General features: G+C 70.6%; 48 protein-coding genes (1 of these 48 running past the window's edge). 39 read left to right on the top strand and 9 right to left on the bottom strand.

Translation table 11 applies throughout. From position 1 onward, the window contains the following. Nucleotides 1-51 precede the first annotated feature (51 nt). Nucleotides 52-1209, top strand: coding sequence for a hypothetical protein (locus DEJ02_RS12485; RefSeq protein WP_111033305.1), 1158 nt, complete (start codon nucleotides 52-54; stop codon nucleotides 1207-1209). 19 nt (nucleotides 1210-1228) lie between these two features. On the opposite strand, the gene DEJ02_RS12490 is transcribed toward DEJ02_RS12485, so the two are convergent. Beyond that, nucleotides 1229-2725: a trypsin-like peptidase domain-containing protein gene (locus DEJ02_RS12490; protein ID WP_258378728.1), complete on the bottom strand. Its 1497-nt coding sequence runs from the start codon at nucleotides 2723-2725 to the stop codon at nucleotides 1229-1231. 159 nt (nucleotides 2726-2884) lie between these two features. On the opposite strand from DEJ02_RS12490, the gene DEJ02_RS12495 reads away from it, so the two are divergent. The 5 genes from DEJ02_RS12495 (at nucleotide 2885) to DEJ02_RS12515 (ending at nucleotide 7013) form a co-directional block, all read left to right on the top strand. Further along, nucleotides 2885-3919 (top strand): iron ABC transporter permease, encoded by a 1035-nt coding sequence (locus DEJ02_RS12495; RefSeq protein WP_111033306.1) that lies wholly within the window; start codon nucleotides 2885-2887, stop codon nucleotides 3917-3919. Beyond that, a complete protein-coding gene (locus DEJ02_RS12500; protein WP_111033307.1) occupies nucleotides 3916-4926 on the top strand; it encodes an iron chelate uptake ABC transporter family permease subunit in 1011 nt (336 codons plus the stop codon). Before DEJ02_RS12495 ends, DEJ02_RS12500 begins: the two co-directional genes overlap by 4 nt. Before the next feature lie 158 nt (nucleotides 4927-5084). Further along, nucleotides 5085-5564, top strand: a complete 480-nt coding sequence (locus DEJ02_RS12505) for an FHA domain-containing protein (RefSeq protein ID WP_051596676.1) — start codon at nucleotides 5085-5087, stop codon at nucleotides 5562-5564. After that, nucleotides 5564-6268, top strand: a complete 705-nt coding sequence (locus tag DEJ02_RS12510) for a MerR family transcriptional regulator (RefSeq protein ID WP_111033308.1) — start codon at nucleotides 5564-5566, stop codon at nucleotides 6266-6268. The genes DEJ02_RS12505 and DEJ02_RS12510 overlap by 1 nt, the downstream gene beginning before the upstream one ends. A 184-nt stretch (nucleotides 6269-6452) precedes the next feature. After that, nucleotides 6453-7013: a MerR family transcriptional regulator gene (locus DEJ02_RS12515; RefSeq protein ID WP_027465231.1), complete on the top strand. Its 561-nt coding sequence runs from the start codon at nucleotides 6453-6455 to the stop codon at nucleotides 7011-7013. A gap of 363 nt (nucleotides 7014-7376) precedes the next feature. Here DEJ02_RS12515 and DEJ02_RS12520 read toward each other — a convergent pair whose 3' ends face one another. Continuing rightward, complete coding sequence (locus DEJ02_RS12520) at nucleotides 7377-8189, bottom strand: ParA family protein (RefSeq protein ID WP_027465232.1); 813 nt, start codon at nucleotides 8187-8189, stop codon at nucleotides 7377-7379. A 60-nt stretch (nucleotides 8190-8249) separates the two neighbouring features. On the opposite strand from DEJ02_RS12520, the gene DEJ02_RS12525 reads away from it, so the two are divergent. The 3 genes from DEJ02_RS12525 (at nucleotide 8250) to DEJ02_RS18695 (ending at nucleotide 12439) form a co-directional block, all read left to right on the top strand. Further along, nucleotides 8250-11660: a pyruvate carboxylase gene (locus tag DEJ02_RS12525; RefSeq protein WP_111033309.1), complete on the top strand. Its 3411-nt coding sequence runs from the start codon at nucleotides 8250-8252 to the stop codon at nucleotides 11658-11660. A 1-nt stretch (nucleotide 11661) separates the two neighbouring features. Then, nucleotides 11662-12165 (top strand): peptide deformylase, encoded by a 504-nt coding sequence (locus DEJ02_RS12530; RefSeq protein ID WP_071405406.1) that lies wholly within the window; start codon nucleotides 11662-11664, stop codon nucleotides 12163-12165. 142 nt (nucleotides 12166-12307) lie between these two features. Beyond that, nucleotides 12308-12439, top strand: coding sequence for a hypothetical protein (locus tag DEJ02_RS18695; protein ID WP_258320840.1), 132 nt, complete (start codon nucleotides 12308-12310; stop codon nucleotides 12437-12439). A 593-nt stretch (nucleotides 12440-13032) separates the two neighbouring features. Here the strand turns inward: DEJ02_RS18695 and DEJ02_RS12535 are convergent. Continuing rightward, entirely contained in the window at nucleotides 13033-14970 is a 1938-nt protein-coding gene (locus DEJ02_RS12535) for a long-chain fatty acid--CoA ligase (protein ID WP_111033310.1), read from the bottom strand. A gap of 121 nt (nucleotides 14971-15091) precedes the next feature. On the opposite strand from DEJ02_RS12535, the gene DEJ02_RS12540 reads away from it, so the two are divergent. From DEJ02_RS12540 to DEJ02_RS12550, 3 genes are all read left to right on the top strand, one after another. Further along, entirely contained in the window at nucleotides 15092-16045 is a 954-nt protein-coding gene (locus DEJ02_RS12540) for an ROK family glucokinase (protein ID WP_017886608.1), read from the top strand. 101 nt (nucleotides 16046-16146) lie between these two features. Next, nucleotides 16147-16872: a 1-acyl-sn-glycerol-3-phosphate acyltransferase gene (locus DEJ02_RS12545; protein WP_071405408.1), complete on the top strand. Its 726-nt coding sequence runs from the start codon at nucleotides 16147-16149 to the stop codon at nucleotides 16870-16872. A 104-nt stretch (nucleotides 16873-16976) separates the two neighbouring features. Beyond that, on the top strand, nucleotides 16977-18362 hold the full coding sequence (locus DEJ02_RS12550; RefSeq protein WP_110864693.1) for a class II 3-deoxy-7-phosphoheptulonate synthase: 1386 nt from the start codon (nucleotides 16977-16979) through the stop codon (nucleotides 18360-18362). 158 nt (nucleotides 18363-18520) lie between these two features. Here DEJ02_RS12550 and pknB read toward each other — a convergent pair whose 3' ends face one another. Next, on the bottom strand, nucleotides 18521-20596 hold the full coding sequence (gene pknB / locus DEJ02_RS12555) for a Stk1 family PASTA domain-containing Ser/Thr kinase (protein ID WP_111033361.1): 2076 nt from the start codon (nucleotides 20594-20596) through the stop codon (nucleotides 18521-18523). Nucleotides 20597-20678: 82 nt separating this feature from the next. Beyond that, the gene (locus tag DEJ02_RS12560) at nucleotides 20679-21950 is read right to left on the bottom strand and encodes a LysM peptidoglycan-binding domain-containing protein (protein ID WP_258378729.1); all 1272 of its coding nucleotides are present in this window, start codon (nucleotides 21948-21950) and stop codon (nucleotides 20679-20681) included. 172 nt (nucleotides 21951-22122) lie between these two features. Here DEJ02_RS12560 and DEJ02_RS12565 point away from each other — a divergent pair, with 172 nt between their 5' ends. Next, nucleotides 22123-22479 (top strand): Rv2175c family DNA-binding protein, encoded by a 357-nt coding sequence (locus DEJ02_RS12565; protein WP_171907813.1) that lies wholly within the window; start codon nucleotides 22123-22125, stop codon nucleotides 22477-22479. A gap of 70 nt (nucleotides 22480-22549) precedes the next feature. Here DEJ02_RS12565 and DEJ02_RS12570 read toward each other — a convergent pair whose 3' ends face one another. Then, the gene (locus DEJ02_RS12570) at nucleotides 22550-23668 is read right to left on the bottom strand and encodes a polyprenyl synthetase family protein (RefSeq protein WP_071405410.1); all 1119 of its coding nucleotides are present in this window, start codon (nucleotides 23666-23668) and stop codon (nucleotides 22550-22552) included. A gap of 96 nt (nucleotides 23669-23764) precedes the next feature. Between DEJ02_RS12570 and DEJ02_RS12575 the strand changes: the two genes are divergently transcribed. The 23 genes from DEJ02_RS12575 (at nucleotide 23765) to DEJ02_RS12685 (ending at nucleotide 50983) form a co-directional block, all read left to right on the top strand. Beyond that, on the top strand, nucleotides 23765-24160 hold the full coding sequence (locus tag DEJ02_RS12575) for a DUF3040 domain-containing protein (RefSeq protein ID WP_111033311.1): 396 nt from the start codon (nucleotides 23765-23767) through the stop codon (nucleotides 24158-24160). Between the two features lie 581 nt (nucleotides 24161-24741). Next, nucleotides 24742-25173 carry a division/cell wall cluster transcriptional repressor MraZ gene (gene mraZ, locus DEJ02_RS12580; RefSeq protein WP_017886616.1) on the top strand — a complete coding sequence of 144 codons (432 nt, stop codon included), beginning with the start codon at nucleotides 24742-24744 and terminating at the stop codon, nucleotides 25171-25173. A 106-nt stretch (nucleotides 25174-25279) separates the two neighbouring features. Then, nucleotides 25280-26245: a 16S rRNA (cytosine(1402)-N(4))-methyltransferase RsmH gene (rsmH, locus tag DEJ02_RS12585; protein ID WP_111033312.1), complete on the top strand. Its 966-nt coding sequence runs from the start codon at nucleotides 25280-25282 to the stop codon at nucleotides 26243-26245. A 1-nt stretch (nucleotide 26246) separates the two neighbouring features. After that, a complete protein-coding gene (locus DEJ02_RS12590) occupies nucleotides 26247-26960 on the top strand; it encodes a hypothetical protein (protein WP_111033313.1) in 714 nt (237 codons plus the stop codon). Between the two features lie 49 nt (nucleotides 26961-27009). Next, on the top strand, nucleotides 27010-28779 hold the full coding sequence (locus DEJ02_RS12595; protein WP_111023101.1) for a penicillin-binding protein 2: 1770 nt from the start codon (nucleotides 27010-27012) through the stop codon (nucleotides 28777-28779). 14 nt (nucleotides 28780-28793) lie between these two features. Then, nucleotides 28794-30440, top strand: a complete 1647-nt coding sequence (locus tag DEJ02_RS12600; RefSeq protein ID WP_111033314.1) for a Mur ligase family protein — start codon at nucleotides 28794-28796, stop codon at nucleotides 30438-30440. Further along, the gene (gene murF / locus DEJ02_RS12605) at nucleotides 30437-32005 is read left to right on the top strand and encodes a UDP-N-acetylmuramoyl-tripeptide--D-alanyl-D-alanine ligase (RefSeq protein WP_111033315.1); all 1569 of its coding nucleotides are present in this window, start codon (nucleotides 30437-30439) and stop codon (nucleotides 32003-32005) included. Before DEJ02_RS12600 ends, murF begins: the two co-directional genes overlap by 4 nt. Further along, nucleotides 32002-33105, top strand: a complete 1104-nt coding sequence (mraY, locus tag DEJ02_RS12610) for a phospho-N-acetylmuramoyl-pentapeptide-transferase (protein ID WP_071405416.1) — start codon at nucleotides 32002-32004, stop codon at nucleotides 33103-33105. The genes murF and mraY overlap by 4 nt, the downstream gene beginning before the upstream one ends. 4 nt (nucleotides 33106-33109) lie before the next feature. After that, the gene (murD, locus tag DEJ02_RS12615; protein ID WP_111023104.1) at nucleotides 33110-34645 is read left to right on the top strand and encodes a UDP-N-acetylmuramoyl-L-alanine--D-glutamate ligase; all 1536 of its coding nucleotides are present in this window, start codon (nucleotides 33110-33112) and stop codon (nucleotides 34643-34645) included. Further along, nucleotides 34608-35873, top strand: a complete 1266-nt coding sequence (gene ftsW / locus DEJ02_RS12620) for a putative lipid II flippase FtsW (RefSeq protein WP_110864618.1) — start codon at nucleotides 34608-34610, stop codon at nucleotides 35871-35873. The genes murD and ftsW overlap by 38 nt, the downstream gene beginning before the upstream one ends. Continuing rightward, nucleotides 35870-36967, top strand: coding sequence for an undecaprenyldiphospho-muramoylpentapeptide beta-N-acetylglucosaminyltransferase (gene murG, locus DEJ02_RS12625; RefSeq protein ID WP_071405419.1), 1098 nt, complete (start codon nucleotides 35870-35872; stop codon nucleotides 36965-36967). The genes ftsW and murG overlap by 4 nt, the downstream gene beginning before the upstream one ends. Beyond that, nucleotides 36964-38385 (top strand): UDP-N-acetylmuramate--L-alanine ligase, encoded by a 1422-nt coding sequence (murC, locus tag DEJ02_RS12630; protein WP_111033316.1) that lies wholly within the window; start codon nucleotides 36964-36966, stop codon nucleotides 38383-38385. Before murG ends, murC begins: the two co-directional genes overlap by 4 nt. Further along, nucleotides 38382-39668: an FtsQ-type POTRA domain-containing protein gene (locus tag DEJ02_RS12635; RefSeq protein ID WP_111033317.1), complete on the top strand. Its 1287-nt coding sequence runs from the start codon at nucleotides 38382-38384 to the stop codon at nucleotides 39666-39668. Before murC ends, DEJ02_RS12635 begins: the two co-directional genes overlap by 4 nt. 146 nt (nucleotides 39669-39814) lie before the next feature. Beyond that, a complete protein-coding gene (gene ftsZ / locus DEJ02_RS12640; protein ID WP_027465251.1) occupies nucleotides 39815-40975 on the top strand; it encodes a cell division protein FtsZ in 1161 nt (386 codons plus the stop codon). A 7-nt stretch (nucleotides 40976-40982) separates the two neighbouring features. Continuing rightward, a complete protein-coding gene (locus DEJ02_RS12645) occupies nucleotides 40983-41708 on the top strand; it encodes a YggS family pyridoxal phosphate-dependent enzyme (RefSeq protein ID WP_111033318.1) in 726 nt (241 codons plus the stop codon). A gap of 41 nt (nucleotides 41709-41749) precedes the next feature. Then, nucleotides 41750-42334: a cell division protein SepF gene (locus tag DEJ02_RS12650; RefSeq protein ID WP_071405422.1), complete on the top strand. Its 585-nt coding sequence runs from the start codon at nucleotides 41750-41752 to the stop codon at nucleotides 42332-42334. Nucleotides 42335-42402: 68 nt separating this feature from the next. Further along, nucleotides 42403-42699: a YggT family protein gene (locus DEJ02_RS12655; protein ID WP_111033319.1), complete on the top strand. Its 297-nt coding sequence runs from the start codon at nucleotides 42403-42405 to the stop codon at nucleotides 42697-42699. A 185-nt stretch (nucleotides 42700-42884) separates the two neighbouring features. Beyond that, nucleotides 42885-43565, top strand: a complete 681-nt coding sequence (locus tag DEJ02_RS12660) for a DivIVA domain-containing protein (RefSeq protein ID WP_071405424.1) — start codon at nucleotides 42885-42887, stop codon at nucleotides 43563-43565. A 2-nt stretch (nucleotides 43566-43567) separates the two neighbouring features. Then, a complete protein-coding gene (lspA, locus tag DEJ02_RS12665) occupies nucleotides 43568-44272 on the top strand; it encodes a signal peptidase II (RefSeq protein WP_258378730.1) in 705 nt (234 codons plus the stop codon). Beyond that, the gene (locus tag DEJ02_RS12670) at nucleotides 44269-45198 is read left to right on the top strand and encodes an RluA family pseudouridine synthase (protein WP_111033320.1); all 930 of its coding nucleotides are present in this window, start codon (nucleotides 44269-44271) and stop codon (nucleotides 45196-45198) included. Before lspA ends, DEJ02_RS12670 begins: the two co-directional genes overlap by 4 nt. Nucleotides 45199-46341: 1143 nt before the next feature. After that, nucleotides 46342-49821, top strand: coding sequence for a DNA polymerase III subunit alpha (dnaE, locus tag DEJ02_RS12675; protein ID WP_071245757.1), 3480 nt, complete (start codon nucleotides 46342-46344; stop codon nucleotides 49819-49821). Between the two features lie 11 nt (nucleotides 49822-49832). Further along, on the top strand, nucleotides 49833-50183 hold the full coding sequence (locus tag DEJ02_RS12680) for a DUF2200 domain-containing protein (RefSeq protein WP_111033321.1): 351 nt from the start codon (nucleotides 49833-49835) through the stop codon (nucleotides 50181-50183). After that, nucleotides 50180-50983 carry a hypothetical protein gene (locus DEJ02_RS12685; RefSeq protein WP_146249284.1) on the top strand — a complete coding sequence of 268 codons (804 nt, stop codon included), beginning with the start codon at nucleotides 50180-50182 and terminating at the stop codon, nucleotides 50981-50983. The genes DEJ02_RS12680 and DEJ02_RS12685 overlap by 4 nt, the downstream gene beginning before the upstream one ends. A 59-nt stretch (nucleotides 50984-51042) precedes the next feature. On the opposite strand, the gene DEJ02_RS12690 is transcribed toward DEJ02_RS12685, so the two are convergent. Both DEJ02_RS12690 and DEJ02_RS12695 read right to left on the bottom strand, forming a co-directional pair. Beyond that, nucleotides 51043-52497 (bottom strand): glycosyltransferase family 2 protein, encoded by a 1455-nt coding sequence (locus DEJ02_RS12690; protein WP_111023114.1) that lies wholly within the window; start codon nucleotides 52495-52497, stop codon nucleotides 51043-51045. Continuing rightward, nucleotides 52494-53864, bottom strand: a complete 1371-nt coding sequence (locus DEJ02_RS12695; RefSeq protein WP_111033323.1) for a glycosyltransferase family 4 protein — start codon at nucleotides 53862-53864, stop codon at nucleotides 52494-52496. Before DEJ02_RS12695 ends, DEJ02_RS12690 begins: the two co-directional genes overlap by 4 nt. A gap of 168 nt (nucleotides 53865-54032) precedes the next feature. On the opposite strand from DEJ02_RS12695, the gene DEJ02_RS12700 reads away from it, so the two are divergent. From DEJ02_RS12700 to DEJ02_RS12710, 3 genes are read left to right on the top strand one after another with little or no spacing between them, the layout of a single operon-like run. Next, nucleotides 54033-54854, top strand: coding sequence for an ABC transporter permease (locus DEJ02_RS12700; protein WP_111030339.1), 822 nt, complete (start codon nucleotides 54033-54035; stop codon nucleotides 54852-54854). Then, entirely contained in the window at nucleotides 54851-55579 is a 729-nt protein-coding gene (locus DEJ02_RS12705) for an ABC transporter ATP-binding protein (RefSeq protein ID WP_258367169.1), read from the top strand. The genes DEJ02_RS12700 and DEJ02_RS12705 overlap by 4 nt, the downstream gene beginning before the upstream one ends. 32 nt (nucleotides 55580-55611) lie before the next feature. Continuing rightward, the gene (locus DEJ02_RS12710) at nucleotides 55612-56310 is read left to right on the top strand and encodes an acyltransferase (RefSeq protein ID WP_258372791.1); all 699 of its coding nucleotides are present in this window, start codon (nucleotides 55612-55614) and stop codon (nucleotides 56308-56310) included. Here the strand turns inward: DEJ02_RS12710 and DEJ02_RS12715 are convergent. Beyond that, nucleotides 56244-57671, bottom strand: partial view of a CDP-glycerol glycerophosphotransferase family protein gene (locus DEJ02_RS12715; protein ID WP_111033324.1) — the 3' portion only. The gene runs 1302 nt beyond the window's last position; 1428 of the gene's 2730 nt are visible here — the last part of the coding sequence; its start codon lies beyond the right edge, outside the window; its stop codon occupies nucleotides 56244-56246. The genes DEJ02_RS12710 and DEJ02_RS12715 overlap by 67 nt on opposite strands.

The raw sequence follows: 57671 nt of genomic DNA on the forward strand, positions 1-57671 counted from the left end.
CCCCGGCGAGCCGCAGCACCCCGCGCCCCGCTCCCGACATACGCTCATCCCATGGCAGTCCCCGTCCCGCTCGGCACCGAGGACCGCACCGCCCGCCTCACCCTCCGCCGCCCGGACTCCTGGCGCCGCGAGGACTCAGCCCAGGCGGACCTGCGCGTCACCGGCGACGACGTCGTCCTCACCGTCCGATCCCGCCCCAGCGACCGCGCGATCGGCGACGAGAACACCGGGCTGCTCGAACGGCTGCCCGGCTCCGTCGAGGGCCTGCTGCTCGTCGGCTGCGACCCGTGGACCACCGCCGGCGCCCCGGCCCGGCTGGTCGAGTACGTCCGGCCCGACGAGCACGGCGACGTCGCCGGCACCCACCTGCTCTTCGTCACCGGTCGGCACCGCGTCGACCTGACGATCGAACGCCCGCTCGCCCGGCTGCTCGAGACCGACGACCTCGTGCTCGCCGTCCTCGAGAGCGTCCGCGCCACCGAGACGGCCCCGGTCCGCCCCGAGCGTGACCTCGAACCCCTGCCGGCCCCCGCCCCGTCGGCACCGCTCGACGGCCCCCGCCTCAGCACGGACGCGATCGGCACCCTGCAGAGCCTCGCCGGACGCCGGTGGAACCCGACGCTCCTCCGCACCGCGGCGGGCCGCGAACTCATCGAGGCGGGCCTCGTCGGCCGGCTCGGCACCCTGCCGGAGTCGACCCAGACCCTCCTCGAACCCTGGCAGGGCGATGCCCAGCCGGTCACGCTGGAACAGCACCTGCCCGACGGGGGCGAGTCGCGCCTCCAGGCCTGGTCGCAGACCGTCGTCGACGGGACCGACGCGGCGGGCGCCGTGGTCGCGTCCGTCACGCCGGACCGGGCCGTCGCGCTGCTGGCCGGGAGGCTCGGCATCGGTCCGACGTGGACCTTCCCGTTCCGCACGGGGTCGCTCCCAGGGCACCTGCTCGGCCGCAGGCTGGCCGGCGGTCCGGACGCACCGGACCTGCCGGACGCCCTCGTCGAGGCGGACCCCCGCCTCGCGCGGTTCTGGGCGGCGCCGTGGACCGTCTCGTACCTGCGTCGACCCGGCAAGCCGAAGCCGATCACGATCGTGCGGGCCGAGGGGCACGGGTTCGCGCGCGTGGGCGCGACGAAGGCCGGGGAGACCGCCTTCCGGACGGACTCCCCGGCCAACGTCTACCGGTCGGTGGTGCGGGCGCTGCTGGGTTGAGCGCGCCCGGGTGCTCCCGCTACGCGGCGGGGCCGGCGGTCAGGGTGATCGTGACCGTCTTCGCGGCGCCGGTGCTGTCGGTGTAGCGGACGCTCACCTTGTCGCCCACCGAGTGCGACTGGACGACCTTGGTGAGCTGGTCCGAGCTCGTGACCGCGGTGCCGTCGATGCTCGTGATCGTGTCCCCGGCGGTCAGGCCGGCGCTCGCGGCGCCGGAGCCCTCGACCGTGCCGGCGACGGCGACGCCGCCCGTGGTGCCGGTGGTGTTGCTGACCTCGACCCCGAGGAACGCGGGCAGCCCGATGGTGATCGTGCTCGAGGACTCCCCAGCGAGGATCTTCTCGGCGATCGTCTTCGCGGTGGTGATCGGGATGGCGTAGCCGGTGACGTCGGCCGTGCCGGAGGACGCTGCCGTGGCCATGCCGACGACCTCGCCCTCGCTGTCGAGCACCGGTCCGCCGGAGTCGCCGGAGACGATGTCCGCCGAGATCTCGATCAGGCCGGTCAGGGACTCGGTGCCGGTGCCGGACTCGCTCTGCACCTGGATGTCCTGGTCGGTCGCGGTGACGGTGCCCTCGGCGGCGACGAGGTTGCCGGTGCCCTCGGCGTTGCCGACGTCCTTGACGGTGTCACCGGTGCTCGGCTCGCCGTCGTCGTCGAGCGTGACCGTGGACAGTCCGGAGGCGTTCTCGAGCTTCAGGACGGCGACGTCGTTCGTGGCGTCGGCCCCGACCACGTCGGCCTTGTACTCCTTGCCGGTGGTCTCGTCGGTGACGGTGATGCTCGTCGCGCCCTGGATCACGTGGTTGTTCGTCAGGATCGTGCCGTCGGAGGTCAGCACCATGCCCGTGCCGGCTGCCTGTGACGACTCGTCGTAGTTCAGGACGGTGTTGATGGTCACGACGCCCTTCTTGTCGGCGGCCGTCGCCGCGGTGGCGGGGGACTGGGTCGTGCCGGTGCCGGTGCTGCCGTCACCGCTGGTGCCGCTGCCGCTGCCGTCGCCGGGCACCGTGAAGCCGTTCGTGCCGTCGCTGCTGCCGGTGCCGCCGGTGCCGTCGGTGCCGGATCCGGTGCCGGGCAGGGTGGTGGTGCCCTGCGACTGGCTCGACGTCGTGGTCGTCCCCTGCGAGGACAGGCCGAGGGCGGTGCCACCGGCCGCACCGACGATGGCGAGCGCGGCGATGCCGGAGCCGATCATCAGTCCCAGGCGACGCGGGCGCTTCGTCGTACCGGGGTGGTTCGCGGTCGCCGCCGAGTACGCCCACGCGTGGTTCGCGCCGGCGAGGGCGGGGCTGCCGATCAGGTACGGGCCGCGGCCGTCCGGCGTGTAGGCGTAGGGGCCGGAGCCGTCCGGACCGTAGAGGTAGGGACCGGAGCCGTCGAACGCGTACGCCGGGCGCAGGGAGGCCGGGTCGGCGTGCGGCGCCTCCCAGTGCATCCCGGGAGCCTGCTGCTGCGCGGCGGGGGTGCCGTCCTCGTCGTGGTCGGCGGCTGCGGGGTTCGGGGTCTCGTTCATCGGTGCTCTCCGGTCGTCCCTCGACGACCCGGTCGGGCGTCGATGGAGACCAGTACAGAGCGCTTCCCCATGACGAGCCTATGAACGAACCCTGCGCACGCTCCGGGCTTGCTCGGGGGACGCCGAGTGGGGCTCCGGCGTTAGGGTGGCCTTACTTCCATGCCTCCGTCGACGTCCACGCCCCCGGCTCCCAGCTCCGTCCCCCGACTCGTCGGTGCGACCGTGCTGGCGGTCGTCGTCCTCGCCGTGGCGTGCGCGCTGTCGATCGCGTACGGCTCGCGGCCGATCCCGCTCGGCACCGTCCTCGACACGGTGATGCACCCCGGGCGGAGCGACGAGGTCGGGCTCATCGTGCTCGGCAACCGTGTGCCCCGCACCGTCGTCGGACTGCTCGCCGGAACCGCGCTCGGGGTGGCCGGGGCAGTCATGCAGGGCGTGACGCGGAACCCGCTCGCCGACCCGAGCGTCCTCGGCATCAACTCCGGTGCGACACTGGCCGTGGTGGCCGGGATCGCGGTCTTCGGCGTGAGCGGCACGGCTGCCTACCTGCCGTTCGCGTTCATCGGGGCCGCCCTCGCCGCCGTGCTCGTGTACGGGATCGCGACCGTCGCCCGTCGTGGCCTCTCACCTGTCGGACTCGCCCTCGCCGGAGCCGTGGTCGCCGCGGCGCTGTCGTCGGTCACCACCGCGGTGCTCGTGACCGACCAGAGCCTGCTCGACCAGCTGCGGTTCTGGCAGGTCGGCGCCCTCGCAGGCAAGGACCTCGGCACGGCGGGGATCATCACGGCGCCGGTGCTCGTCGGGCTGGCGATCGCGTTCGGCCTCGGTCGGTCGCTGAACACCCTCGCGCTCGGGGACGAACTCGCGGCGTCGCTCGGGCAGCGGGTCGTGCTCGTCCGCGCCGTGGGCGGTCTGGTCGCCGTGCTGCTCGCCGGGTCCGCTGTGGCCGCCGCCGGGCCGATCGCCTTCGTCGGGCTCGCCGTGCCGCACGCCGTCCGCCGTCTGAGTGGCCCCGACCACCGCTGGACCATCCTGCTGTCGGCGATCGTCGCCCCCGCACTGCTGCTCGTCGCCGACGTGATCGGTCGCGTCGTGGCGTACCCCGGGGAGCTGCAGGTCGGCATCGTCACGGCGTTGATCGGGGCGCCGGTGTTCATCGCGCTCGTGCGGTCGAGGGCGGTGCGGGGACTGTGAGGCAGTTGTTCGGTTCCGTGGGGCTGCGCTCGGGGCTTCGTCGTGAGGTCGCGGTGCTCGTCGCCGTGGTGGCGGTCATCGTGGTGCTCGTCCTGGTCGGGCTCGGCGCCGGTTCGATCCCGCTCACTCCGGGCCAGGTGCTCGCGTCCCTGTTCGGCCAGGGGGACCGGATCTCGGACTTCGTCATCGGGCAGCTCCGCGGGCCGCGGGTGCTCGGTGCCGTCCTCGTCGGCGCCAGTCTCGGCGTCGCGGGCGCGATCGTGCAGAGCGTCGTGCGGAACCCGATCGCGAGCCCCGACGTCATCGGGATCACCTCGGGGGCCAGTGCCGCCGGACTCACCGCCATCGTGCTGTTCGGTGCCAGCGGTGGAACGCTCTTCTCGGTCGTGCTCGTCGGCGCCGTGGTGGTCTCGATCGTCATCGCCGGGCTCGCCTGGCGACGGGGGATCACCGGCAACCGGGTGATCCTCGTCGGGATCGGCGTCGCGGCCATCTGCCTGAGCATCACCGGCTGGATGCTCACGAGCGGCACCGTCACCCAGGCCGGCACGGCGCTGCTCTGGCTCTCCGGCAGCCTGAACGCCGTCGACCGCGACCTGGTCGGGGTGCTCGGCGTCGCGTTCGTCGTGCTCGGCGTGCTCGCGCTGCTGCAGTCCGCCCGTCTGCAGGTCCTGAGCCTCGGGGACGAGGTCGCCGCCGCACTCGGACTCCGGCCGGACCGGGCGAAGGTGCTCCTGCTCCTCACCGCCGTGTGCCTGACCGCCGCAGCCGTCGCCACCGCGGGGCCCGTCTCGTTCGTGGCGCTGATGTCTGCGCCGATCGCGCGACGCCTCGTCGGCGGCGGACGGGTGGCACTCGCGCCGGCCGCTGCCGTCGGTGCCGCGATCACGCTCGGCAGCGACCTGCTGGCACAGTTCGCCTTCCCCGGCACCGCGTTGCCGGTGGGTGTGGTGACGGGCGTCGTGGGGGCGCCGTACCTGCTCTGGTTGCTCGCGCGGGGACGGTGACGCCGGGTCGCACGGGTCGCTGACGTCGGGTCCCACGGGTCGCTGACGCGGCTCGTGCGTTCGCGGATCGCGGAAGTCCCTCCACAGTCCCAGATCGGGGCTGCCGCTCGGGGCTTCGTTTCCGATACGCTGGTGGGCCAAGAGGAGGAGGTCCACCGATGCCAGATCCAGTGGTCCCGCAGCCGGGCGGTCAGAAGACCCCGGAGCAGCGGCTGGTCGACACCACGCTGACCTTCAGCATGGACATGGGCGCGGCGCTCACCGCCGAGTCCGGTGTCTCGACCGAAGAACGTGAAGCCGTCAACGCACTGCCCTCCGGGTCAGCGTTGCTCGTGGTCCGTCGCGGCCCCAACGTGGGTGCGCGGTTCCTCCTCGACTCCGACGTCACGACGGCCGGTCGACACCCCGACGCCGACATCTTCCTCGACGACGTCACCGTGTCGCGCAAGCACGCGCAGTTCCTGCGCCACGGCACGAGCTTCAGCGTCAAGGACAACGGCTCGCTGAACGGCACCTACTTCGACGGTGTCCGCATCGACGAAGCGCTGCTCACCGACGGGGCCGAGGTCCAGGTCGGCAAGTTCCGCCTGACGTTCTACGCATCTCGGGTCGACCTGGCACGCCTGGCGAACGCGTAGTGGCCGCACGGTCCGCTGCGGCCCGGGCGGGGTCCGCGGCACCGGACCTGCTCACCATCGGGCAGGTCCTCGCTCGCCTCAAGCCCGAGTTCCCGGACCTGTCGAGCTCCAAGCTGCGGTTCCTCGAAGAGCGCGAGCTCGTCACCCCGATCCGCACGGCCAGCGGGTACCGCAAGTTCTCGGCTGCCGATCTCGAGCGGCTCCGGGTGATCCTCGGACTGCAGCGTGACCACTACCTGCCGCTCAAGGTCATCAAGGAGTACCTCGCCGACCTCGATGCCGGACGCGAACCCGTCCTGCCCGGCGGAGGCGACGCGCCGAAGCCGTCGATCCTCGGTCGCGAACGCCGGTACACCCGCGACGAGACGGTCCGGGCATCCGGCGCCTCCCCGATGCTCCTCGCCGACGCGGTCTCGGCTTCGCTGCTGCCGGCCACGGACACCTACGGCGACGACGGCGTCTCCGTGCTGAAGGCCCTGGTCGAACTCCAGCGGACGGGCATCGAGCCGCGACACCTCCGCACGCTGCGCAGCACCGCCGAGCGCGAGGTCGGTCTCATCGAGTCCGCCCTCATGCCGGTCTCCCGCCGGGGCGACGCGACCTCGCGGGCCAAGGCCACCGAGCTCGCGCGTGAGATCGCCGGGCACCTCGAGATCATCCGGTCGAACCTCATCCGCCAGGCCATCGGTCGTCTCGACGCATGACGCCGTCCGGTGCTCCGACAGGGCTTGTGTGTCAGTGGCCGAGGCGTATCCTCGACACGCCGGACGCGCCGGGTCGGATGTCCCGCGCGGGAGCGGTCGGAGTCGCTACCGTGGACCTCGGAACAACTCTCAACCCGTCGTTGAAGCTTCGGGTGGGAGCTCGATCGTCGTGGAAGGCAAGCTCATGAGTGGGAACGACACCCCTGGCACCGAGTCTGATGTGACCCGGTACGACCTCGGGCTGCTCTTCACCGATGGTCTGCCCGAGCACGACGAGCAGAACGGCTACCGCGGCACCGTCGCCGCACGGGCAGCCGGCATCTCGTACCGCCAGCTCGACTACTGGGCCCGCACCGAACTCGTACAGCCGACGATCCGCGGGGCCGCCGGCTCCGGGTCGCAGCGCCTGTACGGGTTCCGCGACATCCTCGTGCTCAAGCTCGTGAAGCGCCTGCTCGACACGGGCATCTCGCTGCAGCAGATCCGCACCGCGGTCAACCAGCTCCGTGAGTCCGGCGTCTCCGACCTGGCGCAGACCACGCTGATGTCCGACGGCGCCTCGGTGTACCTGTGCACCTCCGACGACGAGGTCATCGACCTCGTGTCCCGCGGCCAGGGTGTCTTCGGCATCGCGGTCGGCAAGGTCCTGCGCGAGGTCGAGAGCTCCCTGGTCGAGCTCGACGCCACCGCCGCGGCCGACCCCTCCGACGAGCTCGCCGCTCGTCGCGCTTCCCGCGCTTCCTGACCGTTCGGGTTCCGGCCGAGTGGTCGCGAACCGTCGTGTGCGCGTCGCCGAGGTGTCACGAACTGTCGCCTGCGACGCTGCCTGCCGACAGTTGGTGACCTTTCGGCGGACGTGAGCGGCATGTTGTTGCCGCTGGGCGAGCCGGGGTCGGGCGTGTCTGCCGGGGCCGGGGTGGGCCTCCCGGCAGTCGGCGCGTGGTCAAGAACCGCCGTGTGTGCGCCGCCGAATGGTCACGAAGTGTCGGCTGCGACGCTGCCGACCGACAGTTGATGACCCCTCGCCGGACGTGAGCGGCATGTCACGCGACCGCGACCGCGACCGCGACCGCGATCACGACCGCGCCGCGACCGCGCGGGCACCGACCTACGCGGCGCCACCCTCGGCGTACGGACCGATCTTGCCGGTGCGCATGATGCGCTCGAGCAGCTGGTCGAAGTTCTTCGCCATCTCCTGCGCGGACTCGCCGGGCCAGACGTGCAGCGGCTTCGCGGCACCCTGCGCCTGCTGCAGCGACGTGCGCTCCGGCAGCTGCGGCGAGAGCACGAGCGGGCCGAACATGTCGCGGAGTTCCTTGATGCGGAACTGGTGCTCGAGCGACTGCACCCGGGCACGGTTCACGATGATGCCGAGGGGCTGCAGGCGCGGGGAGAGCCCGCGGCGGATCTCCTCGATGGCGCGCAGCGCACGGTCGGCGGCGGCGACGGAGAACAGGCCGGGCTCGGTGACGACGGTGACGCGGTCGGACGCGGCCCACGCGGTGCGGGTCAGGGCGTTCAGCGACGGCGCACAGTCGATGAGGACGAGCTCGTAGTCCTGCTCGACGTTGGCCAGGGCCTCTTCGAGCTTCCAGATGTCGCGGATCGACGGGTGCGGACCGTCGAAGTTGATCGCGGAGGGCGACCCGACCATGACGTCGATCTTGCCCTGCGACCCCTTCGTCCAGCCCGAGGGGGCGATCGCCTGACGGACGATCTTCTCCTTCGGGTTCTCGAGGACGTCGGCGACGTTGAGGTGGCCGGCGAGGTTGATGTCGAGGCCCGTCGAGACGTCGGACTGCGGGTCCAGATCCACCACCAGCGTGCGCAGTCCCTTGGCGAACGCGGCCGAGGTCAGGCCGAGCGTCACCGTCGTCTTGCCGACACCACCCTTGAGGGAGCTCACGCTGAGTACATGCACGTTGAGCAACGTTACCGCCACTAGGGTTGTCTCACCTCAACCCGGGCTGAAAGGGACGTCGTGTTCACGAAGATCCTCGTTGCGAACCGTGGCGAGATCGCCATCCGCGCGTTCCGTGCCGCCTACGAGTTGGGGGCCCGTACGGTGGCCGTCTACCCGTACGAAGACCGGAACTCCCTGCACCGGCTCAAGGCCGACGAGGCCTACCTGATCGGGGAGCGGGGCCACCCGGTCCGGGCGTACCTGGACGTCTCCGAGATCATCCGCGTCGCCCGCGAGTCGGGGGCCGACGCGATCTACCCGGGGTACGGGTTCCTGTCCGAGAACCCCGAGCTCGCCGCGGCAGCAGCCGCGAACGGCATCACCTTCATCGGTCCGGGCGAGCACGTGCTCGAGATGGCCGGCAACAAGGTCACCGCGAAGGAGCACGCGATCGCGGCCGGCGTCCCGGTCCTCGCGAGCACCCCGGCGAGCCGCGACATCGACGAACTGATCGCCGGCGCCGACGCGATCGGGTTCCCGGTCTTCGCCAAGGCCGTCGCCGGTGGTGGTGGCCGAGGCATGCGCCGGGTGGAGACGAAGCCCGAGCTGCGCGACGCCCTCGAAGCAGCCATGCGCGAGGCCGACAGTGCGTTCGGCGACCCGACGATGTTCCTCGAGCAGGCCGTCATCCGTCCGCGCCACATCGAGGTGCAGATCCTCGCCGACGCGACCGGCACCGACGCGGGCACGATCCACCTGTTCGAACGGGACTGCTCGGTGCAGCGGCGCAACCAGAAGGTCGTCGAGATCGCGCCGGCGCCGAACCTCGCCCCCGCGATCGCACAGGCACTGCACCGCGACGCCGTGGCCTTCGCCCGGTCGATCGGGTACGTCAACGCCGGCACCGTGGAGTTCCTGCTCGACACCGAGGGCGAGCGCGAGGGGCAGCACGTCTTCATCGAGATGAACCCGCGCATCCAGGTCGAGCACACGGTCACCGAAGAGGTCACCGACGTCGACCTGGTGCAGTCGCAGATGCGCATCGCGGCGGGGGAGACCCTCGCCGACCTCGGACTGTCGCAGGACACCGTCGCCGTGCACGGCGCCGCGCTGCAGACCCGCATCACGACCGAGGACCCGACGCAGGGCTTCCGTCCGGACACCGGCCGGATCAGCACCTACCGCAGCCCCGGCGGCGCGGGCGTCCGGCTCGACGGCGGCACGGTCGCCACCGGCGCGCAGATCAGCCCGCACTTCGACTCGATGCTCGCGAAGATGACGTGCCGCGGTCGGGACTTCCCGGCGGCGGTGTCCCGGGCCAAGCGCGCCCTCGCCGAGTTCCGCATCCGCGGCGTCAGCACGAACATCCCGTTCCTGCAGGCCGTGCTCGAGGACCCGGACTTCGCCCGCGGTGACGTCTCGACGAAGTTCATCGAGGAACGTCCGCAGCTCTTCGGCGGCCACGTCTCGAAGGACCGCGGCACGAAGGTGCTCACCTGGCTCGCCGACGTCACGGTGAACAAGCCGAACGGTGAGCGGTCGCCGCTCGTCACCGACCCGGCCGACAAGCTCCCGGCCACCGACCTGACCGCGCCGGTGCCCGAGGGACAGCGCGACCGCCTGCTGGCCATGGGGCCGGCCGAGTGGTCGAAGGCCCTGCGCGCCCAGACGGCCCTCGCGGTGACCGAGACGACGATGCGCGACGCCCACCAGTCGCTCCTCGCCACACGGGTCCGCACGAAGGACCTCGTCGCCGTCGCCCCGCACGTCGCGCGGCTCACTCCACAGCTGCTCAGCGTCGAGGCCTGGGGAGGTGCCACGTACGACGTGGCACTCCGGTTCCTCGGTGAGGACCCCTGGGAGCGCCTGTCCTCGCTGCGCGAAGCGATGCCGAACATCCCGATCCAGATGCTGCTGCGCGGCCGCAACACGGTCGGCTACACGCCGTACCCGACCGAGGTCACCGACGCCTTCGTCGACGAGGCGGCCCGGTCCGGCGTCGACGTCTTCCGCGTGTTCGACGCGCTGAACGACGTCAGCCAGCTGCGTCCCGCCCTGGAGGCCGTGCTCGCGACCGGCACGGCCGTCGCCGAGGCGGCGCTCTGCTACACCGCCGACCTCCTCGACCCCGCCGAGGACCTCTACACGCTCGACTACTACCTCCGCCTGGCGGAGCAGATGGTCGAGGCCGGCGCGCACGTCATCGGCATCAAGGACATGGCGGGGCTCCTCCGTGCCGGTGCGGCTGAGAAGCTCGTCACCGCGCTGCGCGAGCGCTTCGACCAGCCGGTGCACGTGCACACCCACGACACCGCCGGCGGCCAGCTCGCGACCCTGCTCGCCGCCTCGCGTGCCGGGGCCGACGCCGTCGACGTGGCCGCAGCACCCATGGCCGGCACGACCAGCCAGCCGAGCATGTCCGCCCTGGTCGCCGCCCTGGCCCACACCGAGCGCGATACCGGCCTGTCCCTCGACGCCGTCGGTGACCTCGAGCCGTACTGGGAGTCGGTCCGTCGCGTGTACGCCCCGTTCGAGTCCGGGCTCGCCGGTCCGACCGGGCGTGTCTACAAGCACGAGATCCCCGGCGGTCAGCTGTCGAACCTCCGGCAGCAGGCGATCGCCCTCGGCCTCGGTGACCGGTTCGAGCAGGTCGAGGACTGGTACGCCGAGGCGAACCGGATCCTCGGGCGCCCCACCAAGGTCACGCCGTCGTCGAAGGTCGTCGGTGACCTCGCGCTGCAGCTCGCCGCGGTCGGTGCCGACCCGGTCGACTTCGAGCAGAACCCCGACAAGTACGACATCCCGGACTCCGTGGTCGGGTTCATGGCCGGCGAACTGGGCGACCTGCCCGGCGGCTGGCCCGAGCCGTTCCGCTCCAAGGTCCTGGCCGGGCGCGACGTCCGACTCGAGATCACCCCGGTGCCCGCCGACGAGCGCGCGCACCTCGAGACCCCCGGACCCGAGCGGCAGCAAGCCCTCAACCGCCTGCTCTTCCCGCAGCCCACGCAGCAGTTCCAGCGCGTGCGGGAGCAGTACGGCGACCTGTCCGTCGTCCCGACCGTCGACTACCTGTACGGGTTGCGCCCCGGACAGGAGCACAGCGTCCCGCTCGGCAAGGGCGTCGACCTGTTCGTCGGGCTCGAGGCGATCGGCGAGGTGGACGCCAAGGGCATCCGCACGGTCATGGCGACGATGAACGGGCAGCTCCGCCCGGTCGCCGTCCGCGACCGTTCGGTCGAGGTCGAGACGAAGGCGGCCGAGAAGGCCGACGCGTCCGACCCCAAGCACGTGGCCGCGCCGTTCTCCGGCGTGGTGACGCTCAAGGTCGCCGTCGGTGACGTCGTCGAGGCCGGTACGCCGGTGGCGAGCATCGAGGCGATGAAGATGGAAGCGGCCATCACGGCGCCCGTGTCGGGCACCGTCGGCCGACTCGCGATCCCGGTGACCCAGCAGGTGGACGCCGGCGACCTCCTGGTGGTGCTGCAGTAAATTGACCGTTCGTCCCATCCGCCTGTTCGGCGACCCCGTCCTCCGTTCGCCGGCCGACCCGATCCGCCCCGAACTGCTCGGGAGCGCCGGGGTCCGTGACCTCGTGCAGGACCTCATCGACACCGTCAAGGAACCCGGACGTGCCGGGGTGGCCGCGCCCCAGATCGGCGTCGGACTCCGTGCGTTCTCGTACAACGTGGACGGTGAGGTCGGTTACGTCCTCAACCCGGAGATCGTCGAGGTGTCCGGCGAGCCCGAGCTCATGGAGGAAGGCTGCCTCTCCGTCCCGGGGCTCGGCTACCCGACGCGTCGCTCCCCGTACGCGAAGGTGCGCGGCGTCGACGTCGACGGCGACGAGGTCGTCCTCGAGGGCACCGGCCTGATGGCCGAGGCGCTCCAGCACGAGTGCGACCACCTCGACGGCACCGTCTACGTGATGACGCTCGACCCCGAGGTCCGCCGTCAGGCACTGCGCGACATCCGTGCACAGGACTGGTTCCACTGAGCGCTTGCACAGTCCCGCGTTCGCCGGCTGTGAACTGTGGTGTGACACCCCCACGGGGGATTGTCGCTTTGTCCTGACGAGGGGGTACCGTGCTGCTGTCGGCCTCCCACCGACGACCATCCCATCCCCCCAGGACTCCCGCATGACCAGTCAGAACGACGAGCTCAGCTCGCACCGCACCCGCACCAACCGTCGACCGGCCGAGGCCACTGTCACGACCGGTTCGACCGCCGTCCTCGACGCCCCCGCGACGGAGCAGTCGCAGGAGGCCTGAGCCCCGCAGGCGCCCCCGGCGCCCGCTGAACGGCCTGGAGGCCCGGATCACGTCCCACGGACGCGATCCGGGCCTCCAGGCCGTTGCGTCCACGCCCGCGCGTACCTGGCGGAATCGGGCGTACCTGGTCGGAAGGATCGACCTGGTACGCCCGAATCGACCCGGTACGCCCGGAGCTGGTTGCTCAGCGGGGCGGCCGCGCGCGTACCTGGCGGAATCGGGCGTACCCGATCAGAAGAATCGACCCGGTACGCCCGGAACGACCTGGCACGCCCGAACCGACCGGTACGCCCGAATCGACCCGGTACGCCCGAAGCTGGTCGCTCAGTGGGGCGGCCGCGCGCGTACCTGGCGGAATCGGGCGTACCTGGTCGGAAGAATCGACCCGGTACGCCCGAAACGACCGGGTACGCCCGAAAGCTGCCAGCCCGCACGCGCGGCGACCGCCTGGAGGTCCGGTGCCAGTCCGGCGGACCGGCACCGGGCCTCCTGGCGGTGGCGCCCACACCTGCGCGTACCTACCGGAATCGGGCGTACCTGGTCGGAAGAACCGACCCGTTACGCCCGATTCGACCCGGTACGCCCGGCGGGCGCTACGCGCGGTTGCGGCGCCGACCCTCGATCACCGGGGTCGCCGTCGTCTGCACCTTCGACCCGGAGTAGATGTGGTCGATGTCCGCGGCGAAGTCCTTGAGGATCACCGACCGCTTGATCGTGAGCTTCGGTGTGAGGTGCCCGGAGGCCTCGGTCAGGTCCGTGTCGAGGATCGTGAACGACCGGACCGACTCGGCGCGGGAGACCCGGCCGTTGGCGGCGTCGATGGCCTCCTGGACGGCGGAGAGCACACGCTCGTCGTAGGCGGCCTCGTGCCCGCTCAGCGCCGGGGTGATCCCGCGGGACTCGCACCAGCCGGGGAGCATCTCGCGGTCGAGCGTCACGAGTGCTGCGACGAACGGCTTGCCCTCGCCGACGACCACGACCTGGCCGATGAGCGGGTGCTCGCGGATGCCGTCCTCGAGCGGTGCCGGTGCGACGTTCTTCCCGCTCGCGGTGACGATGAGCTCCTTGGCGCGGCCGGTGACCGTGAGGACCCCGTCGGCGTCGATCCGGCCGAGGTCGCCGGTGCGGAACCAGCCGTCGGCGAAGGCGTGCTCGGTCGCCTCGTCGTTCCGCCAGTAGCGGTCGAAGACGTCGACGCCGCGGATCAGGATCTCGCCGTCGTCGGCGATCCGCACCTCGATGCCGGGCAGCGCCCGACCGACCGTTCCGATGCGGAGTTCCCGGGCACGGTTGACGGTGGCGGGGGCGGTGGTCTCGGTCAGGCCGTAGCCCTCGAGGATGAGCACCCCGATCGAGCGGAAGAAGTGCGACAACCGCGGGGACAGGGGCGCCGAGCCGCTGACGGCGTACTCGACCCGGCCGCCGAGGGCGTCGCGGAGCTTGGCGTACACGAGCCGGTCGAACAGCTTGAACTTCAGCCCGAGCAGGAACGGCACCCTGCCGGCTGCGAGGGCCTCGGAGTGGGCGACCGCGGTGTCGGCCGCCGCGCGGAAGATCCTGCCCTTGCCGCCGAGGTCGGCCTTCTGCTCGGCTGAGTTGTAGATCTTCTCGAACACCCGGGGGACCGCGAGCAGGAACGTCGGCTTGAAGGTCGACACCGCCCGCATCAGGTCCTTGGTGTCCGGCTCGTGGCCGACGAGGACGCCGGCGGACACCGACATCGCGGCGATGAACCGGGCGAAGACGTGGGCGAGCGGGATGAACAGGAGCGTCGAGGCGCCGTCGGCGACGACCTCGGGCATGGCTTCGCTCGCGCCCTCCACCGTGGCGGTGAAGTTGTCGTGCCGCAGGACGCAGCCCTTCGGTCGACCGGTGCTGCCCGAGGTGTAGATGATCGTGGCGTCGTCGTGGCCGTGCACGTTCGCGGTCCGGGCGTCGAGTTCGTCGTCGGCGACGTCCTCGCCGAGCCGGGTCAGGTCGTCGAGGCCGCCGCCGTCGATCGTCCAGTGCTGGCCCAGGGACGGCAGGTCGGGTGCGATGGAGGCGACGCGGCGCGCGTGCTCCTCCTGCTCGACGACGATCGCGACCGACTCGGAGTCGGACAGGATCCAGCGCACCTGGTCGGGGGAGCTCGTCTCGTACACGGGCACGGACACCAGGCCGGCTGTCCACACGGCGAAGTCGACCAGGGTCCACTCCAGACGGGTGCGGGACAGGATCGCGACGTGCGCGCCCGGTTCGAGCCCGGCGGCGACGAAGCCCTTCGCGATGCCGCGCACCCGGGCGAGCGTCTCCGCCGCGGTGAAGGTGGTCCAGGTGTCACCGTGGCGCTGGGCGAGGATCGGACGGTCGGGCGTCAGGCGGACGCGGTCGCCGAGGAGCCGCGCTGCCGAGCCGTGGTCCGGGGCGACGGGACCTGCGCTGGGCGGTGTGACGTGCCTCCCGGCCGACGGCGTTGTCCCGGTGGCGGCGCTGCCAGCGGTGGACGTGTCGGTGGAGGCGCTGCTGCGTGCAGGACGCTGATCGTTCACGGTGACTCCCTTGTCTGCCGGTTCGACTCGAGTGCGCCTCAACACCGAGGCGACACCGCCAGCATAGGACGCGTCACCGGGCGTTCCGTGACTTCGCGGCGAACCGGTAGGCTCGTTGCTCGTGCACGCCATCGGAATCGACATCGGGGGCACCAAGATCGCGGGTGCGGTCGTGACGGAACTGGGCGAGATCGTCGCCGAGGACCGCGTGGCCACCAACGCTGCGGACCCGAACGCCATGCTCGACGACGTCGTCTCGATGGTCGAGCGACTCAGCTCGCTCCACCAGGTCGGCGCCGTGGGGGTCGCTGCCCCCGGGTTCATCGACGCCTCGCAGTCGATCGTCTACTACACGCCGAACATCCGGTGGCGGAACGAACCGCTCCGGCAGAAGCTGCAGCAGCGTCTCGGCGACCTGCACATCACGGTGGACAACGACGCGAACGCCGCCGGCTGGGCCGAGTTCCGGTTCGGCGCCGGTCGGCTCGTGTCCGACATGACCATGCTGACCATCGGCACGGGCGTCGGCGGCGCCATCGTGACCGAGGACCGCCTGTTCCGCGGGGGCTTCGGCACCGGCGGCGAGATCGGCCACCTGCGCATCGTCCCGAACGGGCTGCCCTGCGGCTGCGGTGCCCGCGGCTGCATCGAGCAGTACGGCTCGGGCCGCGCCCTGCAGCGCATGGCGAACGACGTCGCCGACGCCGGTGGCATCGGTTCGGCCCTGGCCGACGCCCGCGCCGACAACGGCGGCCAGCTCGACGGCAAGATCGTCGGCGACCTGATCCTGGCCGACGACCCGGGTGCCCTCGCGGCCCTCCGTCGGCTCGGTCGGCACCTCGGCGAGGCGTGCGCGTCGCTGTCCGCGGTGCTCGACCCGCAGCTCTTCGTGTTCGGCGGCGGCGTCGCCAGCGCGGGGGACCGGCTGCTCGACCCGATCAAGCAGGCGTACCTCAACAACCTGCCGGCCCGCGGGTACCACCCCGAGCCGGACTTCGTGATCGCCGAACTCGTCAACGACGCCGGCGTCGTCGGTGCCGCCGACCTCGCCCGCATCCACGCCCGCACGGCGTAGGGTCGGCGCGCACACACGCACACACGCACACACGCACACACGAACGACCGCCCACCCCGGGCCGTGCACCACCCGGACCTTCTCACCACCTGGAGTCGTCGATGACCTACTGGCTGCTGAAGAACTTCGTGCTCGGCCCGCTCATCCTCACCCTGTTCCGGCCGTGGGTCGTCGGGCGTGAGCACGTCCCGACCTCGGGCCCGGTCATCTTCGCGTCGAACCACATCTCGTTCATCGACTCGGTGATCCTGCCGGCGGTGCTCGACCGTCGACTCTCGTTCCTGGCGAAGAGCGACTACTTCACCGGCCGCGGGTTGAAGGGCTGGGCGACGAAGACGTTCTTCAACGCCATCGGCCAGCTGCCGATCGACCGCTCCGGCGGCAAGGCGTCCGAGGCATCGCTCCGCACCGGCCTGCAGGTCCTGGCGCGCGGTGAGCAGCTCGGCATCTACCCCGAGGGAACCCGCAGCCCCGACGGCAAGCTCTACCGCGGCCGCACCGGCATCGCCCGGATGATCCTCGAGGGGCGCGTGCTCGTCGTCCCCGTGGCCATGGTCGGCACGCGCGAGGTGCAGCAGATCGGGCAGCGCTTCCCGAAGATCAAGCGCGTCGGGGTCGTGTTCGGCAAGCCGCTCGACTTCTCGCGGTTCCAGGGGTTCGAGACCGACCGCTTCATCCTGCGCAGCGTCACGGACGAGGTCATGCACGAGCTCGCCGGCCTGAGCCGTCAGGAGTACGTGGACGTCTACGCGACCAGCGTGAAGGAGCGGGCGAGCTCCGCGCGCGAGGCCGTCATGCGGGAACGCAAGTCGACGCCTGCACGTTAGGCTCTGATGGTCCCGGCACCCCGCCAGGACGCCCATCGACGACGCGCGGCCCGGTGCCGGTCAGCGTCGTCGGGCCGCCCGCACAGAACACCGAGGTAACGCCCTTGCCCGAGTCGACCGACTTCGTCGCCCTGCAGGATCCGGACGTCATCGAGGGGCTCGACTATTGGCGGACGCTCCCGATCAAGCAGCAGCCGACCTGGCCGGACGCCGCCGCGGCCGAGGCCGCCTCGGCCGAGATCGCCACGCTCCCGCCGCTCGTGTTCGCTGGCGAGGTCGACAAGCTGCGTGAGCGGCTCGCTGCCGCCGCCCAGGGCAAGGCCTTCCTGTTGCAGGGCGGTGACTGTGCCGAGACCTTCGCCGGTGCCACCGCCGACTCCATCCGCGACCGGGTCAAGACGATCCTGCAGATGGCCGTCGTGCTGACCTACGGCGCCTCGATGCCCGTCATCAAGATGGGGCGCATGGCCGGGCAGTTCGCCAAGCCCCGCTCGAGCGACTTCGAGACCCGTGGCGACGTCACGCTGCCCGCGTACCGCGGCGACATCGTGAACGGCTACGACTTCACGCCGGAGAGCCGGACGGCCGACCCGCGCCGCCTGGTGCAGGGGTACCACACCGCCGCTTCGACGCTGAACCTCGTCCGGGCCTTCACGCAGGGGGGCTTCGCCGACCTGCGCCAGGTGCACTCGTGGAACAAGGGCTTCGCCTCGAACCCCGCGAACGCCCGCTACGAGCACCTCGCCAAGGAGATCGACCGCGCGATCCGCTTCATGGACGCCTGCGGTGCCGACTTCGAGGCGCTCAAGCACGTCGAGTTCTACGCCTCGCACGAGGGGCTGCTGATGGACTACGAGCGCCCGATGACCCGCATCGACTCGCGCTCCGGCCTGGCGTACGACACGTCCGGTCACTTCATCTGGATCGGTGAGCGCACGCGCGACATCGACGGTGCCCACGTGGACTTCCTGTCGCGGGTGCGCAACCCGATCGGTGTGAAGCTCGGCCCGACGACGAGCGTCGACGACATGAAGGCGCTCGTCGACAAGCTCGACCCGAACCGCGAGCCGGGTCGCCTGACCTTCATCACGCGGATGGGTGCGGGCAAGATCCGCGACGAGCTGCCCAAGCTGCTCGAGGCGATCAAGGGCATGGACGCCAATCCGCTGTGGGTCACCGACCCGATGCACGGCAACGGCCTGACCACGCCGACGGGCTACAAGACCCGCCGGTTCGACGACGTCGTGGACGAGGTCCTCGGCTTCTTCGAGGCGCACCGCCAGGTCGGGACGTATCCGGGTGGCATGCACGTCGAGCTCACCGGTGACGACGTCACCGAGTGCCTCGGCGGCTCGGAGCACATCGACGAGGCCACCCTCGCCACGCGCTACGAGTCGCTGTGCGACCCGCGCCTCAACCACATGCAGTCCCTCGAGCTCGCCTTCCTGGTGGCCGAGGAACTCGGCGCGCACCAGCCCGACCGCTCGTAACGCAGGAACCGTTTCGCCGAAGCGACAGAACCCCGCGGCATGTCCGCGGGGTTCTGTCGCTTTCGCGTGTCGGACGGGAGGCCCGTGACGCCGCCGCCACGGGCCTCCCGTCCGTCCTGGGGTCGCGTCCAGGGCCGCTTCCGCGACGGTGTCCGCACCTACTGGTCGTATGACAGGGTGATCGTGTCGCCGCGGTAGACGGTGGCGCCGGCGCCCGGGTCGGTGCCGGTGACGGGCAGCTTCGACTTCCAGTCGTAGAAGCCGCAGAGGATGTTCGTGCAGTCGGGCACGGACACCTTGAGGCCGAGGTCCTCGAGGGTCTTCGTCGCCTCGTTGATCGTGGGCCGCTCCGCTCCGAGGTCGGGCACGGTGATCGGCGTCGGGCCCTTCGACACGACGACGTCCACCGCCGACCCGCGCACGGCGGGGGAGTCCTGCACGGCGGCCGAGACGATCTGGCCCGAGGGCACGGTGTCGCTGTACTCCTCGGTGCGGGCGCCGAGGATCAGTCCGACGTCGTCGAGTGCGGCGGAGGCCTCGTCGACCGTCTTGCCGACCACGTCGGGAACCGGCCCGAGCGAGACGGTCAGGGTGACCGGCCCGGTCTCGCCGTAGGCCTTCACGGTCGTGAGGTCGAGGGCCTTGCCGCCGGACGCCCGGCCGGTCGCCGCGACCACGGTGTCCTTCGGGGCGTCGGCGGAGAACTCGTACCGGTCGTCCTGCAGCTCGAAGTCGTCGTCGAGCGCGGCCGTCACGGTGGAGAGCGGCTGGCCGACGATCGCCGGCAGCGGGATCATCCGGGGGCCGTTCGACACGACGATCTGCACCGCCGTGCCCTTCTGCACCTCGCGCTCCGCGGCCGGCTTCGTCGTGGAGACCTGCCCCTTCGCGACGACGGCGTCGAACCGTGTCCCGGTCTTCGACGCCGCCTGCAGGCCCTGTGCTTCGAGCAGCTGCCGGGCCTGCGAGACCGACTTGCCCGTGACTTCCGGGATCCGCACGTTGCCACCCGGCCCCGGGCCGAAGTACCAGCCGAAGCCGGCTCCGATCAGCGCGAGCACGACGACCACGGACAGCAGGATCCAGCCGCGCTTCCGACGCTTCGCCGACTGGTCGGCGAGCCGCTGTCCGGCGGGGGAGAGCACGCCCGGCTGTGCCCCGGTGCGACGGGGGCCGGGGGCGTTGCCACGCGCACGGGCGGGCGCTCGACCGCGGTCGCCGGTGTCCCGGTCGCCGGACCGGTCGATGATGGCGGTCTCGTCCGCTCCTGCGGCTCCTGCAGCCCCCACCGAGGCGGCGGCCGCTGCGGCACCGAGCGTGCCGGCGCCACCGGAGGGCAGGATCGCGGTGCCGTTCTCGGGGCGCAGCACGGCCGTGCGGTACTGCCCGGTCGCGCGCTGCTGGTTGCCCGACATGTGGTCGAGCATCTCGCGGGCGTCGCGGGGGCGGTCCTCGGGGTCACGTGCGGTCGACCAGGCGACCAGCTCGTCGAGCTCCGGCGGCACCCCGGACACGGCGGCATTCGGTGCCGGCACGGAGTCGTTGGCGTGCTGGTAGGCGATCTGCATCGGCTGCTCGCCCTTGTAGGGCTGCTCGCCGGTGAGCATCTCGTAGAGCATGATGCCGAGCGCGTAGATGTCGCTGCGCGAGTCGGCGGCGCCGCGGGTCACGAGCTCGGGGGACAGGTAGGCGATGGTGCCGAGCAGTGCCGCGCCGGTCGCCGTGTTCGCGGTCGTGGCGCGGGCCAGGCCGAAGTCGCCGAGCTTGATGCGGCCGTCGTCGGCGAGCAGGACGTTCTCGGGCTTCAGGTCGCGGTGCACGATCCCGGCGCGGTGGGCCGAGGCGAGGCCGGCCAGCACGGCGCGCAGGATGTCCGTCGCCTGCTCGGGCGTCAGGGCGTGGTGCTCCTGCAGCAGGTCCCGCAGCGTGATGCCGGGGATGTACTCCATGACGATGTAGGCGATCTCGCCCTCGGCGCCCTGGTCGTAGACGCCCACCAGGTTCGGGTGCGACAGCCGTGCGGCCGAACGGGCCTCCTGGATGAAGCGCTCACGGAACGCCTGGTCGTCGGCCAGGTGCCCGTGCATGATCTTGATCGCGACGCGTCGCTCGAGGCGCACGTCGGTCGCGAGGTAGACGGTCGCCATGCCCCCGCGCGCGATGCGGGAGCGGACGCGGTACCGCTGATCGATCATGCGACCGATCATCGGGTCCGTGGCGGCGTTGGTGGTCATCGGCGGCATTCTACGAATCGAGACCGCACTCGGACGCACCGGCGCACCGGCCGTGACCCAATCTCGATCTTCCGGATGAGGCTCAGAGGGTCGCCAGCCAGCCCTCGGCGGCGCTCGCCCAGGTGGCGTAGGCCTTCGGGTAGGCGGAGAGCTGCACGGCCTGGGCCGCGTCGGTGATGCTCATCGAGGACCAGCCGGGCACGTCGAGCAGCCCGCGGGTCTTGCCGGCGTTCGGGTTGTTCCGCCCGCCGAAGAACAGCGCGGTGGCGTGCGCCGGGTCCTGCAGCTTCGCCGCGCTGCCCCAGCCCTGGCTCGGACGCTGCTGGAACAGACCGACCGAGTCGCGGTCGCCGTGCGGCAGGTTCCGGAGGCTCGACTCCTGCATCGCGGCGGCGAGGGCCACGACGATGCCGCGGTCCGGGACGCCGAGCGATCGACCGACGGAGACGATGGTCGCGGCGTTCTGGCGCTGCTCGGCGCTCAGGCCGACGGCACCGCTGACCGCGGCACTCGCGGCGACCGCGGGCGCGGCGGTGGCGTTCGACGACGGGATGACGAGCGTCTTGCCGGCGTAGATCGTGCTCGTGTACGACAGGCCGTTCGCCGACAGGAGCGACTTGACCGAGACGTGGTGCGCGGCGGCGATCGAGGCCACGGTGTCGCCGGCGCTGATCTGCACGCTCGACTTGGTCGACGGGGCCGAGGCCGTCGACACCGACGGTGTCGACGACGAACCGTGCGGCACCCGCAGCGTTTGCCCGGGGTAGATGACGCTGCGCTGCGACAGCTGGTTCGCGCTGAGGAGCGCCGTGGTCGACACGCCGACGCGGGACGCGATGGCGGAGACAGTGTCGCCCTGCTTCACGTGGTAGCTCGAGGTGTCCGAGCCGGAGCCGCCGGTCGACCCGGAGGTCCGCACCGCCGCGGTGGTGACGGCGGGGGTCGATGCCAGGTGGAGGGTCTGCCCGGGGTGGATGATCGTGTTCCAGCCGAGGCCGTTGCGCACGAGGATCTCCTGCGCCGACAGGCCGAAGCGGGCGGCGATGCCCGAGACCGTGTCGCCGTGGTGGACGGTGTATGTGGTGGGGGCCTTCGTGGTCGCGGCGACGGTCCGCACGACGGTCTGCGACGGCCGGGCGACGGCGGTGCCGAACACCGGGCGGTCGGTCACGGCGCGGTCCTGGTCGACGTGGCGCTTGTGGTTCGCGTCGGCGTCGTCGTGCCGCGGCTCGGCGTGCGCGACCGGGCCGGTGAGGCCTGCGGTCACGGCGATGGTGCCCGCGAGGACGATGGGCATGGTGGCGAACCGGGCGGATCGTGCGCGCCGGGCGACTTCGTCTGCAGCGTGGTCCACGGGTTTCTCCTGATCTCGACTGAGCCGTGCGCACGCATGCGCGCACTCACAGGTGCCACAACGCTGGCATGGCCTGATTCCCAAGTCAACCAGAGAGTCAGATGGGGTGGATGTGACGAATGTGACGAACGAGGCGCATTCACTCCGGCGGTCACTCTGGCACCATGGGCGTGTGAGTGCCGCACCCGTCGACGACCTGTCCCTCTCCGAACGCTGGCTGACCGTCCCCGAGCTGGTGGATATGTTCAGCACCAGCCCCGGACGGATCCACCGACTCTTCGAGCAGAAGACCCTGCTCGCAGCCCGCGTCGGTGGTGTGCTGCGCGTGCCCGTCGAGTTCCTGGAGGACGGCGAGCCCATGCCCGAACTCCGCGGCACGCTGATCGTGCTCGGCGACAACGGCTTCACCGACGACGAGGCGGTGCGCTGGATGCTCACCGTCGACGACGCGATGGGCACCACGCCGATCGCGGCGCTGCGCGCCGGTCGCAAGGCCGAGGTGCGTCGCATCGCCCAGTCGCTGCTCTAGACGCGTTCCGGACAGACGGGAGGCCCGGTGCCAGCTGGCACCGGGCCTCCCGTCTGTACTGGGGTCGCGTCTAGGACGACCGGCGGCTGACCGTGTCGGCCAGCGACGCGAGCTGCTCGCGTGCCGACGGTGTCAGCGGCGAGGCGTCCAGCGCCGCCTTGGCGCGCTGGACGTGCCGCTCGATCGACCGCTCCACGGCGGCGACGGCACCGGACTCGGTGAGGGTGGCGCGGAGCATCTGCACCTGCTCCTCGTCGAGGTCGGGGTCGCCGAGGAGCTCGTCCAGGAGCTGCCGCGGGCCGCTCGCCAGCGTCTTGCGCGCCGAGGCGATGAGGACGGTGCGCTTGCCCTCGCGCAGGTCGTCGCCGGCCGGCTTGCCGGTGACCTCGGGATCACCGAAGACGCCGAGCATGTCGTCACGGAGCTGGTACGCCACGCCGAGGGGGAGTCCGAAGGCGCGGAGGCCCTCGAGCTGGGAGTCGCTCGCGCCGGCGACCAGGGCGCCGATGACCAGCGGGGCCTCGATCGAGTACTTCGCCGACTTGAAGACGATGACGCGCTGGGCGCGCAGCAGGTGCTCGGACTCGTCGATGACGGGCCAGGCGGTCTCCTCGTGCACGTCGAGGTACTGCCCCGCCGTGACGTCGAGGCGCATGGCGTGGAACTCCTGGCGGACGATGCGGGCCCGCACCGGGTCGAGGAGCGCGAGACCCTCGTCGAACACCGAGTCGCTCAGCGAGAGCAGCAGGTCGCCGAGGAGCAGCGCGGAGTTCGTGCCGTACTGCCCGCGGTCGCCGACGAAGCCGGACTCCTCGTGCAGGGACTCGAAGCGGCGGTGCGCGGCCGGACGCCCACGACGGGTGTCCGAGCGGTCCATGATGTCGTCGTGCACCAGAGCTGCGGCGTGGAAGACCTCGAGCGCTGCGGCGACCGTGACGACGGCCTCGGCGGTGGTCTGCCGGGACCCTTCGGCCAGCGGGTCGAACGAGCCCGAACGGCCCGCCACCGACTGCCATCCCCAGTAGCAGAACAGCGCCCGGAAGCGCTTGCCGCCGGACAACAGGTCTCGTGCGTACCGGTCGAACGGCGCGAGGTCGGGGCTGATCGCGAGGAGCCGTTCACGCTGCTCGTCGAGTGCCCGGTCGATACGCGCCGATACGAGGTCCACTAATCGCGTACTCTCAGCCACGATCCCTACCCTAGTGGAGTGGTCGAGGCATAGAATCGGTCCACTCAACCCGCGTTTTTCAACCCCGCGTCGATCCCAGGAACAGAGGGAACCAAGATGCCGCTCTCGGAACAGGAGCAGCGCCTTCTCGAAGAGATGGAGCGCAGCCTCTACCAGAACGATTCCGATTTCGTGGCTCGTGTCACACGTCGACAGGGTCGTCCGACGTACACAGCCATCACGATCGGTGTCCTCGGCGCACTCGCCGGGGTCGCCATCGTCATCGTCGGCCTCGTGATCAAGGCGCCGCTGCTCGGCATCCTCGGCTTCGTCGTGATGCTCGCCGGTGTCCTGTTCGCACTGCGCCCGGGCATGCGTGCCCCGAAGGCGAAGCCCGCTCGGCCGGGCAAGCCCGCGTCCGGTGGGTCGGCGCGTCCGTCCGCCGGCGGTGGCGGGTCCTTCATGGACCGGATGAACGAGCGCTGGGACAAGCGCAACGACCAGAGTCAGTAGCTGACGGGGGTCAGCAGGACTCCCTCCACACTCCTCCACGGGGTCGGCCTTCGGGTCGGCCCCGTTTCGTGTTCCCGGGGGCTGTGGGTCGGGCCGGGGTCGTGCCGGGGTCGTGCCGGCGCGAGTGGTCACGACATGCCGCGCGGTGGATGCCGAGGGTGCACGAACTGTCGGCTGGGGCCGGCGCGAGCGACAGTTCGTGACCACTCGGCGTCGCGGCGGCGGTACGTCGTGACCACGCGCTGACCGGCGGCCGGGCGTGGTGGAGCCGACCGTGCGACCGCGTGAGCTCCGCGGCCGAGGTGGGGCAGGTCGTGCCCGCTCGGCGTCGTGCGCCCGCGGCGCGCCCCGAGGCGCTCCACCGGCTGCGAAAGTCCTCCACTTTCCTCCACGCCTGCTCTGGCGCTCGTGAAGCCCATGAATCCGGGCATCCGCGGTCATCCCGGCTGGGTGCATTCCGGCTCCGATGCCCCCAGTAGGGGTGTCGCGGGCGGAAAAGGGAGCGGATTCCTGGTTGAGGGGAGGGGAGTGGAGTAAAGTGGGGCTCGCAACGGTCCGGTGGAGCGGAGGGGAGGCCCGACGTGCTGCTCGGTACTCATGCCCCGAAGCTCGACGAGAAGGGTCGCGTGATCCTCCCCGCCAAGTTCCGGGACGAACTGTCCGGCGGGCTCGTGATGACCCGCGGCCAGGAACGCTGCGTCGTGGTCTTCAGCGCCCGGACGTTCGAGGAACTCCACGAGCGCATCCGGACCGCCCCGATGACGTCGAAGCGCACCAGGGACTACATGCGTCTGTTCCTCTCGGGGGCCAGCGCCGAACAGCCCGACAAGCAGAACCGCGTGACGATCCCGCAGAACCTCCGCGAGTACGCGGGGCTCGAGCGGGACCTCACGGTCATCGGCAGCGGTGACCGTGCCGAGATCTGGTCCACCCCCGCGTGGGAGGCCTACTACGCCGAAGCCGAAGAGGCATTCGCCGACAACGACGAGGAGGTGATCCCGGGGATCTTCTGATCCGCGGATCGGGACTCCCAGCCGTGAAGCCCTGACGCCACTTCCCCGGTGTCAGGTCGCATGGATGGGGATCCGGACCCACGGCCCAGGAGACGAGGGGCTGCACATGGCCGACAACGACAACGAGACGCCACGCTTCCCGCACACGCCGGTGATGCTCCAGCGCATCGTCGACCTCTTCACGCCGACGCTCGAGGGCCCGGGCAAGGTCGTCGTCGACGCCACGCTCGGCATGGGCGGCCACTCCGAGGGCCTGCTCGAGCGGTTCCCGGAGCTCACGCTCATCGGACTCGACCGCGACACCGACGCACTCGGCATCGCGGGGGAGCGCCTGGCCCGCTTCGGCGACCGCGTCCGCCTCGTGCACACCGTGTACGACGGCATCGTCGACGCGATCGAGGGCGAGGGCTTCACGAAGGTCGACGGCGTGCTGTTCGACCTCGGCGTGAGCTCGCTGCAGCTCGACCGGGCCGAGCGCGGGTTCGCGTACAGCCAGGACGCCCCGCTCGACATGCGCATGGACCGGACCGAGGGGCAGACCGCCGCCGACGTCCTGGCCACCTACGACGAGGGCGAACTCCGCCGCATCTTCCAGCGCTACGGCGAGGAGAAGCTCGCCGGCCGGTACGCCCGAGCGATCGTCGAGCGGCGGGCGACGAAGCCGTTCGAGATGTCCGGCGACCTGGTCCAGGTGCTGCACGACGCGACCCCGGTCGCCATCCAGCGCCAGGGGCACCCGGCCAAGCGCGTCTTCCAGGCGCTCCGCATCGAGGTCAACGCCGAACTGAGCGTGCTCGAGCGGGCGGTCCCGGCGGCGCTCGACGCCATCGCGGTCGGCGGCCGGATCGTCGTCGAGTCGTACCAGTCCCTCGAGGACCGCATCGTCAAGCGGGCCCTGGTGGAGCGCACGAAGTCGAGCGCCCCCGCCGGCCTGCCGGTGGAGCTGCCCGAGCACGCCCCGACCTTCTCCCTGATCGTCAAGGGCGCCGAGCTGGCCGACGAGGCCGAACGCGCCGCCAACCCCCGAGCAACCCCCGTGCGCCTGCGCGCGGCCGAGCGGATCCGGAACTGACATGAGCACGAACCTCGCACTCGTCGACCCTGCGGTCGTCCCGTCGCGGGCCCCGCGCCCCGACCGTCAGCACCGCCCCGAGCTGGTCGAGGTCACCCCGACCGCGGCCCAGCGCCGGGCTCGCCCCCGCATCGGGTACGCCGTGGTGGCCGTCGCCGCGCTCGGCATCCTGCTGCTGGCCCAGCTCGGCATCAGCATGGTGCTCAGCCAGGGCGCCTACACGCTCAACTCGCTGTCGGCCGAGCAGACGAACCTGGCCCGCACGCAGCAGTCGCTGTCCGAGCAGCTCCGGGTCCTCGACTCGCCGCAGAACCTGGCCCGCAACGCGCAGTCGCTCGGCATGATCGCCAACTCGACGCCCGTGTACCTCGACCCGAAGACCGGTCGGGTGTACGGCACGCCGACGCCGGCGAAGCCCGACGAGGCCACGGCGTCCACCGAGAACCAGGTGCCGAACTCGCTGCTGAACGACGTCCCGCTGGCCACGAAGCCGGGGGACACCTCCACCAGCAAGGAGACGGGCACGACGGGCACGACGGGCACGACGGACACGTCGAGCACGTCGAGCACGAAGGACTCGTCGGGCGCCACGGGAACCACCGACAGCACCGCCACGTCTGAGAAGACGAGCGGCGCCAGCGCGTCGGACCAGGGGACGGCGAAGTCGTCCGTAGAGTCCGACGCGAACCCGCTCCAGGCGCCCTCCACCCGGTGACCGGCGGGTCCGCCGCAGCCTCAGCACCGCCCGGGAAGGACCGCACCGCGTGACGAAGACGATCCGCAACCGACGCCTGCGCTACAGCATCGTGATGCTCGCCGTGATCGCCCTCGTCGGGGTGTTCGTGGTGCGGCTCGTCGACATCCAGGTCGTCCAAGCGTCCGAGCTGAACAAGGCGTCGGCGCAGAAGCGCAGCATCCCCGTGACGATCTACGGCACCCGCGGGTCGATCGTGGACCGCAACGGCACCGAACTCGCCGACAGCGTGACCCGGTACAACATCACGACCTCGCCGCGCCTGGTCAAGCAGTTCAAGGGCAAGCTCGGCGGCACACGCATCAAGGACGTCAGCGTCGGCACCGCCCTCAGCGCATTGGCGAAGGCCTCCGGGGGCGACGTCGCGACCATGCGGAAGAACATCGCCGCGAACCCGAAGTCCGACTTCGCGTACCTGGTCAAGGGCCTCGACGTGCAGCACTACGAGGCCGTGCGGGCACTCGGCATCCCCTGGCTGTACCCGGAGCCACAGGCGGCGCGGGTGTACCCGACGGGCGCGACCACGGGCAACCTCACCGGCTTCATGGGCACCGACGGTGCCCAGGCCGGCCTGGAGTACTCCTACAACCAGTGCCTGGCGGGCACGAACGGGTCCGAGACCTACGAGCGCGGCGAGGACGGTGTGCAGCTCCCGGGCAGCACCGTGACCACGAAGAAGGCCAAGGACGGCGGCACGCTCGAGACCACGATCGACAGCGACCTGCAGTACATGGCACAGCAGACCATCGCGTCCGCCGCCAAGACCCTGCAGGCGGAGTCTGCGACGGCGACGGTCACGAGCGTCAAGACGGGTGAGCTGCTCGCGGTCGCCGACTACCCGACGGTGGACCCGAACGACGTCGACGCCACGACCGACAAGGGCGCCTTCGGTTCCCGTGCCCTGACGGCGTCGTACGAGCCGGGCTCCACGATCAAGGCCGCCATCGCCGCCGCGCTGCTCGACCAGGGCAAGTCGAACCCCACCGACCAGGCGGTCGTGCCGTACTCGCGCACGTTCCCCTGGGGCGGCACGATCCACGACTCGGAGTTCCACCCCACCGAGAACCTCACGCTGACCGGCATCCTGCAGAACTCGTCGAACGTCGGCATCACCGAGCTCGGTGCACGGCTGACCGCACAGCAGCGCTTCGACTACATGAAGAAGTTCGGGCTGTTCGAGCCGGAGACGGCCATCGACTACCCGGGCCAGCCTTCGATGGACTACGGCACGAGCCCGAACTGGGACCAGCAGACGAACATCAACTCGATGTTCGGTCAGGGCATCTCGACGACTGCCGTGCAGGTCGCGAGCGTGTTCCAGACGATCGCGAACGACGGTGTCCGGATCCCGCTGCACTTCGTCAAGGGCTGCACCACGGCCGACGGCAAGACGATCGACGCGCCCGACGTGCAGAAGCAGCGGGTCGTCTCCGCAGCCGCCGCCACGCAGGTCACCGGCATGCTGCAGAGCGTCGTCACGGGCGGCACGCTGGTGGGCATGAAGCCGATCTCCGGCTACAACATCGCCGCGAAGACGGGGACCGCCGAGGTGGCCGAGGGGTCGCAGGGTTACGGCGGTCAGCGCATCACGTCGGTGGCCGGAATGGCACCCGCCGAAGACCCCCAGTATGTTGTCACGGTGACGTTCACGAAGCCGCAGACCAACAAGTGGTCCAGCGGAGCGGCTCCGGCGTTCCGCACACTCATGTCCCAGGTGCTCGAGAAGTACCGAGTAGCCCCCTCCGCGTCCGAGGCGAAGCTCTACCCGTCCACGTGGTGAGGAAGAAGGAACACTTGTCCGCACGGATCCCCCCGGTCCTCCGACCCGAACACCCGACCCCGAGGGCCGTCTCCGAACTCGCCAACGCGTTCGGTCTGCGAGTCGTCGGCTCGGTCGACAGCATCGAGACCACCGGTGTCACCCTGAGCGCCACCGAGGTGCAGCCGGGTGACCTGTTCGTCGGCGTGCACGGTGCGAACCGGCACGGCGCACAGTTCGCGACGGAGGCCGCCGAGCGCGGCGCCGTCGCCGTCCTGACCGACCAGGACGGCGTCGCACTGGTCGAGCCGTCCGGGCTGCCGGTGCTCGTCGTCGACGACCCCCGCGCCGCCCTCGGCGACGTCGCGGCGTGGGTCTACCGCACGCACCCCGACGAGGCCACCGACCTGCCGCAGCTGTTCGCCGTCACCGGCACGAACGGCAAGACGAGCACGTCCTACATCCTCGAGGGCATCCTCAAGCAGCTCGGCCTGGTCACCGGCCTGAGCTCGACCGCCGAGCGCCACATCGGTTCGCTCAGCGTGACGAGCCGCCTGACCACGCCCGAGGCCAGCGAGATGCACGCGCTCCTCGCCCGCATGCGCGAGAGCGAGGTCCGCGCGGTCGCCGTCGAGGTCAGCGCCCAGGCCCTCAGCCGGCACCGCGTCGACGGCATCGTCTTCGACGTCGCGGCATTCACGAACCTGTCGCACGACCACCTCGACGACTACGCCGACATGGAGGAGTACTACCAGGCGAAGCTCCCGCTGTTCCAGCCCGAGCACGCCCGTCGCGGCGTCGTCTCGCTGGACACCGACTGGGGCCACCGCGTGGTGCAGGACTCCCGCATCCCGGTCACCACGATCACCGTGCACCCCGACGTCGAGGCCGAGTGGCACGTCGACATCGTCGAGGCCCACGCCGCCTACACCGAGTTCCGTCTGACCGGCCCCGAGGGCCGCGAACTGACCACCCGTGTGCCGCTGATCGGCTGGCACATGGCGGCGAACGCGGCACTCGCGATCGTCATGCTCGTCGAGGGCGGGTTCGAGCTCGGTGCCATCGCACACGCGCTGGAGAGCAACCACCGCCGCTACCCCGACGAGGACGCCGCGAGCGAGCGTGACGGCGAGACCCACCGCGTCTCCGCCATCGAGTGCTACCTGCCCGGCCGCACCGAGCGCGTCTCCGGTGAGCACGGCCCGAGCGTCTACGTCGACTTCGGCCACAGCGCCGACGCGTTCGAGAACACCCTCGCCGCGGTCCGGCAGTTCACCTCCGGCAAGGTCCTCATGCTGTTCGGTGCGGACGGCGACCGCGACACCACGAAGCGCGGCGACATGGCCCGCGTGGCCGCGGCCGGCAGCGACATCCTCGTCGTCACCGACCACCACCCCCGCTTCGAGGACGCCGCGTCGATCCGGAAGACCCTGGTCGACGCCGCACGTGCGGCGTACCCCGACCACGAGATCCACGAGGTCAGCCCGCCCGAGGCCGCCATCCGCACGGCCGTGAGCCTGGTCGGCGAGGGGGACTCGATCCTCTGGGCCGGCCCGGGCCACCAGGACTACCGCGACATCCAGGGCGTCCGCACGCCGTACTCCGCCCGCGACGAGGCCCGTGTGGCCCTGCGCGAGGCCGGCTGGGAGCCGAACTCCGGTCCGGCGGAGGACGTCCGATGATCGCCATGACCCTCGCCGAGATCGCCACCGCGGTCGGCGGCGAGCTGATCGGCGGCGCGCAGGCGACCGACGTCGCCGAGCCCGGCGACCTGGTCGTCGAGGGCTCGGTCGAGACCGACTCCCGCCTGGTCCGACCCGGCAGCGTCTTCTTCGCCCTGCCCGGTGAGGTCACCGACGGTCGACGCTTCGTGCCCGCAGCGGTCGACGCCGGTGCCGCCCTGGTGATCACGCCCGAGCGTGTGGACACCACCGCGCCGCAGATCGTCGTCACCGACGGGTACGAGGCCCTCGCCGCGCTCGCACACGAGGTCGTCACGCGCGTCCGGATGAGCACCGCGGACCGCGTCGACGCCGACGGTCGCCCGGCGCCCCTGCGGGTCGTCGGCATCACCGGCTCGAACGGCAAGACGAGCACGAAGAACATGCTCCGCACGATCCTCGAGCAGCACGGCGCGACCGTCGCGCCCGAGGGCTCGTTCAACAACCACGTCGGCGCACCGATCTCGATGCTCCGCGTCACCTACGACACCCGGTACCTGGTGGTCGAGATGGGCGCGAGCGGCGTCGGCCACATCGCCAAGCTCGTCTCGATCGCCGAGCCCGACCTCGGTGTCGTCCTCAAGGTGGGCCTCGCGCACGCCGGCGAGTTCGGCGGCATCGAGGCGACACAGCGCGCGAAGTCCGAGATGGTCACCGACCTGCCCGAGACCGCGACGGCCCTGCTCAACGTCGACGACGACCGCGTCGCGTCGATGCGCGACCTGACGGCCGCGCGGGTGGTGGGCTTCGGCACGTCGGCCGAGGCCGACTACCGCATCACCGGCATCGAGACGGACCGCAGCGGCACCCGCTTCACCCTCACCGCGCCTCTCCCCACCGGCACGGCCGACCTGCCGCTGGCGCGTCAGTCCGGAACCGGCGGCGTGGGCCCAGTCCGCCACGAAGGCGACCGTCCGACGGACGCGACCCCGTCTGGAGGCCCGGATCACGTCGACGTGCGCCTCGCGATCCTGGGTGAGCACCACGCCATGAACGCGTCCGCCGCGCTCACCGTGGCCCACCTGTGGGGCGTCCTGCTCGCCGACGGCGCCGCGGCGCTCGCGTCGATGACGCGCGCCGAGCGCTGGCGCATGGAGCTGCTCCAGGGCGGCCCCGAGGGCGTCACCGTGATCAACGACGCGTACAACGCGTCGCCCGACTCCACCGCGGCGGCGCTGCGGACCCTGGCGCAGATCGTGCGCCCGGGGGAGCGGACCGTCGCCGTGCTCGGTGAGATGGCCGAGCTCGGTGAGTACTCCGTCGAGGAGCACGACCGCATCGGTCGGCTCGTCGTCCGCCTCGGCATCGGACAGCTCGTGGTCGTCGGCCGCGGCGCGATGCCCATCCACCAGGCCGCCACCCTCGAGGGATCGTGGGACGGCGAGTCCGTGTACATCGAGGACGTCGACGACGCCGTCCGTGCCATGCAGGAGATGCTCCGCCCCGGCGACGTCGTCCTCGTCAAGTCCTCGAAGTCTGCCGAACTGCGATTCCTCGGCGACCGCCTCGGAGGTGTCACCGAATGATCGCGCTCCTCATCGCCGGCGCCACGTCGCTGGTGTTCACGTTGCTGCTCACCCCGTCCTTCATCAAGCTCTTCCACCGTCTCGGGTGGGGGCAGTTCATCCGTGACGACGGTCCGCAGTCCCACCACACCAAGCGCGGGACCGCCACCATGGGCGGCATCGTCCTGATCATCGGTGCGGTGATCGGGTACTTCGTCGGGCACCTGATCGGAGGCGACTCGATCACGCTGTCCGGCCTGCTCGTGCTGTTCCTGATGGTCGGGCTCGGGTTCGTCGGCTTCATCGACGACTTCCTCAAGGTGCGCCGTCAGCGGAGCCTCGGGCTCGGCGGCTGGGCCAAGATCCTCGGCCAGGTCATCGTCGGCGTCATCTTCGCCACGATCGCCCTGGTCGTGCCGACGTCGAACGGCAAGCCGCCGGCGTCCACGATGATCTCGGCGATCCGCGACGTGCCGTGGCTCGACTTCATGGCGCTCGGCACCGTCATCGGCACCGTGCTGTTCCTGGCCTGGATCGTCCTGCTGACGGTGTCCACGTCGAACGGCGTGAACGTGGCCGACGGGCTCGACGGGCTGGCCACCGGGTCGAGCATCCTGGCGATCGGCTCGTACGTCATCATCGGCTTCTGGCAGTCGAACCAGATCTGCGGCGGGGCACGCCTCGACTCGAACACCGCCCACGCCTGCTACACCGTCTCGAACCCGCTCGACCTCGCCGTGGTCGCGGCCGCGGTCTGCGGCGGGCTCATCGGGTTCCTCTGGTACAACACCTCGCCGGCGCAGATCTTCCTCGGTGACACCGGGTCGCTCGGCCTCGGCGGTGCCCTGGCCGGCCTCGCGATCCTCAGCCGTACCGAGCTGCTGCTCATCCTCATCGGTGGCCTGTTCTTCATCGTCACCGGCTCCGTCATCCTGCAGCGGGCCTACTTCAAGATCACCCACGGCAAGCGCATCTTCCTGATGAGTCCGCTGCACCACCACTTCGAACTGAAGGGGTGGGCCGAGGTGACCGTCGTCGTCCGCTTCTGGATCATCGCCGGGCTCTTCGTCGCGGCGGGGGTCGGACTCTTCTACCTCGAATGGATCGCACGCGTTGGTTGACCCGGTGTCCTCGCCGTCCCGCCTCCAGTCCCTCGACAGCTGGTACTCCGAGGGGTGGAAGGGGCTGAACGTCGCCGTCCTCGGCCTCGGTGCCACCGGGTTCTCGGTCGCCGACACGCTCGTGGAACTCGGCAGCGAGGTGACGGTCTACTCGTCCGACGCCCCCGCCGACAGCGTCGAGCTGCTCGACGTGATCGGTGCCCGGTTCCTGCAGACCCCGCTCGACACCGTGCCGGACGCCCTCGTGCAGCAGGCGCCCGACGTCGTCATCGTGTCGCCGGGGCTGCCCCCGCACAACGCCACCGTGCAGTGGTCGGTGACGAACAGCACCGTCTGGGGCGACATCGAGCTCGCCTGGCGCGTGCGCGACAAGGTCGTCCGCGGCCCGGTCGCGGCCCCCTGGATCACGATCACGGGCACGAACGGCAAGACCACGACGACACAGCTCACGACCGCGATGTACGAGGCCGGCGGCCTGCGTGCCGTCGCGTGCGGGAACATCGGCGTGCCGGTGCTCGACGTCGTCCGCGACCCGGTCGGCTACGACGTGCTCGTCGTCGAGCTCTCGAGCCACCAGCTGCACTACGCGGCGACGTCCGGTGACGGCGCCGTGGTGCCGCTCGCGAGCGCCTGCCTGAACATCGCCGACGACCACCTGGAGTGGCACGGCTCCGCCGAGGCGTACCGCGCGGCGAAGGCCAAGGTCTACGAGCGCACCGTGATGGCGTGCGTCTACAACACCTCGGACGAAGCCACCCGGCAGATGGTGCAGGAGGCCGACGTGGTGGAGGGCTGCCGTGCGGTCGGCTTCACCCCCGGTGTCCCCGCTCCCGGTGACGTCGGCATCGTCGAGGACGTCCTGTGCGACCGGGCCTTCAACGAGGACCGCCGCAACAGCGCGCTCGAGCTGTCGACCATCGCCGACCTCGAGGCAGCCGGGCTCGCAAGCCCGCACATGACCATGAACGTCCTGGCCGCCGCCGCCCTGGCCCGTGCGGGCACCGTCCAGCCGAGCGCCATCCAGTCGGCCGTCCGGGCGTTCCGCGCCGACCACCACCGCACCGAGCTCGTCGCCCAGGCGGACGGCATCACCTGGGTCGACGACTCCAAGGCCACGAACCCGCACGCCGCCACCGCGTCGCTCGCGTCGTTCGACACCGTCGTGTGGATCGTCGGCGGTCTGTTCAAGGGCGTCGACGTCGACGGGCTGGTCGAGCGCTTCGGCCCCGGCGTCCGCGCCGTCGTGGTGATCGGCACCGACCGGACCCCGGTCCTCGAGGCATTCGCGCGACACGCGTCCACGGTCCCGGTGCTCCAGGTGGAGACGACGGACACTGATCAGGTCATGCGCGAGGCGGTCCGGCATGCCGCATCGGTCGCGAGGCCGGGCGACACCGTCCTCCTCGCCCCGGCGGCGGCGTCGTTCGACCAGTTCGGCTCCTACGCCGACCGGGGGCAGCGTTTCGCGGCCGCGGTCAACGAGCACCTGGGAGGAGAAGTCGATGGCGACGACACCGACGGATCTTCCGAACAGCCGTAACGGCCGGACCGCGACGACCCCACGACGGACGAACGGCGCGATCGTCGCCGTCAAGAACGTCTTCGTCGCGGAGTCCAGCACCTTCTACACGATCCTCGGCGTCACGCTGTTCCTCGTCGTCTTCGGCGTCGTGATGGTGCTGTCCTCGTCGAGCGTCGAGGAGTACGCGGCGACCCACGACTTCTTCGGGGCGGCGTCCCGCCAGGGCCTGTACGCCGTGCTCGGCGTGCCGCTCATGCTCATCGCCAGCCGGGTCCCGACCCGGATCTGGCGGAAGTGGGCGATGCGGCTGCTCGGTGCGGCGCTCGTCCTGCAGCTGCTCGTGTTCACCCCGCTCGGCATCGACATCCAGGGCAACCGGAACTGGATCGAGCTCGGGTCGTTCACCGCGCAGCCGTCCGAGGTCGTGAAGCTCGGGCTGGTGCTCGGCATCGGCGCCATCATCTACGTCAAGCGGGACAAGCTCGACGACTGGAAAGAGGTGTTCATCCCGATCGGGATCGCCTCGATGCTCTCGCTCGGGCTCGTCGTCCTCGGTGGTGACCAGGGCACCGCGATGGTCATGCTCATCCTGGTGTTCGGCGCGCTGTACATCGGCGGTGTCCGCGCCCGGCACCTGCTCGTCGGCCTCGGCGCGTTCGCCGTGATGCTGCCCTTCGTGACGATGGCCTCGGCCTCGCGTTCCACCCGCATCAGCGCCTGGCTGTCCGGGTGCACCGACACCAGCCAGTACCAGGACATCTGCTGGCAGCCCGTGCACGGCATGTGGGCGCTCGCGTCCGGCGGCGTGTTCGGCGTCGGCCTCGGCAACTCGAAGGCGAAGTGGTCGTGGCTGCCCGAGGCGGACAACGACTACATCTTCGCGATCATCGGCGAGGAGCTCGGCCTGATCGGCGCCGTCGTGGTGCTCAGCCTGTTCGTGGTGCTCGCCGTCGGCATGATCAAGATCATCCGGCAGTCCCGCGACCCCTTCGTGAAGACGGTCACCGGTGGCATCCTCGCGTGGATCATCGGCCAGGCGCTCATCAACATCGCCGTCGTGCTCGGCCTGCTGCCCGTCCTGGGTGTGCCCCTGCCACTCATCTCAGCCGGTGGATCGGCCCTCATCATGACCCTGGTCGCGATCGGCGTCGTGCTCTCCTTCGCCCGTGACCTGCCCGGCAAGAACGACCCCGGCCTGACGAACGCCCCACTCGGCCGGACCTCCACGAACGGATCACTGCGGTGAGCAAGTACCTCTTCGCCGGCGGCGGCACCGCCGGCCACGTCAACCCCCTGCTCGCGGTCGCCGACCGGCTGACCGAGCGGGAGCCCGGCGCCGAGGTGCTCGTGCTGGGCACCGCCGAGGGCCTGGAGTCCCGTCTCGTGCCGATGCGCGGCTACGAGCTGCTGACGATCCCGCGCCTACCGTTCCCGCGGAAGCTGAACGGTGCCGCCCTGCGCTTCCCGCAGCGCTTCGCGGCGGCGGTCAAGCGGACCGAGCAGATCATCCGCGACCACGAGATCGAGGTGGTCCTCGGGGTCGGTGGCTACGCGGCCGCTCCGGCGTACATCGCCGCCCGCCGCACCGGCACCCCGATCGTCGTGCACGAGCAGAACGCCAAGCCCGGGCTGGCGAACCGCCTCGCCGCCTTCCTCACCGAGCATGTCGGCCTCACCTTCTCGAACACCCGCCTGCGTCACGGCCGCGTCGTCGGCATGCCGCTCCGTCGCGAGATCGAGTCGCTCGACCGCCGTGCCGTCCGGGCCGAGGGGCTCGCCGAGTTCGGGCTCGACCCGGACCGGCCCGTGCTGCTCGTGACCGGTGGCTCCTCGGGTGCGCGGAGCATCAACCGGACGATCAACAAGTCCGCCGCCGCGATCGTCGGAGCCGGCTGGCAGGTCCTGCACGTCGTGGGCGCCGCGTCGGACATCGGCCCGAGCGACCTCGACGGCTACCACGTGCTGCCCTACTGCGACCGGATGGACCTGGCGTACGCGGCGAGCGACTTCGTCGTGTCGCGCTCCGGTGCCGGCATGGTGTGCGAGCTGACCGCCGTCGGGCTGCCGAGCGTGCTCGTGCCGTACCCGGTGGGCAACGGTGAGCAGCGCCACAACGCGAAGGACGTCGTCGACGCCGGGGGAGCCGTCCTGGTGGCCGACGGGGAATTCGACCAGGACTGGGTGACGTTCCAGCTGCTGAGCATCCTGCAGGACCGCTCCCGCATCGCGGACATGACCGTCCGGGCGGGCAGCGTCGGCCACCGCGACGGCGCCGACCGGATGACCGACCTGGTCCTCGACGCCGCGAAGCAGGCCCCCAGCACCACGGAGGAACGATGACCATCAAGCCGGACCTGACCCAGCCGATCCCGGACGACCTGGGCACGGTGCACTTCGTCGGCATCGGCGGAGCGGGCATGAGCGGGATAGCCCGGATGTTCCTCGCCGCCGGGCACCGCGTGACGGGCAGCGACTCCCGCGAGACGGAGACGACCGGCACGATGCGCGACCTCGGCGCGACCGTGCACATCGGTCACGACGCGGCGAACGTCGGCGAGGCCGACACCATCGTCGTCACGAGCGCCCTCTGGCCCGACAACCCGGAGCTCCTCGAGGCGCAGCGCCGCGGTCTGCCGGTGCTGCACCGCTCGCAGGCCCTCGCCGCCCTGATCGCCGAGCACCGCCTGGTCGCGGTCGCCGGTGCGCACGGCAAGACCACCTCGACCGGCATGATCGTCACCGCGATGGTCGAGCTCGGCCTCGACCCGAGCTTCGTCAACGGCGGCGTCATCCAGTCCCTCGGCACCAGCTCGGGCCCGGGGTCCAGCGACCTGTTCGTGGTCGAGGCCGACGAGTCCGACGGCTCGTTCCTGCTCTACGACGTCGCCGTGGCCCTGATCACCAACGTCGACGCCGACCACCTGGACCACTACGGCAGCGAGGAGGCCTTCACCGAGGCCTTCGTCGAGTTCGCCGCGAAGGCGAGCGAGCGCGTCGTCATCTCAAGCGACGACGTCGGTGCGAAGACGGTCACCGCCGGCATCCGCCAGCGCCCGGACGCCCCGGAGATCGTCACCTTCGGCGAGGCCGTCGACGCGGACGTCCGCATCGAGGGCATCACCGAGTCGGCTGGTGTCGAGGTCGACTTCCGCGCCGGTGGCGAGGCGTACCACCTGACCCTCCGCGTGCCCGGCCGCCACAACGCGATCAACGCCGTCGGCGCCTTCGCGGTCCTGACCGGCCTCGGCGTCGCCCCGGCCGACGCGGTCCGCGGGCTCGAGGCGTTCGGTGGCACCCAGCGCCGCTTCGAGCTGCACGGTGTCGAGCGCGGCGTCTCGGTCTACGACGACTACGCGCACCACCCGACCGAGGTCGCCGCGGCGCTCAAGGCCGCCCGCAACGTCGTCGGCGACGGTCGCATCATCGCGATCCACCAGCCGCACCTGTACTCGCGCACCCGCCTGATGGCCGGCGACTTCGCCAAGGTGTACGAGGAGCTCGCCGACCACACGGTCGTGCTCGACGTCTACGGCGCCCGCGAGGACCCGGAGCCCGGCGTGACCGGTGCCCTGGTGCAGGAGCGCTTCGCCGACCAGTCGCGCGTCGAGTTCCTGCCCGACTGGGACGAAGCGGCGGCCCGCGCGGCCGCGGTCGCCCGAGACGGCGACATCATCATGACGCTCAGCTGCGGCGACGTGTACCGGATCATCCCGCAGGTGCTCGGCGCCCTGGGCACCGACGGAGCGTCGTCCCGGTGAAGCGCCCCGAGGGGTTCGACGAGGGGGACGCCCGCAGGGACGCCCCGGCCGAGGCCGCGGAAGCGCCCCGGCAGCGTCGTGGTCCCTCGAAGCCGCGGCTGCCGTTCCGCGGACGCGTCGCCGACGACCGGGAGGCCCGTCCCACGTCCGCCCCGGACGCCCCGGTCGACGAGACGGTAGACGACACCGCCGAGCCCACCCCCGCGGACCGGCCCGCCGCCGACACGTCGGGTCCGCACCGCGACCGCGTCGGCGCGTTCGCCGGTGCGGCCGGACGCCGGTTCGGCGCCGGGCTCTCCACCGTCGCCGACCGCCTGCGCGAGTACACCCCGAACGAGGACCACCGGGACGAGGAGGCCGACCGCCGCGACGCGGAACGCCGAGCGGCCTCGAGCGGTGGAGCCGACCACGACGCGACCGTGACCGACGTGCTCGACGCGACCGGTGCCTCCCGGACCGACCAGCACACCGAGGCGCCCATCGGGGCGCGGGTGCGCGCTGCCGAGACCGCCCGCGAGGCGCGCATCGCGAAGCGGCGCCGCCGCCTGCTCGAGCGTGCCGAGGTCCGCCGGTTCACCCGGCGCAGCCGGCACCGCCGCGCCGCGTGGATCACGGCGGCGAGCGTCGTCCTGGTGCTCGGGGTCTCGATCCTCGTCGCGGTGTTCTCCCCGCTGATGGCGCTCCGCACCATCGAGGTCAAGGGCACCAACCGCGTCGACGAGTCCGCGCTGCGCCAGGCGCTGTCCGACCAGATCGGCACGCCACTGGCCCGGCTCGACTTCGACGCGATCAAGCGGGACGTCGCCGGGTTCCCGCTCATCGAGAGCTACGTGACCGAAGAGGCCCCGCCGCACACGCTCGTCGTCACGGTGACCGAGCGCACGCCGGTGGTCGCGGTGCGCTCCGGCAGCACCTTCGACCTCGTCGACCCCGCGGGCATCGTCGTGCAGTCGTCGCCGAAGCGCCCGGCGACCATGCCGCTCGCCGACATCGCCCGTGCGCGCCTGGGGTCCTCGAGCTTCCGCACCATGACCGAGGTCGTGCTGGCGCTGCCCTCGACGGTCCGGTCCCAGGTGACACGCGTCGCCGGGTCGACGGCCGACGACGTCACCCTGACGCTCAAGGACGGCTCGACCGTCGTGTGGGGGAGCCCGGACGACTCGGACGCGAAGGCCGAACTGCTCGCCGCGCTGGTCAAGGACCACGCGGCACGGAACCCAGGCGTCGTCGTCGAGTACGACGTCTCGGCACCGGACAACGGCGTGATCCGCGCCAAGGACTGAATTGCCGGACCTGATCGGCGACACGCGGCGTGGCGGGGCGACACTGCGCCGAACGCACCCGTAGCGTCGGAGCCAGCACCACATCTACCAGCATTGCCCCTGAACTTCAAGTAGAGGTTGAGGGTTCTACCGGAGGCCTGACTGACGTGACCACGAACCACAACTACCTCGCCGTCATCAAGGTCGTCGGTGTCGGCGGCGGCGGCGTCAACGCCGTCAACCGCATGATCGAGCTCGGTCTCCGTGGGGTCGAGTTCATCGCGATCAACACCGACGCCCAGGCACTGCTGCTCAGCGACGCCGACGTCAAGCTCGACGTCGGCCGCGAGATCACCCGCGGCCTCGGTGCCGGCGCGGACCCCGAGGTCGGCCGTCGTGCCGCCGAGGACCACGCCGAGGAGATCGAAGAGGCCCTGGCCGGCGCCGACATGGTGTTCGTCACCGCGGGCGAGGGCGGCGGCACCGGCACCGGTGGTGCACCGGTCGTCGCGCGCATCGCGAAGTCCATCGGCGCACTGACCATCGGTGTCGTCACGAAGCCCTTCAGCTTCGAGGGCAAGCGCCGCCAGTCGCAGGCCGAGAACGGCGTCGCGGGCCTCAAGGACGAGGTGGACACGCTCATCGTCGTCCCGAACGACCGCCTGCTCGAGATCAGCGACCGCGGCATCTCCATGGTCGAGGCCTTCGCCACGGCCGACCAGGTGCTCCTGGCCGGTGTGCAGGGCATCACCGACCTCATCACGACCCCGGGCCTGATCAACCTCGACTTCGCCGACGTCAAGAGCGTCATGCAGGGTGCGGGTTCCGCGCTCATGGGCATCGGCTCGTCGCGCGGTGCCGACCGTGCGATCAAGGCGGCCGAGCTCGCCGTCGCGTCGCCGCTGCTCGAGGCCTCCATCGACGGTGCGCACGGCGTGCTGCTGTCGATCCAGGGTGGCTCGAACCTCGGCATCTTCGAGATCAACGACGCCGCGCGTCTGGTGCAGGAAGCCGTGCACCCCGAGGCGAACATCATCTTCGGTGCGGTCATCGACGACACCCTGGGCGACGAGGTCCGCGTGACCGTCATCGCCGCGGGCTTCGACGGCGGCGAGCCGGCGCAGCAGCAGAAGGAACGTCGCTCGAGCTACGTCGACCCGGAGTCGAGCGCAGCGGCGCCCGTCGCCGCCTCGACCGGCGCGATCGAGGACTCCACCACGTCCAGCCCCTCCTGGGCCTCGCAGGAACACCAGCCGCCGGTGCAGCGCGCCGCCGACCCGGCGTTCGACGACGACGACGAGCTCGACGTCCCCGACTTCCTGAAGTAACCCACCCTTGGTAGCCGACACGCGCCTCTCGTCCGCCTCGTCACCCGACGACGGACCGGAGGCGCGTCTCGCGTCCGTCCGGAGCGGCATCGCCGACGCGGCGCGAGCCGCAGGGCGCTCGCCCGACGAACTCACGCTCGTCGTCGTCACGAAGTACCACCCGGCGTCACTCGTGCGCGAGCTCGCCGCACTCGGCGTGACCGACGTGGGGGAGAACCGCCACCAGGAGGCGCAGGCGAAGGCCGCCGAACTGGCGGACCTCGGCCTGACCTGGCACTTCGTCGGGCAGCTGCAGTCGAAGAAGGCCCGGCAGGCCCGGCGGTACGCCCACGTCGTGCAGTCGCTCGACCGCGGCTCCGTCGTCGACGCGTTCGCCCCGACCGAGGCCGAGCCGGAGCCGCCGGTCATCGACGGCTTCGTGCAGGTCAACCTCACCGACGACCCCGGCCGTGGCGGGGTGCAGCCGGACGACGTTGAGGCGATGGTGGCGCGTGTGCTGGCCACCGGGACCATCCGGCTGCGGGGTGTGATGGCCGTCGCGCCCCTCGACGAGGAGCCCCGAGCCGCCTTCGCCCGACTCCGCTCGATCTCCGAACGGGTGGTGTCGCTCGAGCCCGGCGCGACCGACATCTCGGCCGGCATGAGCGGGGACTACGCCGAGGCGATCCTCGAGGGCGCGACACACCTGCGGATCGGCACCGCAATCACGGGAAACCGGCCGCCCGCACCCTAGCCTCGTTGCAGGGCACCACGAGCACGAACCCCGGAGGAACCATGGCCAACCCGCTGAAGAAGACGATGGTCTACCTCGGCCTCGCCGATGAGGAACTCGACTACGAGGACGAGCAGCAGGCCGAGCCCGCGCGCCAGCAGGCAGCCCCTGCTCGCCAGGCCGCAGCGGCTGCTCCGGCGCCCGCCGAACCGCAGGAAGCCCCCGCCGCGGCAGCAGCCCCGGCGGCAGCTCCCGCAGCGGCGCCGGCTCCCACCAAGACGCACACCCACCAGCGCGGCGCCCAGGTCACTCCGCTCCGCCGCTCGCACACGACCGCACAGAAGGCGACCCCGGTCCAGGAAATGAACGAGATCCTCACCGTCCACCCGCGCGAGTACAAGGACGCCCAGTCCATCGCCGAGAGCTTCCGCGACGGCATCCCCGTCATCATCAACCTCTCGCAGATGACCGAGGGTGACGCCCGACGCATGATCGACTTCGCCTCGGGACTGTCGCTCGGCCTGTTCGGCAAGATCGAGCGCGTCACGAACAAGGTCTTCCTCCTGTCGCCGGCCCACGTCGCAGTGAGCGGTGAGCCCGCTGAGGTAGAGTCCGACATCGAGGCGAACTTCTTCGCCCAGTCCTGAGCCGTACCCGGCACACCCGCCCCTGAGCGTCGTCTGACGACGCTCGCCCGAGACGAGCGAGCCCCATCGTGTCCGTGATCCTAGGGATCATCTCCCTCGCGTTGCTCCTGTACTTCTTCGTGATGTGGGGGCGCTTCGCCCTCGACCTCGTGCAGAGCTTCAACCGTTCCTGGCGGCCGCGCGGGGGCATGCTCGTGGTGTCCGAGTTCGTCTACACGGTCACGGATCCGCCCATCCGAGCGGTGCGACGGGTCCTCCCGCCGCTCCGCCTCGGGCCGGTGGCGCTCGACTTCGGCTGGACGATCGTGATGCTCGTCGTCATCATCGCCCGGTTCGTGGTCGCCGCTCTGGCACGCAGTATCTGAGCGGACTCCCGTCCGCGACACGCGCCACGCCCGGCGCAGGTCACGGTTCCGCCCCATCGTCGGTGTACGGTGGTCGGGATCGATGCCCGCTCCGGTGGTGCATCCGCACCGCACGGTACGACTGGTAGATTCGGTCGCACCGCACGCGGTTCCACACGTTCAGCAGTTCTATTGAGGTGACGGCAATGGCTTTGACGCCGGAAGACGTAGTCAACAAGCGGTTCCAGCCGACGAAGTTCCGCGAGGGCTACGACCAGGACGAGGTCGACGACTTCCTCGACGAGGTCGTGGTCGAGCTCCGTCGCCTGACCGCGGAGAACGACGAGCTCCGCCAGCGCCTGCAGGCGGCCGAGTCGGCCCCGCAGCCGGCGCAGGCCGAGCAGCCCGCTCCCGCAGCCGAGCCGGAGCCCACCCCGGCCCCGGTCGAGGCAGCACCGGAGCCCGCTCCGGTCGCCGCGGCGGCTCCGGCAACGACGGTGCCCGCCGACGAGGACACCGAGGGCACCACGAACCTCCTGACCCTGGCGCGTCGTCTCCACGAGGAGCACGTCCGCGAGGGCATCGAGAAGCGCGACGCGCTCATCGCCGAGGGCACGGCCCAGGCGGCTCGCCTGGTCTCCGAGGCCGAGGCGAAGCAGCGCCAGATCATCGCCGACACCGAGAACACGAACCGTCAGCGTGTCGCGGTGCTCGAGCAGGAGCAGCGCCAGCTCGAGGGCAAGATCGACGAGCTCCGGACCTTCGAGCGCGACTACCGTGCGCAGCTCAAGAGCTACATCCAGGGTCAGCTCTCCGAGCTCGACACCTCGGGCGAGCAGTCCGGTCTCACCCCGGCGCCGGCTTCGGCGCAGGGCTTCGGCAACTGACGTTGTCGCGACCAGCATCACGAGCGAAGGTCAGTGTCCGCGCGATCGCGGCACTGGCCTTCGCCGCTGTCGTGGTGGTGGCGTTCGACCAGGTCGCCAAGACGCTGGTCGTCGCGAACCTGCCGTACGGCACCCCCGTCCCGGTCCTCGGCGGGGCGTTGCAGTTCCTGTACGTCCGGAACCCGGGGGCCGCGTTCTCGTTCGCGGTGAACATGACCTGGGTGTTCTCGGTCATCTCGGCCGCGGTCGTCGTCGCGATCATCGTGTACTCGCGTCGCATCCGGTCGATGTGGTGGGCCATCGTGCTCGGCATGCTGCTCGGCGGTGCGCTGGGCAACCTGCTCGACCGGCTCTTCCGTGAGCCCGGCTTCGGTCGTGGCCACGTCGTCGACTTCATCTCGACGCCGTGGATGATGCCGGCGATCTACAACGTCGCCGACTCCTTCATCTGCATCAGCATGGTGGTCTTCGTGCTGCTGGTGATCCTCGGGGTGAACCTCGACGGCACCCGCACGCTCTCGGCCAAGCGCCAGGCGCAGCTCGACGCGGCGCAGCCGGTCGACGCGGCGCAGCCGGTCGACGCGGCGGAGCCGCTCGACGGTGGGGCCGCGTTCTCGTCGGCCGATGCCGCTCTCGACGAGCCGACCCGCGCCTCCAGGCCGGAGGACCGCGACCGTCGCGACACGCTGGGCCACGACGCCACGTGAGCGAATCGCGTTCTCTTCCCGTGCCCGACGGGCTCGCCGGTGAGCGCGTCGACGCCGCCATCGCGAAGCTCCTCGGCTTCAGCCGGTCGTTCGCGGCCGACGTCGTCGCGGCCGGTGGCGTCCGCGTCGACGGTGTCACCGTCGACAAGTCGGACCGGCTGCACGCCGACTCCTGGCTCGAGGTCGAGTGGACCCCGAAGGAGCCGCCGCGCATCGTCCCGGCGGCCGTTCCGGGCATGACGATCGTGCACGACGACGAGGACATCGTCGTCGTGGACAAGCCCGTCGGTGTCGCCGCGCACCCCTCGCCGGGGTGGGACGGTCCGACCGTGCCCGGGGGCCTCGCCGCCGCCGGCTTCACGATCGCGACGTCGGGCGCCGCCGAACGCGCCGGGATCGTGCACCGCCTCGACGTCGGGACCTCGGGCCTGATGGTCGTCGCGAAGACCGAGCTGGCGTACACGCACCTGAAGCGGGCATTCAAGGAGCGCACGGTCGAGAAGGTCTACCACGCACTCGCGCAGGGCCACCCCGACCCGACCTCGGGCACGATCGACGCCCCGATCGGCCGGCACCCGTCGAGCGACTGGAAGTTCGCGGTCACGTCGGAGGGCAAGCCGAGCGTCACCCACTACGAGACGCTCGAGGCCTTCCGTGCCGCCACCCTGCTCGAGGTGCACCTGGAGACCGGGCGCACCCACCAGATCCGGGTGCACATGGCTGCCACACGCCACCCGCTCGTCGGGGACACGATGTACGGCGCCGACCCGGTGCTCGCGGCCGAGGTCGGGCTGACGCGCCAGTGGCTCGACGCCGTCCGGCTGGGCTTCGACCATCCCCGCACGGGCGAGTGGGTGTCGTTCGAGGCGCAGTACCCGGATGACCTGCAGGCAGCGCTGGAGCAGATCCGGAGCGCGTCGCTCTGACGCGCCCGGGCGCTTGTGCCGAGGGGTCGCGAACTGTCGGCTGGGGCGCCGCCAGGCGACGCTTTCTGTGCCCGCGGCGGTCGGCGTGCGGCGTGTCCTGCCGTCTCGGCGGGGCGGCCCGCGGGTCCAGACCGCCGCGCCCGGGCGATTGTGCCGACGGGTCACGAACTGTCGACTGGGGCACCATCAGGCGACGCTTTCTGCGCCCGTGGCGGCATGTGCACGGCGTGTCCTGCTCCCTCGGCGGGGTGCCCCGCACGTGTCGCGACCCGGTGCCGGTCTGGAGGCGCGCTGCGGCCCCGCCCCGCGCCTCCTGTCCGGCACGCCCGGGCGCTTGCGCCGAGGGGTCACGAACTGTCGACTGCGGCGCCGCCAAGCGACGCTTTCTGTGCCCGCGGTCGTCGGCGTGCGGCGTGTCCTGCTCTCTCGGCGGGGCGCCCCGCGCGCGTCGTGACGCGGTGCCGGTCTGGAGGCGCGGTGCGGGCCCGCCCCGCGCCTCCCGTCCGCCGTGCCCGGGCGCTTGCGCCGAAGGGTCACGAACTGTCGGCTGCGGCGCCGCCAAGCGACGCTTTCTGCGCCCGCGGCGGAGCGCGCGCGGGGTGTCCTGCCCCCTCGCCCGGGCGCCCCGCGTGTCCAGTCCGCGGTGCCCGGGCGCTTGCGCCGAGGGGTCACGAACTGTCGGCTGCGGCACCATCAGGCGACGCTTTCTGCGCCCGCGGCGGCCTACCTGCGGCGCGTCCTGCCCTCTCGGCGGGGCGCCCCGCGCGTGTCGTGACGCGGTGCCGGCCTGGAGGCGCGCTGCGGCCCCGCCCCGGGCCTCCCGTCCGGCACGCCCGGGCGCTTGCGCCGAGGAGGCGCGAACTGTCGGCTGGGGCGCCGCCAGGCGACGCTTTCTGCACCCGCGGCGGCCTGCGTGCGGCGTGTCCTGTTCCCTCGGCGTGGCGCCCCGCGCGCGTCGCGACCCGATGCCGGTCTGGAGGCGCGGTGCGGCCCCGCCCCGTGCCTCCTGTCCGCTCCGACGCGCGCGGGAATGTGGGCGGCTGCGGTTAGGCTGTTCCCACCCCGCAGCACACCGTACGAACCGGAGGTTCCGTGTCGGATTCCGACTCCTTCGTCCACCTGCACGTGCACAGCGAGTACTCGATGCTCGACGGTGCCGCCAGGCTCTCCGACCTCGTGGCGGAGACCGCCGCGCAGGGGATGCCCGCCGTGGCGGTGACCGACCACGGCAACATGTTCGGCGCCTTCGAGTTCTGGAAGGCCGCCAAGGCCGGTGGCGTCAAACCGATCATCGGGACCGAGGCGTACATCACGCCCCGCACGCACCGCTCGGACAAGACCCGTGTGCGCTGGGGTGACGGTGGCGGCGACGACGTGTCCGGCGCCGGCTCGTACACGCACATGACGATGTTCGCCGAGAACACGACGGGCATGCACAACCTGTTCCGGCTGTCGTCCAAGGCGTCGCTCGAGGGCTACTACTTCAAGCCCCGCATGGACATCGAGCTCCTGCAGGAGTACCACGAGGGCATCATCGCCACGACGGGCTGCCCCTCGGGGGAGATCCAGACGCGTCTGCGTCTCGGCCAGTACGACGAAGCGGTGCAGGCCGCCGCCGACTACCGCGACATCTTCGGCAAGGAGAACTACTTCGCCGAGGTCATGGACCACGGCCTCGAGATCGAACGCCGGATCATGAGCGACCTGATCCGCCTGGCGAAGGACCTCGACATCCCGCTGGTCGGCACGAACGACCTGCACTACACGCACGCCCACGACGCCAAGTCGCACGCGGCACTGCTCTGCGTGCAGTCCGGGTCGACCCTGAACGACCCGAACCGCTTCAAGTTCGACGCGGACGAGTTCTACCTGAAGACCCCGGCGCAGATGCGGCACGTCTTCCGCGACAACCTCGAGGCCTGCGACAACACGCTGCTCATCGCGGAACGCTGCAACGTCGAGTTCGACACCTCGGCCAACTACATGCCGAAGTTCCCGGTGCCCGAGGGCGAGACCGAGCACTCCTGGTTCGAGAAAGAGGTCGCGAAGGGGCTGGACTACCGGTACCCGGACGGCATCTCGAAAGAGGTGCAGGACCGAGCCGACTACGAGGTCGGCATCATCAACCAGATGGGGTTCCCGGGCTACTTCCTGGTGGTCGCGGACTTCATCAACTGGTCCAAGAACAACGGCATCCGCGTCGGTCCGGGTCGTGGCTCCGGCGCCGGCTCGATGGTTGCGTACGCGATGCGCATCACCGACCTCGACCCGATCCGGCACGGCCTGATCTTCGAGCGGTTCCTCAACCCGGACCGCGTCTCGATGCCCGACTTCGACGTCGACTTCGACGACCGGCGCCGCGGTGAGGCGATCAAGTACGTCACCGAGAAGTACGGGTCGGAGCGCGTCGCGCAGATCGTCACGTACGGCACGATCAAGGCGAAGCAGGCGCTCAAGGACTCCTCGCGCGTCCTCGGGTTCCCGTTCGGCATGGGCGAGAAGCTCACGAAGGCCATGCCGCCGCCCGTGATGGGCAAGGACATCCCGCTCACCGGGATCTTCGACAAGGACCACCCGCGCTACAAGGAAGCCGTCGACGTCCGCACCGTGGTCGAGACCGACCCCGAGGCGAAGACGGTCTTCGACACCGCGCTCGGCCTCGAGGGGCTGAAGCGCCAGTGGGGCGTGCACGCTGCCGGCGTCATCATGTCGAGCGACCCGCTCATCGACATCATCCCGATCATGAAGCGGGAGCAGGACGGCCAGATCGTCACGCAGTTCGACTACCCGGCAGCGGAGTCGCTCGGCCTGATCAAGATGGACTTCCTGGGGCTCCGCAACCTCACGATCATCAGTGACGCCCTCGACAACATCAAGACGAACCGTGGGACCGAGCTCGACCTCGAGAACATGGGGCTCGAGGACCCCGAGGCGTACGCGCTCCTGCAGCGCGGCGACACCCTCGGTGTGTTCCAGCTCGACGGTGGGCCGATGCGTGGCCTGCTGCGGCTGATGAAGCCCGACAACTTCGAGGACATCTCCGCGCTCATCGCCCTGTACCGCCCGGGGCCCATGGGTGCGAACTCGCACACGAACTACGCGCTCCGCAAGAACGGCGAACAGCCGATCACGCCGATCCACCCGGAGCTCGAGGAGCCCCTCAAGGACATCATCGGCACGACCTACGGCCTGATCATCTACCAGGAGCAGGTCATGGCCATCGCGCAGAAGGTCGCCGGGTTCTCCCTCGGCCAGGCGGACATCCTCCGCCGCGCGATGGGCAAGAAGAAGAAGTCCGAGCTCGACAAGCAGTACGCGGGCTTCCAGCAGGGCATGAAGGACAACGGGTACTCCGACGCGGCGATCAAGACGCTGTGGGACATCCTGCTGCCCTTCTCCGACTACGCGTTCAACAAGGCGCACTCGGCGGCCTACGGTGTGGTGTCCTTCTGGACCGCGTACCTCAAGGCGCACTACCCGGCCGAGTACATGGCCGCCCTGCTGACGAGCGTCGGCGACGCCCGCGACAAGCTCGCCCTCTACCTGAACGAGTGCCGCCGCATGGGCATCAAGGTGATGCCGCCGGACGTCAACGAGTCGATCGGCTTCTTCGCCGCAGTCGGCGACGACATCCGCTTCGGCATGGGTGCCATCCGCAACGTCGGGTTCAACGTCGTCGACGACATCGTCAAGGCGCGGACCGAGAAGGGCGCCTTCGAGTCGTTCCACGACTTCCTGCGCAAGATCCCGATCTCGTCGGCGAACAAGCGCACGGTCGAGTCGCTCATCAAGGCCGGTGCCTTCGACGAGTTCGGCGACACCCGCCGAGCCCTGGTGGAGATCCACGAGGGCGCGGTCGAGGGCGCGGTGAAGGTCAAGCGCGACGAGGCCCACGGCAACGTCGGGTTCGACTTCGACTCGCTCTTCGCCGAGGCAGCCGAGGACGCCCCGAGCGCCGCGGTGTCGCAGGTTCCGGACCGTCCGGAGTGGTCCAAGCGCGACAAGCTGGCGTTCGAGCGGGACATGCTCGGGCTCTACGTGTCCGACCACCCGCTCGCCGGGCTCGAGATCGAGCTCGCGAAGCACCAGTCGATCACCATCGCCGACCTGCTCACCGCCGACGACTCGATCGAGGGTGAGACGGTCACCGTCGCCGGCCTGCTGACGAGCGTGCAGCACCGGGTGGCGAAGACGAGCGGCAACCCGTACGGCATCGTCGACATCGAGGACTTCGGCGGCCAGATCGGCGTGATGTTCCTGGGCAAGACGTACCAGGAGTTCGGCCCGTCCCTCGTGCCCGACTCGATCGTCGTCCTGCGCGGCCGCGTCAACGTCCGCGACGACGGCAAGGCCCTGCACGCGGTGAGCATGTTCCAGCCGAACGTCGGCGATGCGATGGGCTCCGGGCCACTCACGCTGTCGTTGCCCGAACGGCAGGCCACGACGACCACGGTGACGGAACTCGCCGCCGTGCTCGGCCGCCACCAGGGGGACACCGAGGTGCGGTTGAAGCTGCTCAAGGACGACGTCGCGCGCACCTTCGAGCTGCCGTTCCCGGTGAACCTGACCCCGGACCTGTTCGGCGAGCTGAAGAGCCTGCTCGGACCGCGCTGCCTGGTGTAGGTGCGTCGACCATGGCCGGTCACCGGATCTTCGGGACGCCCGTCGCGGACGTCTACGGGCACTACCTGGCGAAGGTGGAGCGGAAGGGCCACACGAAGGCGGAGCTCGACACCGTCATCGAGTGGTTGACCGGCTTTGACGACCGGGCGCTCGCGCAGCACCTGGCCGACCGGACCACGTTCGAGGACTTCTTCGCTGGCGCACACCTGAACCCGAACGCCCCGCTCATCACCGGGGTGATCTGCGGGGTGCGGATCGAGGAGCTCGACGACCCGCTCATGCGGCAGATCCGGTACCTCGACAAGCTCGTCGACGAGGTCGCCAAGGGCCGGCCGATGGTGAAGATCCTGCGGACCGCGTGACCGACACGCGGCCGGCGCCCCCGGACCCCGGAGTGCTCGCCGCGTTCGGTGCGGGAGCAGCCGCACCGGTGCCCCTCGTGGGCGGCCGCGGCCGCTCCTGGCGGGCGGGCGGCATCGTCCTCCGGCCCCACGACGGTGCGCTCGTGACCGACTGGCGCGCTGCGCTGCTGGCGGACCTGGGCCACACGTCGGCGTTCCGGACTCCGAGACCGGTGCCCACTCGCGCCGGTGCCTGGCGGTGCGGGGAGTGGGAGGCGTGGGAGTTCGTCGCCGGGGCAGCTGACGAGACCCGTGTCGACGACGTCATCCGAGCGGGTCGGGCCTTCCACCGCGCAGTCGCCGGCGTCGGGTGCCCCGCGTTCCTCCGGACGGCCGACCCCGAGACCGACGACCCGTGGCGTCGCGCCGACCGCATGGCCTGGGGCGAGGCACCACTGCCGACCGACCCGACCCTCGATCGCCTCGCCGCGGCGTTCCGTCCCGTCCACGCGCCGGCGCAGTTGGTCCACGGGGACCTGCTCGGCAACGTCCTGTTCGCGGAGGGACTCGCGCCCGGGATCATCGACTGGCCACCCTACTGGCGTCCGGCCGGCACGGGAGCCGCGATCGCCGCGGTCGACGCGGTCTGCTGGCACGGCGTGTCCGTCGACCGTCTCGACGATCTCGGCGAGGGTGAACACGAGTGGCGGCAGTTGCTCCTGCGGGCCCTCGTGTTCCGGGTCGCCACGCTGCACCTGCTCGGTGCGTTCGACGTGGCCAGCATCGCGCGACACCGTGCGGTCGTCGACGCACTCGCGTGACGGACGGGAGGCCCGTGGCGGCGCCGCCACGGGCCTCCCGTCCGCTCGTCGGTCGTCGCTCAGGCGCCGCGGCCGGCGATCGCGCGGAGGCGGGCGACGATGCGCGGGTTGCGCGCACCGAACGTGAGCGCGGCGAGGCGTCGGACCGACACCGTCGCGCGGTGCACCAGGAGGCCGGTCGCTTCGGCGATGTCCGAAACCGCGTGCCAGCGAGCACGCAGGGACGCGGGGTCGATCTCGTTCGCGGCGGCTGTGCGGACGAGCCGGACGAGGTCGTCCCCGTCACGCCAGCTCGTGCTCTGGTTCTCGAAGCGGCGCAGGATGCGGTCGATCGCCGACGCACGGTGGTTCGCGACCGCGTGTGACCACCGGACGTCCTGCGACACGGGGTCGACGAGGATCCAGCGGGGAGCGTTGGCGTTGAGCGCGGAGAGCTGCGCGAACGTGGTCAGGGCACCGAGCGCGACCGCGACGTCGAAGATCTGCCGTGGCCGACCCCCGACTGCGATCGCAGCGCCCGGGAACGCCTCACGGGCGTCCCGGATCTGCGACTTCGCGACGATGATCGTGACGACGACGTCATCCGGCGCTGCAGCGAGGGTGCTGCGGGTCCGGGCGATGACCTCGTCCGTCAGGTCGGCCGGGAGGTGCAGCGCCACGCGGACGACGTCGTCGTCGGGCAGGAACGCATCGGCGAACACGTCGACGGCGTCACGGTACCGGGCGAGGAAGAGCGCGATCGCGCCGCCGTAGAACGGGTAGCGCTCGAGCAGGATCCGCTCGTGCTCGAGTCGGAGCGAGGGACCGCGATCCCCGCTGAAGCTCGTCGAGCCCGTGTGCAGGACCAACGCGCGGTTCGCCAACACCGAGGTGAAGCCGTGCTCGTTGATCCGCAGGCAGAAGTCGTTCTCCTCGCCGTAGCCGGGGGAGAAGACGTCGTCGAACAACCCGAAGCGGTCGACCATCTCGCGCCGGATGAGGAAGCAGAAGCCCATCGCCACGGGGGAGACCGTGTGCCGCGGGAGCAGGTACTTCGTCCGGCCGTGCAGCTCGCGGGTGCGGCGCGGTGCGAGGCTCGCCCGCGGGTTCCGCCGCGCGTAGGGGAAGGACGCGATCGTGGCGTTGTCGCTCCTCGCGCACACGACGCCGATCGAGTCGTCCGAGGCCAGGACCGCGGTCATCTCGTCCAGGAACCCCGGCATCGGGACGGTGTCGCTGTTGAGGAGCAGGACGTCGTTGCCCGTGCGGTCGAGGTCGAGGACCGCCCGGTTGCAGTTGCCGACGAAGCCGAGGTTGCGGCTGTTGCGGGTGTACTCGAACCCCTCGTGGTCACCGACGAGCTCGAGCACACGGGCCTCGATCGCGTCGACGCGGGGGCCCACGTCGTTCGCCAGGAGCACGCGGTCGACGGAGAAGTCCACCGTCTCGAGCAGTGCCTCGATGCAGCGCTCGAGACCGGGGAGGTCGTCGTAGATCGGGACGACGATCGTGACCGGACGACGGTCGCGCGTCATCGCCGAGCCAGCTTCCGGACGACGACGCCGGGCTGGGCGAGGAGTCGGCCGACCGCCCCCGAGCGGGATCGCACGCGGCTCGCGAGGAGTCCGACGGCGGCTCTGGCGCTCGTCGCACCGAGCGAGGCGTACGCGCCGGGCAGCTCGAACCAGTAGCGCGCCGCCTGGGGGAGCCGGTAGCCCTCGGTGCCGACCAGCGCGACCAACCGTGCGATGGCCGCCGCGTTGTCGTGGCCCGCACCCGTGACGGTGGCGAGGCGTTCCGGTGCAGCCGCACCGTGCCTCCTGGCCGTGTCCGGGTCGGCCGCGTACGCAGCGAGGGCGTCAGCGAGGGTGTTCGTGTCGTCGGCATCGACCAACGCGCCGGTCACACCGGGCTCCACGAGTTCCGCGCTGCCGCCCTGGCGCGTGGCGACGACGGCCCTGCCGAGCGCCATGTACTCGGCGGTGGTGCGACCGAAGGCCTCGATGGTGGACGGTGTGACGCAGACGTCGGCCGCGTGGATGAAGGGCGCGGGCGTGTGCTGCTCGCCAGCGAAGACGACGTGCTCGGCGACACCGAGCGCGCGGGCGCGGTCGGTGAGCCGCTGGTCCTCACCCGGGTGCTTCCAGCTCCCGACGAAACAGACGCTCGCGGTCACGCCTCGTCGGCGCAGCGCGCCGAGCGCGTCGACGACGCGGTGTTGCCCCTTGGACTCCTCGACGCGGCCGAGGACGGTGATCCGCAGGCCGGGTTCTGCTTGCGGGAAGGGGGCGACGGCAGGCGTGTCGTCCTTCGTCGCCAGGAGTCGGCTCGTGTCGACCGTCGGGTAGGCGACGGAGAGCTTGTCGGCGGGGATGTACTGGGCGAGGTGGTCGCGCATCGCCTCGGAGTTGGTGACGACGGCCCCGGACAGCAGGCCGATGTCGCCGAGGACGCCCGCACGGCCCGTCTGGAACTGCAGACCGTGGTCGAGGTCGCCGTACTCACGGACGAACCACGCCTGCGGGATCCCGAGGACCGCGGCGGCGAACGACGCCCACGGAGCGACGAGTGTGTTGGTGACGACGAGGTCCGGGCGCTCGCGCTCGTACTTCCGGATGATCGCGTTCACGGCGGCGTAGTCGACGGTCGCGAAGGCGGCGCGTTCGGCAGCCGGTGCGGGCTGTGGACTCGGCAGGGCCCAGCCGCGGAACCGCAGCGCGTCGTACGACCAGCCACGCTCGTCGAGGGCATCGATGAACTTGCCGCGCGGGGCCTTGGTGATGAAGGTCGGCGTCATGGCCGGGTCCTGCGCCTGCCAGTCCTCCACGAAGCGGATGAGTGACCGTTCCGCCCCGCCGAGGTTCACCGGCGCGGTGGAGTGGTTGGCGAAGCTGACGATCACCCACCAACCCTACTCAGGTTTCACCAGGTGTTCGTCTCCGCGGCACCCGCAGCGGACATGCATCACCGAGTCGAACGTGGCAAGTGCAACCTTTGTGCGAGAATGTCTCGTCCCCGAATCCCTGTGAGGAGCGCTGCGTTGCGCCCCGGAGGAGCCTGCACCCGAAGCATGACGTACCTGAACGAGCTCATGTCGTCGCGGGAACTCCTGGCGAACCTCACCGCCCGCGAGGTCAAGGGCAAGTACCGCCGCACGGTCTTCGGGCAACTGTGGTCCCTGATCAACCCGCTCGCGACGATGCTGATCTACACGATCGTGTACTCGTTCATCTTCCGGGCACGACTCGAGGTCGGTGACCCCAGCGGGCTGAACATCTACCCGCTCTGGCTCATGTGCGGGCTGCTGCCCTGGATCTTCGCGCGCAACGTCATCAACTCCGGCATGACGTCGATCGTGGCCAACGGCTCACTGATCAAGAAGGTGTACTTCCCGCGGATGACCCTGCCGCTCGCGGCCGTCGGGTCCTTCGGGTTCACGTGGCTGGTGGAGATGGGGGTGCTGCTCATCGCGCTCGCGATCGCCGGGTCGAACTTCTGGCTCTACCTGCCGCTGATCGCCCTGACGATGGTGTTCCTCGCCATGTTCTCCGCCGGCCTCGGGCTGATCCTGTCGATCATCAACGTGCACTTCCGCGACATGCAGCACCTGGTCGGCATCGCACTGCAGATGTGGATGTACCTGTCGCCGATCATCTACCCGCTCTCGCTCGTCGAGGACGCCGCCAACAAGGCCGGACACCCGTGGATCATCCACGTCTACAAGCTCAACCCGATCGAGCGGTTCTCCGAGGTCTTCCGGAACCTCATGTACGACAACCGCCTCCCGAACTGGACCGACCTGGTCGCGTGTGCCATCGCCGGGTGCGCCTCGCTCGCGATCGGCTACGTCGTGTTCTCCCGCAACGAGAAGAAGCTGGCTGAACTCCTGTGAACGACTCCGCCGTCTCCGTCGAACACGTCTCCAAGCGCTTCCGCATGTACCACGAGCGCAACGACTCGCTGAAGAGCATGGTCATGCGCGGGAAGAAGTCCGTGCACGAGGACTTCTGGGCGCTGAAGGACGTGTCGTTCGAGGTCCCGCATGGATCGACCTTCGGCCTCATCGGCAAGAACGGGTCCGGCAAGTCGACGCTGTTGAAGTGCCTCGCCAAGATCCTCTGGCCGGAAGAGGGCTCGATCACCGCGCGTGGCAAGCAGGCGTCGCTGCTCGAGGTCGGCTCTGGGTTCCACCCGGAGCTCTCCGGTCGCGAGAACGTGTTCCTGAACGGCTCGATCCTCGGGATGAGCCGCAAGGAAGTGGCGCGGAAGTTCGACGACATCGTGTCGTTCTCCGGTGTGGGCAACTTCATCGATCAGCCGGTGAAGAACTACTCGTCCGGCATGTACGTGCGACTCGGGTTCTCCGTCGCCGTTGCGGTCACGCCGGACATCCTGGTCGTGGACGAAGTGCTGGCCGTCGGCGACGCGACGTTCCGCAAGCGCTGCCAGACGAAGTTCAAGGAGATGAAGGACGAGGGCCGCACGGTCATCCTCGTCTCGCACTCCATGGGGACCGTCAAGGACATGTGCGACCAGGTCGCCTGGCTCAACGAGGGCGAGCTGAAGATGATCGGCCCGACCAAGAAGGTCGTGTCGGCGTACGAGGCGACCGTCTGAGCGTGCTCCTGCGCTGCGCCTAGGCTGGAACCGTGCAAACGGATGTTGAGGAGCTGTCGGCCTACTCGGACGACCGCGGGAACCGTATCGAGTACGTCGGCCCGAAACGGGGGAACGTCAAGATCACGTTCCGCGGGTCGAACAACGTCGTGCGGGTCCACCAACGTGCGCGTCTCGGGCGGATCGTGGTGAGCATGGACTGCGACAACGGTCTGCTCGACATCGCGGAGAACCACGGTGCGCCGGCGTTCGTCGCGAACATCAGGATCGGGCAGGACTCGTCCGTGCTCGTCGGCGCCAACGCATCCACCACCGCCAACTGCGTGATCTCGGCGACGGAGGGGACGACCGTGCGGATCGGCGACGACGTCATGATCGCTTCGCACGTCCAGATCCGGGCGGACGACGCGCACCCGATCTTCGACGTCCGCACCGGAGCGCGGGTCAACGTGTCGAGGTCGATCGACATCGGTGACCACGTCTGGCTCGCACTCGGCGTCACGGTCCTCGGCGGTACCACCGTCGGGCGCGGCTCCGTGATCGGGACCGGGTCGATCGTGACGGGCCGGGTCCCCAACAACTGCATCGCCGTCGGGACGCCGGCACGGGTCGTGCGGCGCGACGTCGCCTGGGAGCGGCCGCACCTCTCACTGAAGGAGCCCTTCTACAAGCCGGACGCGTCGACGGTCGAGCGTTCGCCGTTCTGGGAGCTCACCGAAGCCGACGACTGATCCTCGGCGGGCAGCGCGGCCTCGGGCTCGGCTGGTCGTGGCCCGCCCGTCAACCACTCCATCATCTGGATGACGCGTTCCGAATTGCGCCCGTCCCGCGTGACGAAGGTCCGTCGCGCCCGTTCCCGGAACGTGTCCGACGGGCGGAACCCGGCCTCCGCGATCCGTTCGACAGCGCCTTCCACTTCCCGGACGGATCCGGTGACCTCGCCGAACCCGGCTTCGTCGTAGTCGAAGTACCCGCGACGACCACTGTGCGAGCCGCCGAAGAACTCGCGGAGGTCGAAGTGGAAGTACACCACCGGGACGTCGATGAAGGCGGCGTCGAAGGCCAGCGACGAGAAGTCGGTCACGAACGCGGCACTCCGCGCGAGGACGTCCTGCACGCCGTCGACGGCGAAGTCGAGGATCTCCACGTCGTCGGGCAGGTGGAAGTCGGTCAGGTACGGACGGAGGAGCGGGTGCGGCATGAGCGCGAGGCGCTTCCCGGTCCGCTTCGCGAGTGCGCGGAGCTCCGGCGACGACATGAGCGCCGTGTACTCCTTGGCGAAACGGCTCTCCATGAACCGGTCGTCACGCTCCCACGCTCCGGATCCTGCGACCTGCGCCCCGACGAGGTAGTGACGCCAGGTGGGCATGACGAGGATGAGGTCGCGCTCGGTTTCCTGCTTCGCCCGGCTCTTCTCGAGGAGCGCGTCGAAGCGGGGCAGCCCGGTCAGGACGACCTCGTGCTGGGAGAAGATCCACTGTCCGTGGCCCGCGATCGCGTCCCGCTCCTGCGGGGTCGAGACCACGAACAGGTCGGGTCGCTTCGAGTTGAGCCACCGCGACAGGTCGTAGTTGATCACGCCGTGCTGCAGGAAGGTGAAGTGGAACCGCGGCTGCCCGAACTTCGACGCGGGCAGGGGCTTGGTGACGAAGTCCGCGATGTGCGACGACGCGACGTGCTCGGCGTGGAGCATCAGTTGCACCCACTCGAGCGACCGGAACGCGATCATCCGGAACCCCTCGCGCTGCAGGCGGTCCCAGTCCTTGGAATCGCGGTTGAGCACGAAGTAGGCGTTGATGTCCGGACGGTGCCGTCGAACGTACCGGTAGGCGTGTTCCGCGTTGTCGTTCGCGTCCGTGTCCCGATCGATGAACACCCACGCGCCCTGGAACCGTTCGCGTGCGCGCCGCGTGCGGGCCAGCGTCGGTGCCAGGGCGTTCCGGAGTGCGGTCTTCTGCAGGGAGTTCCGGGTCGTGATCGCACGCTCGCGCACCGCTCGCCAGACATGCTGCTTGTTGGTCAGCTCCACCTCGTTGGGATCGACCACGCGTCGGCGCTGCGCCAGGATCTGCGGTTCGAGCTGGCGGCGGGT

The sequence above is a fragment of the Curtobacterium sp. MCLR17_042 genome (assembly GCF_003234695.1).
Lineage (GTDB): Bacteria > Actinomycetota > Actinomycetes > Actinomycetales > Microbacteriaceae > Curtobacterium > Curtobacterium flaccumfaciens.

What these genes read in the sequence shown, in the direction of transcription:
- ftsW (WP_110864618.1), top strand. Translation starts at nt 34,608, where the DNA reads ATGGCGACGACACCGACGGATCTTCCGAACAGCCGTAACGGCCGGACC.
- DEJ02_RS12515 (WP_027465231.1), top strand. Translation starts at nt 6,453, where the DNA reads ATGAGTGGGAACGACACCCCTGGCACCGAGTCTGATGTGACCCGGTAC.
- DEJ02_RS12590 (WP_111033313.1), top strand. Translation starts at nt 26,247, where the DNA reads ATGAGCACGAACCTCGCACTCGTCGACCCTGCGGTCGTCCCGTCGCGG.
- DEJ02_RS12490 (WP_258378728.1), bottom strand. Translation starts at nt 2,725, where the DNA reads ATGAACGAGACCCCGAACCCCGCAGCCGCCGACCACGACGAGGACGGC.
- rsmH (WP_111033312.1), top strand. Translation starts at nt 25,280, where the DNA reads ATGGCCGACAACGACAACGAGACGCCACGCTTCCCGCACACGCCGGTG.
- murC (WP_111033316.1), top strand. Translation starts at nt 36,964, where the DNA reads ATGACCATCAAGCCGGACCTGACCCAGCCGATCCCGGACGACCTGGGC.
- murF (WP_111033315.1), top strand. Translation starts at nt 30,437, where the DNA reads ATGATCGCCATGACCCTCGCCGAGATCGCCACCGCGGTCGGCGGCGAG.
- DEJ02_RS12690 (WP_111023114.1), bottom strand. Translation starts at nt 52,497, where the DNA reads ATGACGCGCGACCGTCGTCCGGTCACGATCGTCGTCCCGATCTACGAC.
- DEJ02_RS12575 (WP_111033311.1), top strand. Translation starts at nt 23,765, where the DNA reads ATGCCGCTCTCGGAACAGGAGCAGCGCCTTCTCGAAGAGATGGAGCGC.
- DEJ02_RS12680 (WP_111033321.1), top strand. Translation starts at nt 49,833, where the DNA reads ATGGCCGGTCACCGGATCTTCGGGACGCCCGTCGCGGACGTCTACGGG.
- pknB (WP_111033361.1), bottom strand. Translation starts at nt 20,596, where the DNA reads ATGACCACCAACGCCGCCACGGACCCGATGATCGGTCGCATGATCGAT.
- DEJ02_RS12545 (WP_071405408.1), top strand. Translation starts at nt 16,147, where the DNA reads ATGACCTACTGGCTGCTGAAGAACTTCGTGCTCGGCCCGCTCATCCTC.
- mraY (WP_071405416.1), top strand. Translation starts at nt 32,002, where the DNA reads ATGATCGCGCTCCTCATCGCCGGCGCCACGTCGCTGGTGTTCACGTTG.
- DEJ02_RS12505 (WP_051596676.1), top strand. Translation starts at nt 5,085, where the DNA reads ATGCCAGATCCAGTGGTCCCGCAGCCGGGCGGTCAGAAGACCCCGGAG.
- DEJ02_RS12485 (WP_111033305.1), top strand. Translation starts at nt 52, where the DNA reads ATGGCAGTCCCCGTCCCGCTCGGCACCGAGGACCGCACCGCCCGCCTC.
- DEJ02_RS12700 (WP_111030339.1), top strand. Translation starts at nt 54,033, where the DNA reads ATGACGTACCTGAACGAGCTCATGTCGTCGCGGGAACTCCTGGCGAAC.
- DEJ02_RS12660 (WP_071405424.1), top strand. Translation starts at nt 42,885, where the DNA reads ATGGCTTTGACGCCGGAAGACGTAGTCAACAAGCGGTTCCAGCCGACG.
- DEJ02_RS12495 (WP_111033306.1), top strand. Translation starts at nt 2,885, where the DNA reads ATGCCTCCGTCGACGTCCACGCCCCCGGCTCCCAGCTCCGTCCCCCGA.
- dnaE (WP_071245757.1), top strand. Translation starts at nt 46,342, where the DNA reads ATGCTCGACGGTGCCGCCAGGCTCTCCGACCTCGTGGCGGAGACCGCC.
- DEJ02_RS12650 (WP_071405422.1), top strand. Translation starts at nt 41,750, where the DNA reads ATGGCCAACCCGCTGAAGAAGACGATGGTCTACCTCGGCCTCGCCGAT.
- DEJ02_RS18695 (WP_258320840.1), top strand. Translation starts at nt 12,308, where the DNA reads ATGACCAGTCAGAACGACGAGCTCAGCTCGCACCGCACCCGCACCAAC.